Origin of the sequence: Dickeya undicola, from assembly GCF_000784735.1 — a bacterium.
GTDB lineage: Bacteria > Pseudomonadota > Gammaproteobacteria > Enterobacterales > Enterobacteriaceae > Dickeya > Dickeya undicola.
This window is the reverse complement of the sequence record NZ_JSYG01000032.1, coordinates 172,101-229,771: the sequence shown is the minus strand read 5'-3', so window position 1 is coordinate 229,771 and position 57,671 is coordinate 172,101. Positions and strand designations below refer to the sequence as shown.

The 57,671-nt window shown below is 52.8% G+C and carries 53 protein-coding genes and 1 other RNA gene (2 of these 54 cut by a window edge); 29 read left to right on the top strand and 25 right to left on the bottom strand.

The features are described from left to right. On the bottom strand, nucleotides 1–578 hold the 5' portion of the coding sequence (locus OB87_RS15055; RefSeq protein WP_033570226.1) for an ACP phosphodiesterase. 28 nt of this gene lie to the left of the window's left edge; 578 of the gene's 606 nt are visible here — the first part of the coding sequence; it begins with the start codon at nucleotides 576–578; its stop codon lies off the left edge, out of view. A 160-nt stretch (nucleotides 579–738) separates the two neighbouring features. Between OB87_RS15055 and queA the strand changes: the two genes are divergently transcribed. The 5 genes from queA (at nucleotide 739) to secF (ending at nucleotide 6,373) form a co-directional block, all read left to right on the top strand. Beyond that, entirely contained in the window at nucleotides 739–1,806 is a 1,068-nt protein-coding gene (gene queA, locus OB87_RS15050) for a tRNA preQ1(34) S-adenosylmethionine ribosyltransferase-isomerase QueA (protein ID WP_033570225.1), read from the top strand. Between the two features lie 96 nt (nucleotides 1,807–1,902). After that, nucleotides 1,903–3,066, top strand: coding sequence for a tRNA guanosine(34) transglycosylase Tgt (tgt, locus tag OB87_RS15045; RefSeq protein ID WP_033570224.1), 1,164 nt, complete (start codon nucleotides 1,903–1,905; stop codon nucleotides 3,064–3,066). Nucleotides 3,067–3,179: 113 nt separating this feature from the next. Beyond that, a complete protein-coding gene (yajC, locus tag OB87_RS15040; RefSeq protein WP_012770768.1) occupies nucleotides 3,180–3,515 on the top strand; it encodes a preprotein translocase subunit YajC in 336 nt (111 codons plus the stop codon). 28 nt (nucleotides 3,516–3,543) lie between these two features. Continuing rightward, nucleotides 3,544–5,391 carry a protein translocase subunit SecD gene (secD, locus tag OB87_RS15035; RefSeq protein WP_072025486.1) on the top strand — a complete coding sequence of 616 codons (1,848 nt, stop codon included), beginning with the start codon at nucleotides 3,544–3,546 and terminating at the stop codon, nucleotides 5,389–5,391. Nucleotides 5,392–5,401: 10 nt separating this feature from the next. After that, on the top strand, nucleotides 5,402–6,373 hold the full coding sequence (gene secF / locus OB87_RS15030; protein ID WP_033570222.1) for a protein translocase subunit SecF: 972 nt from the start codon (nucleotides 5,402–5,404) through the stop codon (nucleotides 6,371–6,373). Between the two features lie 85 nt (nucleotides 6,374–6,458). Here the strand turns inward: secF and OB87_RS15025 are convergent, their stop codons facing one another. Next, nucleotides 6,459–7,019, bottom strand: coding sequence for a SadB/YajI family lipoprotein (locus OB87_RS15025; RefSeq protein WP_033570221.1), 561 nt, complete (start codon nucleotides 7,017–7,019; stop codon nucleotides 6,459–6,461). Nucleotides 7,020–7,335: 316 nt separating this feature from the next. Further along, nucleotides 7,336–10,047, bottom strand: a complete 2,712-nt coding sequence (gene mgtA / locus OB87_RS15020; RefSeq protein WP_033570220.1) for a magnesium-translocating P-type ATPase — start codon at nucleotides 10,045–10,047, stop codon at nucleotides 7,336–7,338. Between the two features lie 472 nt (nucleotides 10,048–10,519). Between mgtA and nrdR the strand changes: the two genes are divergently transcribed. From nrdR to pgpA, 6 genes are all read left to right on the top strand, one after another. Beyond that, the gene (nrdR, locus tag OB87_RS15015; protein ID WP_033570219.1) at nucleotides 10,520–10,969 is read left to right on the top strand and encodes a transcriptional regulator NrdR; all 450 of its coding nucleotides are present in this window, start codon (nucleotides 10,520–10,522) and stop codon (nucleotides 10,967–10,969) included. Between the two features lie 64 nt (nucleotides 10,970–11,033). Then, nucleotides 11,034–12,146 carry a bifunctional diaminohydroxyphosphoribosylaminopyrimidine deaminase/5-amino-6-(5-phosphoribosylamino)uracil reductase RibD gene (gene ribD, locus OB87_RS15010; protein ID WP_033570218.1) on the top strand — a complete coding sequence of 371 codons (1,113 nt, stop codon included), beginning with the start codon at nucleotides 11,034–11,036 and terminating at the stop codon, nucleotides 12,144–12,146. 120 nt (nucleotides 12,147–12,266) lie between these two features. Next, nucleotides 12,267–12,740: a 6,7-dimethyl-8-ribityllumazine synthase gene (gene ribH, locus OB87_RS15005; protein ID WP_016941767.1), complete on the top strand. Its 474-nt coding sequence runs from the start codon at nucleotides 12,267–12,269 to the stop codon at nucleotides 12,738–12,740. Nucleotides 12,741–12,762: 22 nt separating this feature from the next. After that, a complete protein-coding gene (gene nusB, locus OB87_RS15000) occupies nucleotides 12,763–13,182 on the top strand; it encodes a transcription antitermination factor NusB (RefSeq protein ID WP_033570217.1) in 420 nt (139 codons plus the stop codon). A 60-nt stretch (nucleotides 13,183–13,242) separates the two neighbouring features. Continuing rightward, nucleotides 13,243–14,217: a thiamine-phosphate kinase gene (thiL, locus tag OB87_RS14995; RefSeq protein WP_033570216.1), complete on the top strand. Its 975-nt coding sequence runs from the start codon at nucleotides 13,243–13,245 to the stop codon at nucleotides 14,215–14,217. Next, nucleotides 14,198–14,716: a phosphatidylglycerophosphatase A gene (gene pgpA, locus OB87_RS14990; protein ID WP_033570215.1), complete on the top strand. Its 519-nt coding sequence runs from the start codon at nucleotides 14,198–14,200 to the stop codon at nucleotides 14,714–14,716. The genes thiL and pgpA overlap by 20 nt, the downstream gene beginning before the upstream one ends. 90 nt (nucleotides 14,717–14,806) lie before the next feature. Here pgpA and dxs read toward each other — a convergent pair whose 3' ends face one another. The 3 genes from dxs to xseB are packed head-to-tail and all read right to left on the bottom strand — an operon-like array spanning nucleotide 14,807 to nucleotide 17,858. After that, a complete protein-coding gene (dxs, locus tag OB87_RS14985; RefSeq protein ID WP_033570214.1) occupies nucleotides 14,807–16,669 on the bottom strand; it encodes a 1-deoxy-D-xylulose-5-phosphate synthase in 1,863 nt (620 codons plus the stop codon). A gap of 32 nt (nucleotides 16,670–16,701) precedes the next feature. Next, nucleotides 16,702–17,613, bottom strand: a complete 912-nt coding sequence (ispA, locus tag OB87_RS14980; RefSeq protein ID WP_033570213.1) for a (2E,6E)-farnesyl diphosphate synthase — start codon at nucleotides 17,611–17,613, stop codon at nucleotides 16,702–16,704. Beyond that, nucleotides 17,610–17,858: an exodeoxyribonuclease VII small subunit gene (xseB, locus tag OB87_RS14975; RefSeq protein WP_033570212.1), complete on the bottom strand. Its 249-nt coding sequence runs from the start codon at nucleotides 17,856–17,858 to the stop codon at nucleotides 17,610–17,612. Before xseB ends, ispA begins: the two co-directional genes overlap by 4 nt. Nucleotides 17,859–18,124: 266 nt before the next feature. Between xseB and thiI the strand changes: the two genes are divergently transcribed. Further along, nucleotides 18,125–19,573 (top strand): tRNA uracil 4-sulfurtransferase ThiI, encoded by a 1,449-nt coding sequence (gene thiI / locus OB87_RS14970; RefSeq protein ID WP_033570211.1) that lies wholly within the window; start codon nucleotides 18,125–18,127, stop codon nucleotides 19,571–19,573. A 64-nt stretch (nucleotides 19,574–19,637) separates the two neighbouring features. On the opposite strand, the gene yajL is transcribed toward thiI, so the two are convergent. Both yajL and panE read right to left on the bottom strand, forming a co-directional pair. Continuing rightward, on the bottom strand, nucleotides 19,638–20,234 hold the full coding sequence (yajL, locus tag OB87_RS14965; RefSeq protein ID WP_033570210.1) for a protein deglycase YajL: 597 nt from the start codon (nucleotides 20,232–20,234) through the stop codon (nucleotides 19,638–19,640). After that, entirely contained in the window at nucleotides 20,197–21,117 is a 921-nt protein-coding gene (gene panE / locus OB87_RS14960; RefSeq protein ID WP_033570209.1) for a 2-dehydropantoate 2-reductase, read from the bottom strand. Before panE ends, yajL begins: the two co-directional genes overlap by 38 nt. Before the next feature lie 165 nt (nucleotides 21,118–21,282). Between panE and OB87_RS14955 the strand changes: the two genes are divergently transcribed. Both OB87_RS14955 and OB87_RS14950 read left to right on the top strand, forming a co-directional pair. After that, a complete protein-coding gene (locus OB87_RS14955; RefSeq protein ID WP_033570208.1) occupies nucleotides 21,283–21,774 on the top strand; it encodes a YajQ family cyclic di-GMP-binding protein in 492 nt (163 codons plus the stop codon). A gap of 686 nt (nucleotides 21,775–22,460) precedes the next feature. After that, entirely contained in the window at nucleotides 22,461–22,958 is a 498-nt protein-coding gene (locus tag OB87_RS14950) for a nuclear transport factor 2 family protein (RefSeq protein WP_033570207.1), read from the top strand. A gap of 34 nt (nucleotides 22,959–22,992) precedes the next feature. Here the strand turns inward: OB87_RS14950 and OB87_RS14945 are convergent, their stop codons facing one another. From OB87_RS14945 to OB87_RS14910, 8 genes are all read right to left on the bottom strand, one after another. Beyond that, entirely contained in the window at nucleotides 22,993–24,357 is a 1,365-nt protein-coding gene (locus OB87_RS14945) for an MFS transporter (RefSeq protein WP_033570206.1), read from the bottom strand. Nucleotides 24,358–24,506: 149 nt separating this feature from the next. Next, a complete protein-coding gene (gene cyoE, locus OB87_RS14940; protein ID WP_033570279.1) occupies nucleotides 24,507–25,397 on the bottom strand; it encodes a heme o synthase in 891 nt (296 codons plus the stop codon). Between the two features lie 16 nt (nucleotides 25,398–25,413). After that, on the bottom strand, nucleotides 25,414–25,746 hold the full coding sequence (locus OB87_RS14935) for a cytochrome o ubiquinol oxidase subunit IV (RefSeq protein ID WP_033570205.1): 333 nt from the start codon (nucleotides 25,744–25,746) through the stop codon (nucleotides 25,414–25,416). Then, nucleotides 25,746–26,360 carry a cytochrome o ubiquinol oxidase subunit III gene (locus OB87_RS14930; RefSeq protein WP_033570204.1) on the bottom strand — a complete coding sequence of 205 codons (615 nt, stop codon included), beginning with the start codon at nucleotides 26,358–26,360 and terminating at the stop codon, nucleotides 25,746–25,748. Before OB87_RS14930 ends, OB87_RS14935 begins: the two co-directional genes overlap by 1 nt. After that, nucleotides 26,360–28,342 carry a cytochrome o ubiquinol oxidase subunit I gene (cyoB, locus tag OB87_RS14925; protein WP_033570203.1) on the bottom strand — a complete coding sequence of 661 codons (1,983 nt, stop codon included), beginning with the start codon at nucleotides 28,340–28,342 and terminating at the stop codon, nucleotides 26,360–26,362. Before cyoB ends, OB87_RS14930 begins: the two co-directional genes overlap by 1 nt. A 20-nt stretch (nucleotides 28,343–28,362) precedes the next feature. Next, complete coding sequence (gene cyoA / locus OB87_RS14920) at nucleotides 28,363–29,313, bottom strand: cytochrome o ubiquinol oxidase subunit II (protein WP_033570202.1); 951 nt, start codon at nucleotides 29,311–29,313, stop codon at nucleotides 28,363–28,365. 433 nt (nucleotides 29,314–29,746) lie between these two features. Continuing rightward, on the bottom strand, nucleotides 29,747–31,216 hold the full coding sequence (gene ampG, locus OB87_RS14915) for a muropeptide MFS transporter AmpG (RefSeq protein WP_033570201.1): 1,470 nt from the start codon (nucleotides 31,214–31,216) through the stop codon (nucleotides 29,747–29,749). Nucleotides 31,217–31,272: 56 nt separating this feature from the next. After that, entirely contained in the window at nucleotides 31,273–31,851 is a 579-nt protein-coding gene (locus tag OB87_RS14910; RefSeq protein WP_033570200.1) for a lipoprotein, read from the bottom strand. 326 nt (nucleotides 31,852–32,177) lie between these two features. Between OB87_RS14910 and bolA the strand changes: the two genes are divergently transcribed. From bolA to OB87_RS14865, 8 genes are all read left to right on the top strand, one after another. Continuing rightward, entirely contained in the window at nucleotides 32,178–32,492 is a 315-nt protein-coding gene (gene bolA / locus OB87_RS14900) for a transcriptional regulator BolA (protein ID WP_033570198.1), read from the top strand. Between the two features lie 312 nt (nucleotides 32,493–32,804). Further along, complete coding sequence (gene tig / locus OB87_RS14895) at nucleotides 32,805–34,109, top strand: trigger factor (protein WP_033570197.1); 1,305 nt, start codon at nucleotides 32,805–32,807, stop codon at nucleotides 34,107–34,109. Nucleotides 34,110–34,511: 402 nt separating this feature from the next. Next, nucleotides 34,512–35,135, top strand: a complete 624-nt coding sequence (clpP, locus tag OB87_RS14890) for an ATP-dependent Clp endopeptidase proteolytic subunit ClpP (protein WP_033570196.1) — start codon at nucleotides 34,512–34,514, stop codon at nucleotides 35,133–35,135. 127 nt (nucleotides 35,136–35,262) lie between these two features. Then, nucleotides 35,263–36,537 carry an ATP-dependent protease ATP-binding subunit ClpX gene (gene clpX / locus OB87_RS14885; RefSeq protein WP_033570195.1) on the top strand — a complete coding sequence of 425 codons (1,275 nt, stop codon included), beginning with the start codon at nucleotides 35,263–35,265 and terminating at the stop codon, nucleotides 36,535–36,537. Nucleotides 36,538–36,725: 188 nt separating this feature from the next. Further along, nucleotides 36,726–39,089 carry an endopeptidase La gene (gene lon, locus OB87_RS14880; RefSeq protein WP_033570194.1) on the top strand — a complete coding sequence of 788 codons (2,364 nt, stop codon included), beginning with the start codon at nucleotides 36,726–36,728 and terminating at the stop codon, nucleotides 39,087–39,089. Between the two features lie 194 nt (nucleotides 39,090–39,283). Further along, complete coding sequence (gene hupB / locus OB87_RS14875) at nucleotides 39,284–39,556, top strand: nucleoid-associated protein HU-beta (protein ID WP_012770737.1); 273 nt, start codon at nucleotides 39,284–39,286, stop codon at nucleotides 39,554–39,556. A 255-nt stretch (nucleotides 39,557–39,811) separates the two neighbouring features. Further along, a complete protein-coding gene (ppiD, locus tag OB87_RS14870) occupies nucleotides 39,812–41,692 on the top strand; it encodes a peptidylprolyl isomerase (protein WP_033570193.1) in 1,881 nt (626 codons plus the stop codon). Between the two features lie 138 nt (nucleotides 41,693–41,830). Beyond that, nucleotides 41,831–42,205, top strand: coding sequence for a ComEA family DNA-binding protein (locus OB87_RS14865; protein WP_033570192.1), 375 nt, complete (start codon nucleotides 41,831–41,833; stop codon nucleotides 42,203–42,205). 117 nt (nucleotides 42,206–42,322) lie between these two features. Here OB87_RS14865 and queC read toward each other — a convergent pair whose 3' ends face one another. Together queC and OB87_RS14855 are read right to left on the bottom strand one after the other, a co-directional pair. Next, complete coding sequence (gene queC, locus OB87_RS14860) at nucleotides 42,323–43,018, bottom strand: 7-cyano-7-deazaguanine synthase QueC (protein WP_033570191.1); 696 nt, start codon at nucleotides 43,016–43,018, stop codon at nucleotides 42,323–42,325. 128 nt (nucleotides 43,019–43,146) lie between these two features. After that, nucleotides 43,147–44,199, bottom strand: coding sequence for a PLP-dependent cysteine synthase family protein (locus OB87_RS14855; protein WP_033570190.1), 1,053 nt, complete (start codon nucleotides 44,197–44,199; stop codon nucleotides 43,147–43,149). A gap of 177 nt (nucleotides 44,200–44,376) precedes the next feature. Between OB87_RS14855 and OB87_RS14850 the strand changes: the two genes are divergently transcribed. The 5 genes from OB87_RS14850 to amtB all read left to right on the top strand — a co-directional run bounded on the left by OB87_RS14850 (nucleotide 44,377) and on the right by amtB (nucleotide 50,432). Beyond that, nucleotides 44,377–44,838 carry an Lrp/AsnC family transcriptional regulator gene (locus OB87_RS14850; RefSeq protein ID WP_033570189.1) on the top strand — a complete coding sequence of 154 codons (462 nt, stop codon included), beginning with the start codon at nucleotides 44,377–44,379 and terminating at the stop codon, nucleotides 44,836–44,838. Between the two features lie 77 nt (nucleotides 44,839–44,915). Continuing rightward, nucleotides 44,916–46,682, top strand: coding sequence for a SmdA family multidrug ABC transporter permease/ATP-binding protein (locus tag OB87_RS14845; protein ID WP_033570188.1), 1,767 nt, complete (start codon nucleotides 44,916–44,918; stop codon nucleotides 46,680–46,682). Continuing rightward, complete coding sequence (locus tag OB87_RS14840; RefSeq protein ID WP_033570187.1) at nucleotides 46,675–48,465, top strand: SmdB family multidrug efflux ABC transporter permease/ATP-binding protein; 1,791 nt, start codon at nucleotides 46,675–46,677, stop codon at nucleotides 48,463–48,465. Before OB87_RS14845 ends, OB87_RS14840 begins: the two co-directional genes overlap by 8 nt. 293 nt (nucleotides 48,466–48,758) lie before the next feature. Continuing rightward, entirely contained in the window at nucleotides 48,759–49,097 is a 339-nt protein-coding gene (gene glnK, locus OB87_RS14835) for a P-II family nitrogen regulator (RefSeq protein WP_002208627.1), read from the top strand. A 42-nt stretch (nucleotides 49,098–49,139) separates the two neighbouring features. Beyond that, nucleotides 49,140–50,432 carry an ammonium transporter AmtB gene (gene amtB, locus OB87_RS14830; RefSeq protein ID WP_033570186.1) on the top strand — a complete coding sequence of 431 codons (1,293 nt, stop codon included), beginning with the start codon at nucleotides 49,140–49,142 and terminating at the stop codon, nucleotides 50,430–50,432. A 91-nt stretch (nucleotides 50,433–50,523) separates the two neighbouring features. Here the strand turns inward: amtB and tesB are convergent, their stop codons facing one another. Beyond that, nucleotides 50,524–51,387, bottom strand: a complete 864-nt coding sequence (tesB, locus tag OB87_RS14825) for an acyl-CoA thioesterase II (protein WP_033570185.1) — start codon at nucleotides 51,385–51,387, stop codon at nucleotides 50,524–50,526. A 250-nt stretch (nucleotides 51,388–51,637) separates the two neighbouring features. Between tesB and OB87_RS14820 the strand changes: the two genes are divergently transcribed. Then, a complete protein-coding gene (locus OB87_RS14820) occupies nucleotides 51,638–52,198 on the top strand; it encodes a YbaY family lipoprotein (RefSeq protein WP_033570184.1) in 561 nt (186 codons plus the stop codon). A 28-nt stretch (nucleotides 52,199–52,226) separates the two neighbouring features. On the opposite strand, the gene OB87_RS14815 is transcribed toward OB87_RS14820, so the two are convergent. Then, nucleotides 52,227–52,556, bottom strand: coding sequence for an MGMT family protein (locus OB87_RS14815; protein WP_033570183.1), 330 nt, complete (start codon nucleotides 52,554–52,556; stop codon nucleotides 52,227–52,229). A gap of 166 nt (nucleotides 52,557–52,722) precedes the next feature. Here OB87_RS14815 and ffs point away from each other — a divergent pair. After that, nucleotides 52,723–52,819: signal recognition particle sRNA small type (gene ffs / locus OB87_RS20005), an RNA gene on the top strand. A 292-nt stretch (nucleotides 52,820–53,111) separates the two neighbouring features. Here ffs and OB87_RS14810 read toward each other — a convergent pair. From OB87_RS14810 to OB87_RS14790, 5 genes are all read right to left on the bottom strand, one after another. Then, entirely contained in the window at nucleotides 53,112–53,315 is a 204-nt protein-coding gene (locus tag OB87_RS14810; RefSeq protein WP_009114000.1) for an HHA domain-containing protein, read from the bottom strand. Between the two features lie 53 nt (nucleotides 53,316–53,368). After that, complete coding sequence (tomB, locus tag OB87_RS14805; protein WP_033570182.1) at nucleotides 53,369–53,737, bottom strand: Hha toxicity modulator TomB; 369 nt, start codon at nucleotides 53,735–53,737, stop codon at nucleotides 53,369–53,371. 508 nt (nucleotides 53,738–54,245) lie between these two features. After that, nucleotides 54,246–54,389, bottom strand: a complete 144-nt coding sequence (ykgO, locus tag OB87_RS14800) for a type B 50S ribosomal protein L36 (protein ID WP_013316871.1) — start codon at nucleotides 54,387–54,389, stop codon at nucleotides 54,246–54,248. Nucleotides 54,390–54,404: 15 nt separating this feature from the next. After that, a complete protein-coding gene (locus OB87_RS14795; protein ID WP_033570181.1) occupies nucleotides 54,405–54,656 on the bottom strand; it encodes a type B 50S ribosomal protein L31 in 252 nt (83 codons plus the stop codon). A 173-nt stretch (nucleotides 54,657–54,829) separates the two neighbouring features. Next, nucleotides 54,830–57,671, bottom strand: partial view of an efflux RND transporter permease subunit gene (locus OB87_RS14790; RefSeq protein WP_033570180.1) — the 3' portion only. It continues 305 nt past the right edge of the window; 2,842 of the gene's 3,147 nt are visible here — the last part of the coding sequence; the start codon falls outside the window, past its right edge; its stop codon occupies nucleotides 54,830–54,832.

The following is a 57,671-nucleotide window of genomic DNA, read 5'->3' as shown; positions in this document are numbered from 1 at the left end:
AGCTGACCTGTTTTTGCCATATGCATCATACGAGGATAGAACTGCCAGAATAATGTTTCAAATTGATGGTAGTGACGCTCAATATCGCCGAATGATCCAGAAAGCGCTGCCAGCTTCGGTCGACGTACCGACATGCGGTGCAATACGTCGGCGATAAACGGCAGTTCGGCGTAACGTTCCAGCCAGCGTTCCGGCCACAGATAATGATTCAGGTTGCGAAAGCGCTCCGGACTATCAGCCAGATGGGGGGCGATCTGCTGCTCTGCATGAGCGACGAAGCGTGGTAGCGGTATCGCCGGTTCCAGCGTTGACCAACTGCGCGCCAGAAAGTGATCCCACAGTACATCCAGCGTGATTGGCGCAACCCGGCGATAGTCGGTACTGAAATGGCGGCAGGCGGTACGCACTTCCGGCAGGCTGTCGGTCAACACGTCGACACGACGGTGCAGACGGATACCGGCGACGATATCGGGTGAGTAAAGGTTGTCGGGGTTGCCGCGCACGAAATCCGCCATCAGATTTCCGGTCAGCGAGCTTTGGGCCAGCGTGGCGAGATGCAGATGTGCAAGAAAATTCATGGCGTCGGTGCGGTCCCTGAAAGGTAAAGCGGTGTAATCAATGCGGCAAGTATAGAGGAAGGCGACGCGCTGTCCCGCTTATTTCTTGCAGCCGGTCCCGACGGGCTCTAGACTAGGCCGCTTCTTGTGTTCCACTGTGTCGAAAATTAAGTGAATGGTCATGCGTGTTGCCGATTTTTCGTTTGAATTGCCTGAGTCTCTGATTGCCCGTTATCCGCAGGCAAAACGCAGCGGTTGCCGTCTGTTGTCGCTGGATGGCCCCACAGGCGCGCTCGCGCACGGCGTCTTTACCGATCTGCTCGATAAATTACAGCCGGGCGATCTGCTGGTGTTCAACAATACCCGGGTGATTCCGGCGCGCCTGTTCGGACGTAAGGCCAGCGGCGGCAAGCTGGAAGTGCTGGTGGAAAGAATGCTGGATGACCAGCGTGTGCTGGCGCATGTCCGTGCATCCAAGGCACCAAAACCTGGCACTGAACTGCTGCTCGGCGAAGATGAGAGCGTGAAAGCCACCATGCTGGAACGTCATGACGCGTTGTTCGAAATTCGCTTTGACGATACACGTGATGTATTGACCATTCTCAATGACATCGGGCACATGCCGTTGCCACCCTATATTGACCGCCCGGATGACGCGGCGGACCGCGAATTGTACCAGACGGTATATAGCCAGCGCCCCGGCGCGGTGGCGGCACCGACCGCCGGTTTGCATTTCGATGAACCGCTACTGGCTGCGCTGAAGGAAAAAGGCGTGGAAATGGCCTTCGTTACTCTGCATGTTGGTGCCGGTACATTCCAGCCGGTGCGGGTGGAATCCATCGAAGATCACATCATGCACGCCGAGTATGCCGAGGTGCCACAGGCGATGGTGGATGCGGTGTTAGCCTGCAAGGCGCGCGGCAATCGCGTTATTGCGGTCGGCACGACCTCGGTTCGTTCGCTGGAGAGCGCGGCGCAGGCCAGTACTGGAGAGGTTATCGCACCATTTTTCGGCGATACCCGTATCTTTATCTATCCTGGTTATCACTACCGGGTGGTGGATGCGCTGGTAACCAATTTCCATCTGCCGGAATCGACGCTGATTATGCTGGTTTCCGCCTTTGCTGGTTACCACCACACCATGACCGCCTACCGGCAGGCAGTCGCGGAGCAATACCGCTTTTTCAGTTACGGAGATGCGATGTTCATCACCCGTAATCCATCGGCGGAACAGGAGCAGGTGGGATAATCCGCCGTCGATTCATTTTCATGTTTCATACCGCAGGCCAGGTTCTGTGGGTATATCAATAACGTCATCAGACTGTTTTCTGATGCTGGAGGCTAAGTGAAGTACGAACTGTTGCAAACGGATGGTCGCGCGCGTCGCGGTCGTCTGGTTTTTGAACGTGGTATGGTAGAAACCCCGGCGTTTATGCCGGTCGGCACCTACGGCACCGTTAAAGGAATGACGCCGGAAGAAGTGAAAGACACCGGCGCTCAGATCATTCTGGGCAATACTTTCCATCTGTGGCTGCGTCCGGGTCAGGAAATTATGAAGCGGCACGGTGATCTGCATGATTTCATGCAATGGCACGGCCCTATTCTGACCGACTCTGGTGGTTTTCAGGTCTTTAGTCTGGGTGATATCCGCAAGATCACCGAGGAAGGCGTACACTTCCGCAACCCGATTAACGGTGACGCTATTTTCCTTAGCCCGGAAAAATCGATGGAAATTCAGTACGATCTCGGTTCCGATATCGTGATGATTTTCGACGAGTGTACCCCTTATCCGGCAGACTGGGATTACGCCAAACGGTCGATGGAAATGTCGCTGCGTTGGGCGAAGCGCAGTCGTCAGCGTTTTGATGAATTAAGCAACAAAAACGCGTTGTTCGGCATCGTTCAGGGGAGTGTTTACGAAGATTTACGTGATGTGTCGGTAAAAGGGCTGGTGGACATCGGCTTTGATGGTTACGCTGTGGGCGGCCTTGCGGTCGGCGAGCCGAAGGCCGATATGCACCGCATTCTGGAACATGTCTGCCCGCAATTGCCGACGGATAAACCTCGCTATTTGATGGGGGTAGGTAAACCGGAAGATTTGGTGGAAGGCGTTCGCCGTGGCATCGACATGTTTGACTGCGTGATGCCAACCCGCAACGCCCGTAACGGTCATCTGTTCGTTACGGATGGTGTGGTCAAGATCCGTAATGCCAAACACAAAGATGACACCGGGCCGTTGGATGAGCACTGTGATTGCTACACGTGTCGCAATTATAGCCGCGCCTACTTGCACCATCTGGACCGTTGTAACGAAATACTGGGCGCGCGCCTCAATACCATCCACAACCTGCGCTATTATCAGCGCCTGATGGCAGGTTTACGCCAGGCTATCGAGGACGGTAGATTAGAGAGTTTTGTGACCGAATTTTACCAGCGTATTGGTAAACCGGTTCCGCCGGTGGTCGACAACGCCGCGAGAAATGACCATGAAGGTCATGCGCCGCAATAAGCATGTTTGCATGGCATGAAGGTTTACCGATCGCTTTTCATGTTGATGATTTTGCGTTTTGATAACTTTTCGTATTGATAACTGTTGTTTTGATAACTAAAGAGGACATTTAAATGAGTTTTTTCATTTCTGACGCAGTGGCAGCAACCGCAGGTGCTCCTGCTCAGGGAAGCCCGTACTCTCTGGTGATTATGCTGGCCGTGTTCGGTCTGATTTTTTACTTCATGATCCTGCGCCCTCAGCAAAAACGTGCCAAGGAACACAAAAAATTGATGGATTCGATCAGCAAAGGTGACGAAGTGCTGACCAACGGTGGTCTGGTGGGCCGTGTGACTAAAGTGGCTGATAACGGATTTATCACCATCGCCTTGAACGATACCAACGAAGTCGTGATCAAGCGTGACTACGTGACGTCCGTGCTGCCGAAGGGTACGATGAAGGCCCTGTAATTTTTCGACTTTCCCGAAGGGAACTACCGTGTTAAACCGCTATCCTCTGTGGAAGTACCTGATGCTGATCGTGACGATCGTCGTTGGTCTGCTCTACGCACTTCCTAACCTGTATGGTGAGGATCCGGCAATTCAGGTCACTGGTGCGCGAGGAACCGCCGCCAGTGAATCTACGCTGGTCCAGATCCAGAATGTTTTGAAAGAACAAAATATCGCCAGCAAGTCTATCGCGCTGGAAAACGGTGCTATTCTCGCGCGCTTCTCTACGCCGGACATACAGCTTCATGCTCGTGAAGTTCTGGTGAATGCGCTGGGCGAGAAATATGTGGTTGCGCTCAACCTGGCACCCGCTACCCCAACCTGGCTGAGAATGCTGGGGGCGGAACCGATGAAACTGGGTCTTGACCTGCGTGGCGGCGTGCACTTCCTGATGGAGGTGGATATGGACACCGCATTAGGCAAGTTACAAGAGCAGACGATGGATTCCCTGCGCAGCGATCTGCGCGAGAAAGGCATCCAGTATGCTTCTGTTCGCAAGTCAGACAATTATGGTGTGGACATTCTGTTCCGTGACAGCCAATCGCGTGATGATGCGGTCAATTATCTGACGACCCGCCATCGTGATCTGGTGATCAACGCCAGCGGCAGCGATACGCTGCGTGCGGTCATGAGCGATGCTCGTCTGCGCGAAGCCCGCGAATATGCGGTGCAGCAGAACATCAACATCCTGCGTAATCGCGTCAACCAGCTCGGTGTAGCCGAACCACTGGTGCAGCGTCAAGGCGCTGACCGTATCGTGGTGGAACTGCCGGGGATTCAGGATACCGCGCGCGCCAAAGAAATTCTGGGTGCGACTGCTACGCTGGAGTTCCGTCTGGTCAACAGCAATGTTGATCCTGCTGCACTCGCTAGTGGCCGCGTGCCGGGCGATACCGAAGTGAAGAACATGCGTGACGGCGGGCCGATAGCGCTGTACAAACGTGTGATTCTGACCGGCGATCATATTACCGACTCTACCTCCGGTAGCGATGAATACAACCGTCCGCAGGTGAATATCTCGCTGGACAGTGCCGGTGGTAACATGATGTCCAGCGTCACCAAGGTCAATATCGGCAAGCCGATGGCGACTCTGTTTGTGGAGTATAAGGACAGCGGTAAGAAGGATGCCAACGGTCGTGCGATTCTGGAAAAACAGGAAGAGGTGATTAACGTTGCCACTATCCAGTCTCCTTTGGGCAACAGCTTCCGTATTACTGGTATCGACAACCCGAATGAAGCTCGTCAATTGTCGCTGCTGCTGCGTGCCGGTGCGCTGATTGCACCGATTCAGATCGTAGAAGAACGTACCATTGGTCCAACCCTCGGGATGCAGAACATCACCCAGGGGCTGGAGGCTTGTCTGGCTGGTCTGGCTGTATCGATCCTGTTCATGATCTTCTTCTACAAGAAGTTCGGCATGATTGCGACCTCCGCTCTGTTGTCGAACCTGGTGCTGGTGGTCGGCATTATGTCACTGTTGCCGGGCGCTACGCTGACGATGCCGGGTATCGCGGGTATCGTGTTGACCCTCGCGGTAGCCGTGGACGCCAACGTACTGATTAATGAGCGTATTAAAGAAGAGCTGAGCAACGGACGTAGCATTCAGCAGGCGATTGACGAAGGCTACCGGGGCGCATTTAGCTCCATCTTCGATGCCAACGTCACGACGCTGATTAAAGTCATTATTCTGTATGCGATCGGTACTGGCTCGATTAAGGGATTTGCGATTACGACCGGTATCGGTGTGGCGACGTCCATGTTTACTGCGATCGTGGGTACTCGTGCCATCGTAAACCTGCTGTACGGCGGCAAACGCATCAAAAAGCTGTCTATCTGAGGAGTGCGTTGTGGCACAGGAATATACTGTTGAACAATTGAACTACGGCCGTAAAGTGTATGACTTTATGCGCTGGGACTACTGGGCTTTCGGTTTGTCCGGTCTGTTGTTGATCCTGTCTATCGTCGTGATGGGCGTGCGCGGCTTCAACTGGGGGCTGGATTTTACTGGCGGTACAGTTATCGAGATTTCGCTGGAAAAAGCTGCGGATCTGGAGCAGATGCGTGGTGCGCTGGAGAAAGCCGGTTTTGCCGACCCATTGGTGCAGAACTTTGGCAGTAGCCGTGACATCATGGTGCGTATGCCGCCTGCCCACGGTGAAACTGGCGGCCAGGAGCTGGGTAGCAAGGTAGTCAGTGTTATCAACGAAGCAACCAGCCAGAATGCGATGGTTAAACGTATTGAGTTTGTCGGCCCGAGCGTGGGTGCGGATCTGGCTCAGACGGGTGCGATGGCGTTGCTGGCGGCGTTAATCTGTATTTTGATTTACGTTGGCTTTCGTTTCGAATGGCGTTTGGCTGCCGGGGTGGTTATTGCGTTGGCGCACGATGTGATCATCACCATGGGAGTATTGTCGCTGTTCGATATTGAAATCGATCTGACTATTGTGGCGTCGCTGATGTCGGTCATCGGTTATTCGCTGAACGATAGCATCGTGGTGTCTGACCGTATTCGTGAAAACTTCCGTAAGATCCGTCGTGGAACGCCTTATGAAATTTTCAACGTGTCGTTGACCCAAACGTTGCACCGAACCTTGATTACCTCGGGAACAACCCTGGTGGTTATCCTGATGTTGTACCTGTTCGGTGGCGCGATGCTGAAAGGGTTCTCGCTGACGATGTTGATTGGTGTGGCCATCGGTACGGTGTCTTCTATCTATGTGGCGTCTGCTCTGGCACTTAAGTTGGGTATGAAGCGTGAGCACATGCTGGTGCAGAAAGTAGAAAAAGAAGGCGCGGATCAACCGTCGCTGCTGCCTTAATCGCTTTTATCACTAGAAACTGCAATAAAAACCCTGCCATTTGGCAGGGTTTTTTTATGGTTGGCGCTGGGGGGATTCAGGGCTGTCACTGACTCGGTTCGTTGCGGCGCAGCGTAGAGTCTGCCGCCACATCATGCACACGCACGAAACCAAGTTGCTCCGGTGTCAGGCCGGAAAGCCGCACCTCGACCGTGATCTCCGAGACAGGTGTGGCTGCTGGTGGGATAGTCAGTAACTGAGTCTGCGTATCGCCGGTTAACGGTTTACCGCTAACTGGGTCAAGTGCTCCCCAGTCAAGTTGCGCGCGGAAGGCCGGTAACGTCAGTGTATTCATGGTGCGGATAGTCAGTAAGGCACGCGTGCCGTTGGCTTCCGGTTCAACCTTGCTGAGTTCCAGACTTAACTTGCCGATGCTGCTGTCGAGTAATGCCCGATTGTAAGCGGCAGGCAGCAAATAAACGCCGGAGGTGGAATTGGCGTTTAACGTATTTTGCTGTTCCAGCGCGACGGCCCGGTTGGTGAGGTCGCGTAGTTGCTGATTGATCTGACCAAGTTCGTTCTGGACGCGGGTGGTTTGCGGCTGCGCACACCCAGCGAGCAGTACCATGATGGATAACATCGGGATAACGCGGCGGTGAAAAGTCATATGCTGTTTCTCCCTAAGCCCGTGGCGGGTCATTTCATTATTCGATTTAATATCAGTGTATACCCAAAATAATTCGAGTTGCGGGACAACACGCTGGCGTGTTGAACAGCGCAACGCGTTAGCCCTTTAGGGCGAGGCCCATGAAATGAGCCGAGTAACGCAGCCAACGCACCTGCAACTTGAAGTATGACGGGTATAGACGTGATTTGTTGTTGCTTATAGTGAATGACTTTTTGGGAAAAAAGTAAGCAGAACAGGCTGAATCAAGAGAGGAAAATCAGGGCGCAGCGGTAATCAGCCGCCGCGCCGGTTGCTGCTATTGCCAGCCGTAGCGACGGGCAAAGAAACCTTTCATCGCCTGAGTGAGCAGCAGATAGCCGCTCAGGATCGCCAGCAGCCACGGGAAATAGCTCAATGGCAGTGCCTGCAATTGTAAGAAGCCAGCCAACGGTGAGTACACCAGCCCGATGCCGGTCGCCATGATCAACAATGTCATCACCATCACCGGCCAGGATGGACGGCTCTGGATGAACGGGATGCGGCGGGTGCGGATCATGTGCACAATCAGTGTTTGCGACAACAACCCTTCAATAAACCAGCCGGACTGGAACAGCGTCTGAGAGTCCAGTGTATTGGCGTGGAAGAACCACCACATCAGCGAGAACGTCAGCACGTCGAAAATAGAGCTGATCGGGCCGAAGAACACCATAAAACGCCCGAGATCGCTGGCATTCCAGCGCTGCGGTTTTTTGACCTGCTCCTCATCCACATTGTCGAATGGGATGGCGACCTGCGAAATATCGTACATCAGGTTCTGGATCAACAGATGTAATGGCAGCATCGGTAGAAACGGCAGGAAAGCGCTGGCGATCAGCACGCTAAAGACGTTGCCGAAGTTGGAACTGGCGGTCATCTTGATGTATTTCAACATGTTGACGAAGGTGCGTCGACCTTCGATGACACCTTCTTCCAGCACCATCAGGCTTTTTTCCAGCAGGATAATATCCGCCGCTTCGCGGGCGATATCCACCGCAGAGTCCACCGAAATACCGATATCCGCTGCCCGCAGTGCTGGGGCATCATTGATACCGTCGCCCATGAACCCGACCACATGGCCTTCAGAACGCAGCAGACGCACAATCCGTTCTTTGTGCAGTGGTGTCAGGCGGGCAAACAGCGTGGTGTCGCGGGCTGCGTGTGCCAGTTGCTCGTCGCTTAATGCGTCAACATCGCGGCCGGTTAGGATACCGGTCAGTTCAATATCCACTTCACGGCATACCTTAGCGGCGACCAGCTCACTATCGCCGGTGAGAATTTTTACCGTCACGCCGTTGTTTTTCAACGCCTTCAACGCCGGTGCCGTGCTCTCTTTGGGGGGATCGAGAAAAGCGATGTAACCTTCCAGAATCAGGTCGGATTCATCCACCCGACTGTAATCCTGACGATCGGCGGGCATCACTTTGCTGGCGACGGCCACGACCCGCAACCCTTGGCGGTTAAGCTCATCCGTTAGATGGCGGATGCGTGACAACAGCGGCGCATCCAGAGGTAAGCGTTGCTCGTTATGACGTACCCAAGCGCAGGCACTAAGGGTTTCCTCCAGCGCACCCTTGCAAATCAGCAGGTGTTCATTACGGTTATCGGCTACCACCACCGACATGCGACGACGCTCAAAATCAAACGGAATTTCGTCCACTTTGCGCCAGCAAGACAGCTCTGCTTGTTGTTCCTGCGGAGGGATCCCTTCCAGCACCGCCTGATCCAGCAAATTGCGCAATCCAGTCTGGTAGGCGCTATTCAGCCAGGCGTAGCGCAATACCTGCTGGCTGGCGTTGCCAAACGCGTCGGTATGGCACTCCAGCACAATTTTATCCTGCGTTAACGTGCCGGTTTTATCGGTGCAGAGAATGTCCATGGCACCGAAGTTTTGGATGGCATCCAGCCGCTTGACGATCACTTTTTGGCGTGACAGCTTGACGGCACCCTTAGCCAGCGTCGAGGTGACGATCATCGGCAGCATTTCCGGTGTCAGGCCGACAGCGACCGACAGCGCGAACAGCGCGGCTTCCCACCAGTCGCCTTTGGTGTAGCCATTGATAAGCAGCACAATCGGTGTCATCACCAGCATGAAGCGGATAAGTAACCAACTGACACGGCTGATACCCTGCTGAAATGCATTTTCTTCGCCAGGTTGCTGCACGACGCGCCCAGCCAATTGACCAAACCAGGTATTGCCGCCGGTGGCAATCACCATCGCCAGTGCTGTGCCACTGACTACGTTGGTGCCCATAAAACAGAGCGTGTCGCATTCCAGCGCTGCGGCCTGCTCGCTCTGGCGGCTATTCGCTACTTTTTCCACCGGCAGCGATTCACCGGTCAGCGATGCCTGGCTAATGAACAGATCACGGGCCTGAAGAATGCGCAGATCCGCCGGGATCATGTCGCCCGCCGCCAGTTTGACGATATCGCCCGGCACCAGTTGATCCAACGGGATATCCTGATAATCGCTGTAATTGCTCTGGGCACCGGGACGGAGTACCGTCACCTTATTGCTGACCATCGCTTTCAGGGCGTCGGCAGCTTTGCCGGAACGCGCTTCCTGAATGAAATTAAGCAAGGTGGAAATCATCACCATGAGTGCGATGACCAGCGCGGCGGTCAGGTCTTCCGTGGCGTAAGAAATCAGGCCCAGCAATGTCAACAGCAGGTTGAACGGGTTACGATAGCAACGCCACAAGTGTCGCCACCAGGGTGCAGCCTGCTCGCCGGGGATCCGGTTATCGCCGTGGCACGCTCGTGCCTGTGCAGCTTCAGTCGGCAGTAACCCTTCCGGATGACTATTGAATTCCTGATACAAGCTGGTTTCGTCAAGGTGAGCCAGCCGCAGACAGCGTGTTGCCATCGCGTCGCTCATGGCCTGGCTGACGGTTGCTTTTCCGTCCGGCATCGGGGCTCGCTGGAACAAGCGGCGTGGTAAATGATGGCCGAGCTGTGAGAGCCATTGCTGTGTGAGTCGAATTAAACGCATACCAAATCTCCCTGCCGCAGCCAGAAGAGGGCCGCAGCCTGATAACACGCAGAAGCAATCCGCTCGCGTGTGGCTTATAACGCAATCAGCAGGGACGATCGGGGGCGTCGCTGCCTTGCCTGTAGTAACCGGCAAGGCAGCGTAAAAGCTGTCTTACCGGTGAATGACGCGCTGTCCTGGATGAGGATTAGGGTCTGGTCCCATTGAGGGCTCTCCGGTAGTGAAATAATGGGAAACCCGGTGCGGTTTCCGTTTGATAGTCTGACTATGCTAAACGGTAGTGGGTAATCCACGTGTCGTTTGCAAACAGCATAACCAGAATGCGGCATTACTTTAGCGTAAGCCACTTCAATCGAACCTAAACCGTAGTGAGATTGATAGGGAGAAAAAACGCGTCGTGTCGGGATTTGGGTTACAGACGAAATTCGGGGTAAACTAGGTCAAGTTTATAAGGCTATGGTCTGGAAACGTTATGCATTGTCCTTTTTGTGCCGCAGTAGATACCAAAGTGATTGATTCTCGTCTGGTGGGCGAAGGTTCTCAGGTTCGTCGTCGTCGGCAGTGCCTGGTGTGCAACGAGCGCTTCACTACCTTTGAAGTGGCGGAACTGGTGATGCCGCGTGTCATCAAGAGCAATGATGTACGTGAGCCGTTCAATGAGGACAAATTGCGCAGCGGTATGTTGAAGGCGCTGGAGAAACGCCCGGTCAGCTCTGACGACGTAGAAATGGCTATCAATCACATTAAATCCCAACTGCGCGCGACCGGCGAGCGGGAAGTGACCGCCAAAATGGTGGGCAACCTGGTGATGGATGCATTGAGAAAGCTCGACAAGGTGGCTTACATCCGTTTTGCGTCGGTATACCGCAGTTTCGAGGATATCCGCGAATTTGGCGAAGAAATTGCCCGTCTGCAGGATTAACAGCGCGTCTGTTTTTACGCACCGCGCGCTCCCTATCGGTTTCTAAATCCAGGATAAGCACCGGATGGCTACACAGTCTGATGAATTTTACATGGCCCGCGCGCTGGAGCTTGCTCGCCGCGGCCGCTTTACAACGGCACCAAACCCTAACGTCGGGTGTGTGATTGTCAGAGATGATGCGATCGTAGGGGAGGGGTATCACCAGAAAGCGGGTGAACCTCATGCCGAAGTCCATGCGTTGCGTATGGCGGGTGACAAAGCGCGTGGTGCTACCGCGTATGTAACGCTTGAGCCGTGCAGTCATCATGGCCGCACACCGCCGTGCGCTGATGCGCTAATCGCGGCGGGGGTGTCGCGGGTAGTGGCGGCGATGCAGGACCCAAATCCGCAGGTGGCTGGTCGCGGTTTGCACCGGTTGCAACAGGCCGGTATCGAAGTACAGCACAGTGTATTGATGGATCAAGCGGAAAAAATTAACCGGGGTTTTCTAAAACGGATGCGCACCGGTTTTCCTTACGTGCAGCTTAAACTTGGCGCTTCGCTGGATGGCCGGACTGCGATGGCGTCTGGTGAAAGTCAGTGGATCACGTCGCCACAGTCTCGTCAGGATGTGCAGCGTTTCCGGGCGCAGAGTTCGGCGATCCTCAGCAGTAGCGCCACCGTGCTGGCAGATAACCCGTCGCTGACCGTGCGTTGGTCTGAGCTGGATGCGGATACCCAGCGGCTTTACCCTGAAAGTGCCGTGCGCCAGCCAGTGCGCGTCATTGTCGACAGCCAGTCTCGGGTGACCCCGCAGCATCGTCTGGTCAGCCAGCCGGGGCAAACCTGGTTAGCGCGTCCGCGTCAGGATGGTCAGTCATGGCCGGATGGCGTGGAGCAGTTGGATATGCCGCTGCATGGCGGTGGCATTGATCTGGTTGCCCTGATGATGTCGCTGGGCAAACGCCAGATCAATACGGTGTGGGTAGAGGCGGGCCCTCGCTTGGCCGGTGCCTTGTTGCAGGCAGGTGTAGTGGATGAGTTGATCGTCTATCTTGCTCCCCGTTTACTGGGGGATGCGGCTCGGCCACTGTGTGTGTTGCCGGGGCTGGAACAGCTGTCGCAGGCACCTGCGTTTGCGATGACGGACCTCTGTCAGGTGGGGCCGGATATCCGTCTGACACTGAAACCGCAATAACACGTCTTTGTGCGAGTTATGCGATGCATATCCACCACTGGGTCAAAAGCGGATACGCGCCCGGAAGAATATGATAGAATCCGCCCCCCTGCGGGGTCGTAAAACAGTCAAAGGAAAGCTATGAACATTATTGAAGGTGTTGTTGCCGCTCCGAATGCCCGCGTGGCGATTGCTATTGCCCGTTTCAATCACTTCATCAATGACAGCCTGCTGGAAGGTGCACTGGATGCGCTTAAGCGTATTGGTCAGGTGAAAGAAGAAAACGTCACCGTCGTGTGGGTGCCGGGTGCCTATGAATTACCGCTGACCGTGCGTGCGCTGGCTAACAGCCAGAAATATGACGCCGTCGTGGCGCTGGGTACGGTGATCCGTGGTGGAACCGCGCATTTTGAATTTGTTGCCGGTGAATGCAGTTCCGGTCTGTCTCACGTCGCGATGAACAGCGACATTCCGGTCGCCTTCGGTGTGCTGACTACGGAAAGTATCGAGCAGGCCATTGAGCGCGCCGGCACCAAAGCGGGGAACAAAGGGGCGGAAGCCGCTCTGACCGCGCTTGAAATGATCAATGTATTACACTCAATCAAGTCAGCCTGATTTATTTTGTAAGGGGTATTCCGTGAAACCTGCTGCTCGTCGCCGCGCTCGTGAATGTGCGGTTCAAGCGCTTTATTCCTGGCAGTTGTCCAAAAATGATATTGCCGATGTTGAACTCCAGTTCCTGAGCGAGCAGGATGTCAAAGGTGTGGACATCGCCTATTTCCGCGAGTTGCTGGCGGGCGTTGCCACCCAGGCGGAAAAGCTGGATGCCCAGATGGCACCGTACCTTTCCCGTCAGTTGGACGAACTCGGGCAGGTGGAAAGAGCCATTCTGCGTCTGGCGGTGTTTGAGCTCAGCAAACGCGAGGATGTGCCTTACAAGGTTGCCATCAACGAAGCGATTGAGCTGGCCAAAGTGTTTGGCGCCGAAGACAGCCACAAGTTCGTGAACGGTGTGCTGGACAAAGCCGGGCCTCACCTGCGGCCGGGTAAAAAATAAGTCAGTCAGGGCCGGTTTTCCGGCCTTGGTTTTTTTAGGTTACCACGATCTGGAAAGATTATGGCTCAAGGTGAGTTTGATGTGATTGCCCGCTATTTCAACCGGGTGGGCTATTCACGACGGGATGTAGAACTGGGGATCGGCGATGACTGCGCCCTGCTGAACATTCCGGACAAACAGTTGCTGGCGGTCAGTACGGACACGCTGGTATCCGGTATTCATTTTCTGCCCGACATCGACCCGGCCGATCTGGCGTACAAATCTCTGGCGGTCAATCTGAGCGATCTGGCTGCAATGGGAGCCGACCCCGCTTTTGTCTCGCTGGCGTTGACCTTGCCGGAAATCGACGCTGACTGGCTGGCCGCTTACAGCGACAGCCTGTTTGAACAGCTTTCCTACTACGATATGCAACTGATTGGCGGCGACACTACGCGTGGGCCGCTCAGCATGACGTTAACTATTCAGGGGTTGGTGCCGTCAGGTCGAGCGCTGAAACGTAGCGGAGCGCGTATCGGCGACTGGATTTATGTTACCGGAACGCTGGGCGACAGCGCTGCGGGTTTGGCTATTTTGCAGGACCGGCTACAGGTGCCCGACGCCGATGCGCGTCAATGGCTGTTGCAGCGCCATTTGCGCCCTCAGCCGCGTATTCTGCACGGGCAGGCGTTGCGCGATCTAGCCAGTGCAGCTATCGACCTGTCTGATGGGCTGGCGTCTGATTTGGGGCATATTCTTAAGGCCAGCGATTGCGGTGCGCGCATCAATCTGGAGGCGCTGCCGTATTCTAGCGCGTTGCAACAGCATGACGACCCGGAGCAAACGATGCGATGGGCGCTCGGCGGCGGCGAAGATTATGAACTGTGCTTTACCGTACCTGAGCTGAACCGGGGGGCGCTGGAGGTGGCGATCGGCCATCTGGGTGCTCGCTATACCTGCATCGGTCAGATCGGGCCTGCTTCTGAAGGGCTAAGCTTCTTCCGTTCAGGGCAACCGGTGACCGTTAATTTGAAAGGGTATGACCATTTTGGCGCATGAAAACAAAGGCTCGCTGGTTGCCAAAAGTCGCCTGCGGATGAGTAATCCGTGGCATTTGCTGGCGACCGGATTCGGCAGCGGCCTGTCGCCGTGGATGCCTGGCACGGCGGGCTCGCTGGCGGCCATCCCAGTGTGGTATCTGCTGATGCTGTTGCCGTTGCAGCTCTATTCGCTACTGGTGATGCTCAGTATCTGTATTGGCGTTTATCTGTGTCATCGCACCGCGAAAGACATGGGCGTGCATGATCACGGCAGCATCGTCTGGGACGAATTTGTCGGGATGTGGATCACCCTGATGGCCGTGCCGTCGACCCACTGGGGATGGGTGGTCGCTGGGTTTGTCATTTTCCGGGTTCTGGACATTTTCAAACCCTGGCCGATTCGCTGGTTTGATCGCAACGTGCATGGCGGTATGGGTATCATGGTCGACGATATTGTCGCCGGGGTGATTTCAGCCGCGGTTTTGTATGTGGCCGGGCACTATGTGATAGTGCGGTGATATAGCGGTTGTACGCACCAGCACTGCTCTTGTTACTACAAAAAAACCGGGATAATCCCGGTTTTTTTTGTAACCAGCGATTGGCCTCTGTCAAGCTAGCCAGTCGCGGATACGACGCTCAATGCCTGCCGCGTCCAGCGCCAGGTCGGCACGGATTTCGGCCTGAGTCCCTTGCGGTACGAAGATATCAGGTAAGCCGAGGTTGAGCACCGGCACTGCCAGGCGCTTCGCCATCAGATATTCGTTCACGCCGCTACCGGCCCCCCCCATAATGGCGTTTTCTTCCAGCGTGACCAGCACGTCATGGCTGGCGGCCAGCGAGGCTATCAGCGCCTCATCCAGCGGTTTGACGAATCGCATATCTACCAGCGTGGCGTTAAGCGCTTCCGCTGCCTGTTGCGCTTCCGGCAGCAAGGTGCCGAAATTCAGAATAGCGACTTTCTCCCCCTGACGTTTCATCACACCTTTGCCAAGCGGCAGGATTTCCAGAGGAGTGAGTGCTACGCCTGGGACATTGCCACGCGGATAGCGCACCGCACACGGCCCCTGCTGATAGTGGTAGCCGGTATGCAGCATCAGTCGGCACTCATTTTCGTCGCTGGGCGTCATGATCACCATCTGAGGGATGCAGCGCAGGAACGAAAGATCAAACGCGCCCTGATGGGTCTGACCGTCGGCACCGACGATGCCACCGCGATCGATAGCGAACAGTACTGGCAGGTTCTGAATAGCGACATCATGAATTACCTGGTCATAAGCGCGTTGCAGAAAGGTAGAGTAAATCGCTACTACCGGGCGATAACCGCCGATCGCCAGCCCGGCGGCAAAGGTCACCGCATGTTGCTCGGCGATGGCGACGTCGAAGTATTGCTGCGGATATTCGCGTGAAAACGACACCATGCCGGAGCCTTCGCGCATGGCTGGGGTAATCGCCATTAAGCGGTTGTCGGTGGCGGCGGTTTCTTTCAGCCATTGGCCGAAAACAGCGGAGTAGGTCGGCAGTGCTTCTTTGCTTTTCGGTAACGTCCCACTGGCCGGATCGAATTTCGGCACGGCGTGCCAACTGATCGGGTCTTGTTCGGCTGGGGCATAACCTTTGCCTTTCTTGGTCATAATATGCAGCAACTGCGGGCCTTTCAGGCTGCGCATATTTTTCAGCGTCTGGACCAGCGACTGCACATCATGCCCATCCACCGGGCCGATATAGTTGAATCCCAGCTCTTCAAACAGCGTACCCGGCACCACCATACCTTTCAGGTGCTCTTCAGTGCGTTTGACCAGCTCCTTGATGGGCGGCAGGCCGGACAGCACTTTCTTACCCCCTTCGCGCAGGGTGGAATAGAGCTTGCCAGACAGCAATTGTGCCAGGTGATTGTTCAATGCGCCGACGTTTTCGGAAATCGACATTTCATTGTCGTTCAGCACCACCAGCATGTCTGGCTTGATATCACCGGCATGGTTCATGGCTTCAAACGCCATACCGGCGGTAATGGCACCATCACCAATCACGCAGACGGTGCGGCGACCTTGTCCTTCACGTTCGGCGGCCACGGCCATACCGATACCCGCGCTGATGGATGTTGAGGAATGGCCGACGCTCAGCACGTCGTACTCGCTCTCACCACGCCAGGGAAATGGATGCAAGCCACCCTTCTGACGGATGGTGGCGATGCGATCGCGTCGTTCGGTCAGGATTTTGTGAGGATAGGCCTGGTGGCCCACATCCCACACCAGATGGTCGAACGGGGTGTTATAGACGTAATGCAATGCCACGGTCAGCTCGACCGTACCCAGACCCGAGGCAAAATGCCCGCTTGAGCGGCTGACGCTATCCAGCAGGTACTGTCGTAGCTCGTCGCACAATTTGGGCAGACTTTCCCTTGGCAGCAGGCGCAGTTCCTCGGGGTTTTCCACCAGCGCCAGCGTGGGGTATTTCGCGATATCAAAGGTCATCGGATACTCATCAAGCGATATTGATATTAAAATTATTTATCACGTTCAACGACGTAGTTCGCCAGTGCCTGTAGTGGGGCAATGGCGGCGGGGTTGTCCAGTGTTTCTTCCAGTTCAGTTAGTGCCGTAAGGGATTCCTGGCACAGCTCCTGAGCTTTGATTTTGGCTTGCTCAAGTCCCAGCAATGCCGGATAGGTGCTTTTACCCAGTTGCTGGTCGGCACCCTGGCGTTTGCCGGTGGTGGCGCTGTCACCGATCACATCAAGAATATCGTCTTGCACCTGAAAGGCCAGCCCGACAGCGTTGGCGTAGCGGTCGAGGCAAGGCAGGGCGAGGCGTCCGCGTTCACCGGCGGCCAGCGCGCCCAAGCGTACCGAGGCCCGAATCAGTGCACCGGTTTTATGCCGGTGGATGCGCTCCAGTGCCAGCAGGTCGACTTGATGGCCTTCCGCTTCCAGATCCAATGCTTGACCACCGCACATGCCCGCGACACCGCTGGCTCTGGCCAGTTCTGAAATCATCGCTAACCGATCACGGTCACTGACTTGTGGCATCGGTGCGTCTGCCAGAATGGAAAACGCTAGCGTCTGTAAGGCGTCGCCCGCCAGAATCGCCTTGTCCTCGCCGAATCTGACATGACAGGTGGGCTGGCCGCGCCGCAGGTCGTCGTCATCCATGGCCGGTAAATCATCGTGAATCAGAGAATAGGCATGAATACATTCAACGGCGGCGGCTGGTGCATCAAGGTTATCCTGCGAGATGCCGAACAACTGGCCGGTGGTGTAGACCAGAAAAGGACGTAGACGTTTCCCTCCCAACAGTGCGCCATACGACATTGCATCGACCAGTGGACTACTCTGAAAAGGCAGGGTGGAAATAAACTGGTTGAGTGTGGCGTTGATGCGTTGATGGTGAGCTGTGAGCTGCTTGAGAAAATCTGTCATAACGACTCATTATCCGGTGTAAAAGGTGTCAGGGCCGCATCGGGATCGTCATTTAGCAGAATCTGAACGCGCTGTTCGGCTTGCTGCAGTTTCAATTGCCCCTGACGGGCAAGCTGGACACCCTGCTCAAAGGCGCTTAGCGCCTCTTCCAGCGGCAGTTCGCCCGATTCCAGACGCGACACGATCTGCTCCAGTTCGGCGAGCGAGCTTTCAAAGCTGACGGGTTGTTCAGTTTTTTTCGGCATATTCGTTTCCGGATCTTGTTTATACGCGCCTGTCGGCGCTGACGCTACCGGATTGTCACGGCAAGCGCCTCAATGGTGCGCAATTATGCGCTTAATCCACGCAGCTTACCGCAATATGGTGGTATACTCCGCGCCCTGGATGCTATTGGTAACGCCACCCGAACCAGGATGGTGTTACCGATAACGTAATTTTAACGCTCAGGTTACCTGCGTTTTATCCGCGTACCTGTGCTTGACGCCTTCAGAACCAACTAACGATAGCCGCCATGAAGTTTATCATTAAATTGTTCCCGGAAATCACCATCAAGAGCCAATCTGTGCGATTGCGCTTTATAAAAATTCTTACCGGTAACATCCGTAACGTTTTAAAACAGTATGATGAAACGCTGGCGGTTGTCCGTCACTGGGATCATATCGACGTTCGTGCCAAAGACGAAAGCCAACGTATAGCAATACGTGATGCGCTGACGCGTATCCCTGGCATTCACCATATTCTTGAGGTGGAAGAGTGTGATTACACCGATGTCCACCATATTTTTGAACAAACGCTGACCACCTACCGCGAGCAACTGGAGGGTAAAACCTTCTGCGTGCGGGTGAAGCGCCGTGGCAAGCACGATTTCAGTTCTCAGGACGTAGAGCGCTACGTCGGTGGTGGTCTGAATCAGCATATCGAGAGTGCGCGCGTTAATCTGACCGCTCCGCAGGTCACGGTGCATCTGGAAATCGAGCAGGATCGTCTGTTGCTGATTAAAGGGCGCTACGAAGGGATCGGCGGTTTTCCGATTGGCACGCAGGAAGATGTCCTGTCGCTGATTTCCGGCGGGTTTGACTCCGGTGTTTCCAGCTACATGTTGATGCGTCGTGGTTGCCGGGTGCATTACTGTTTCTTCAATCTGGGCGGTGCCGCGCATGAAATCGGTGTGCGTCAGGTCGCGCATTACCTGTGGAACCGTTTCGGCAGTTCACACCGGGTACGTTTTGTCGCCATCGATTTCGAACCGGTGGTCGGTGAAATCCTGGAGAAGGTGGATGACGGCCAGATGGGCGTGGTACTCAAACGTATGATGGTGCGGGCGGCGTCGCGCGTAGCTGAACGCTATGGTGTGCAGGCACTGGTAACCGGTGAAGCGCTGGGCCAGGTATCCAGCCAGACGCTGACCAACCTGCGTCTGATTGATAACGCCTCGGATACGTTGATCCTGCGTCCGCTGATTTCTCACGACAAAGAGCACATTATCCGCATGGCGCGTGAACTTGGCACCGAGGATTTCGCCAAAACCATGCCTGAATACTGCGGCGTGATTTCCAAAAGCCCGACGGTAAAAGCGGTGAAGGCTAAAATCGAGCATGAAGAAAGCCTGTTCGATTTCTCGATCCTTGAACGGGTGGTGGAGGAAGCGCGTAATATCGACATCCGTGATATTGCCGAACAAACCCGGCAGGATGTGACCGAAGTGGAAACGGTTGGTGCGTTTGCCGCAAGCGATATTCTGCTGGATATTCGTTCGCCGGATGAGCAAGATGAGCGTCCACTGGCGCTGGAACAGGTAGAGGTAAAATCGCTGCCGTTCTATAAATTAGGGACGCAGTTCGGCGATTTGGATCAGAGCAAAACCTATCTGTTGTATTGCGAGCGCGGGGTGATGAGCCGTTTGCAGGCGCTGTACCTGCGCGAACAAGGGTTCAACAACGTTAAAGTGTATCGCCCCTGACAGACTGTTTATGACGTAAACCAGAAAAAAGCGCCTAACCCGGCGCTTTTTTTGTCTCTGGGCTTCAGGCAGGGTCTTGATAGTTATAAACGCCTGGCGGCAGCACCAGCTGCGCGGCGATTTCCGCCGCTTTCTCTTTACCCAGCAACAGATCGATCAGCTTTAGAGCAAAGTCGATACTGGTGCCGGGGCCCTGGCTGGTCAGCAGATTGACACGTGGGTCAAACACCACGCGTTTTTCCAACCATTTTTCTGGTGAAATTCGCGCTTTTAGTGTTGGGTAGCCGGTCATATTACCGATCGGAAACAACTGGTGGTGCTCCAGCACTACCGCGGGTGACGCGCAGATCGCCGCTACGATTTTGCCTTCCTGATGGGTTTGCCGCAGGCGCTCAACCAGCAGCGGGCTGTCGCGGAAACATTCCGCACCTTGCAGACCGCCGGGCAGCACGACTGCGTCAAAGTCATGATCAGCAACGGCTACCAGCGGCGCGTCGGCAATCAGCTTTACGCCGCGGGAGCAGGTGATTTCTGTGTTGCCATCGCTTGCCACGCTGGCTGTGGTTACGCGGATTCCGGCCCTGACCAGCAGATCGATGGTGGTCACAGCTTCGATTTCTTCGCTACCAGGTGCCAGACAGACCAGAACCGAGGCGGTCATATTCACTCTCCTTTCGTTTGATATAGTCGAACAGACGGCTGTTTTCCGGCAGGGAAAGCCCGTGGGCGCGGGCACGGCGCAGCAGGTAACCGGTGATGTAATCGATCTCCGTATGGCGCTGCGCCAGTACGTCCTGACGCATCGAGGAGGTATTGGCCGCGGTGTTCTGGATGATTTGATTGACGTAGAGTTGCAGGCTTTCTGACGACGTATGGAAGCCTTCACGGTCCATGACCTGCGCCACTTCCTGACAGAGCGTTTCAATTTGCTCCGGATAAGCCTGCAATTCGCCGTTGGTGCATTGATACAGCACGGTCAGCGGATTGATGACGCAATTGGCGGCCAGTTTCAGCCAGCAGGTTGCGGTAATGTGGTTATGCCAGGCGACGTCAGGCAAGGCCTGATGCAGCGTTTCCGCCAGTTGACTTAGCTCTTCTTCCCGGTTTACCGAACGGTCGAGCGTACCGATATGGGTGATACCGGCGGCGACGTGCACCACCGTTGCTGGGTCCCGCCGTGCCGCGTGCGTAGTCACCCCCAATAGTAGTGGCTGACTGATTGCTGGTAGCTCTTCCCAGGTTCCCATTCCATTGTGCAGCAACAAAATAGTGCAATCAGGGCGTAACCGGGGTAGCAGGGCAGAAACCGCATCGGATACCTGCCAGGCCTTTAGCGTGACCAACAGCAGTTCGCTTTGCGCCAGATGTTCGGCGTTATTGGCTATCAGATTAAGGTTACAACGCTCACCAGAGAGCATCGTAACGTTAATTTGACAGGACGCTTGCGGGATACGTCGCCAGCCTTGTACATCATGCCCTTGCCGGTGTAACGCATTAAGCCAGAGTTGACCGATGGCGCCACAGCCAAGAACAGTAATTTTCATCCGCAGTTTCCTTTGTCCGGGGGCTCGTGCTTATCCGGTTTATCATAAAGTATTCCGCCGCCAAGCGCCCGCCGCTTGTTGTGCGAATCGCTGTAAGCGGGCGAATTTTGCTTATTTGGCGTGAGCGGTTATCATGCTCGGCAGCTATTGTCAGGAGAAAAAATTATGCCATCTTTCGATATTGTTTCGGAAATCGATATGCAGGAAGTCCGTAATGCGGTAGAGAACGCTACCCGTGAGTTGGGCACCCGCTGGGACTTTCGTAATGTGTCGGCCAGCTTCGATCTGAATGAAAAAGCACAAACCATCAAGGCAGCCAGCGAATCGGACTTTCAGGTTAAGCAATTGATTGAAATCATAAGGGAAAAACTGGCAAAACGTGGAATTGAAGGCGGTTCGTTGGAGATCCCTGAAGAAATGGAGCACAGCGGCAAAACCTATAGCGTGGAAGCCAAGCTGAAACAGGGTATTGAAGCCACACTGGCGAAGAAAATCGTCAAATTGATCAAAGACAGCAAGCTCAAGGTTCAGGCACAGATTCAGGGCGAACAAGTGCGTGTTACCGGGAAATCCCGCGATGACCTGCAAGGCGTGATTGCGCTGGTGCGCGGTGCTGATCTGGGGCAACCTTTCCAGTTCAATAATTTCCGCGATTGAGCCTCGCTATTCCTGTTGCTGTTAATCCGCGACAGAAATACAGGGTTTGTTAATAAGGCGCCTCCGGCGCCTTATTCATTACCAGCCTTGAACCACCTTCAGGGACGGTAATAATGGTTTTGCTGCTATTTTCCAGTTCTGCTCCCTCCGTATTGTAAAGACCTCCAGGTCTGTATTGACAAAAAATAAATAACCTTCCAAATCATGTTGATACATAAAAAAACACACATATTTATGTCGCTAACACGATTGTAAGTACTTCACAGCCAGTAGGTGTCGACGGTAAAAGAATGCGAACTCATACCACGTCTGGGACAACATAAAGCAGAGGACAGGGATGTCTGCTGCTTTGCGTGCTGAGTATGCCGAAGTCATAAAAATTCTACTTACAAGGAGAGCGCAATGAACCGTCGACACTTTCTCAAAGTTGCCGCTGGCAGCGCCTTCGATTGTTTCTGCCGTTATTCCAGGGGCGCGGGTTCCAGGCCAGGTACGCGCCAATGCCGAGTCAATGAAAGTGGCGATTCCACCAGAATTCTGGAGCACGCTACGCCGTGAAGGGCTGATCGCATCAGATGCCCCCGTGCCAGCCTGAGCATAAAACCGACAAATCTGAGCGCGCCGTAGATACCCTGAACTGTGTACGGCGCCTCATTCTCTGCCAGACGTTATTAAGGTCATGATGGATGAAAATATTGTGTGCTGTATTGGCGTTGATTCTGTCAACGATGTTGCCTGCCCAGGCTCAGACGACATCCCTACCGGGTGGCGCGAAGATCGCCGGGCTGGCTGGTCAGCGGGATCTGATACAGGAAGAAAAGAACCGTGCGTTGGTGGTTGAGTTTTACACAGAGGTGTTAAGCCATCGGCGGGTCGATCTGGCAGATAAATACCTGAGCGCAGATTATATTCAGCATAATCCGTATGCGGCGACCGGGCGTGAGGCATTTGTGGCTTTTTTCACCGATTTATTCCGTCGTTATCCACAATCCGAGCACCGTATTATCCGCACTGCGACCGACGGTAACCTAGTCTATCTACATGTATTTGCAAGAAATGATCCCAACGACCGGGGGCGGGCGGTGGTCGATATTCTGCGGGTCGATAACGGTAAGATCGTGGAGCATTGGGATGTGGTGCAGCCGATACCTGAAACGAGCGCCAACACTAACGGGATGTTTTGATATGGCTTGCCCTGCGTGGGCAAGCCTTTGAATTTTATTGACTGACCAACTGCTCTAATTGCTGTCGGTTGGTCTTTTTGCGATCGATTTTTACGTAGGCACTGAGTTCATCTGGCACAATGACCACATCTGCCACGCCTGGGTGCTGTTGTAGTTTATCAGATAGCGTATTGTCTCGCAGTGCTCCATCCGGCAGGGTAATGCGCAGGCTGCTCAGATAAGGAGGCTCCTGCATGGTGAAGCTGACCAGTAACCAGACCACCCCCAGCAACGCACCTGCGCTGAACACCAGCGACGCACCATGCAGGTCATAGAGAGTGCCGCCAAGACTGCCGCCAATTGCCACACCAATAAACTGGGTAGTGGAATAGACGCCCATCGCGGTGCCCTTGTAACCGGCTGGTGATTCCTTGCTGATCAGCGACGGCAGCAGTGCTTCCATCACGTTGAACCCCAGAAAGAACAACTGAATGCCGATGAGTATTGGCCACAATGCATGACTGCCTGCCTGTAGCAATACCAGTTCTGCTGCAATCAGGATCATGACGCAGGCAATAAATACCTGCTTCATCCGCCGTTTGACCTCAGCATAGATGACAAAGGGTACGACGGCAGCGAACGACACCAGCATCGTCACCAGATAGACCTTCCAGTGCTGCTGCGGTGCCAGTCCCGCCTGTTCCATTACCCGCGGTAATGCCACAAAGCTCGACATCAACAGGATGTGCAGGCACATAATGCTGAAGTTGAGTTTTAACAGGCGAGGATTAGCCAGTACTTTGCCGACACCACCACGCACAATAGCCGATTCACGATTGAGTACATGGGAAGGTGCAGAAGGAATGACGGTCAGCGTGATGACGATAGCCAGCAGCGCCAGCAACGCGATCCCCCAGAACAACGCATTCAGACCCAATGCATGGGTGACGATAGGGCCGATTACCATGGCGATGGCAAAGGTGACACCGAAGCTGACGCCAATGAATGCCATCGCTTTCGTGCGGTTCTGTTCGCGGGTTAAATCTGACAGTAGCGCCATGACCGCAGCAGAGATGGCACCTGAACCTTGCAGCGCACGGCCCAGAATAATGCCCCAGATAGCATCACTGAGCGCGGCGATGACGCTGCCCAGCACAAATATCAACAGACCGCCGACAATCAGCGGTTTACGTCCGATGCGGTCGGACATCAGCCCGAATGGGATTTGGAAGATGGCCTGCATCAGGCCATAAATGCCTATCGCTACACCAATTAGCGATTCGCTGGCACCTTGCAGGGCCATTCCGTAAGTGGTCAGCACCGGAAGCACCATGAACATGCCCAGCATACGAAGTGAAAAGACCAGACCCAGTCCCCATGTCGCCCTCTGCTCAACAGGGGTCATGTGATTATCGTTCATTGCTACCTCTGACATTTCGTTAGCGCTATTTTAGTGTTCGGGTCCAAAGGCGTAAACGACAGGTTTGTTTCTGTATTTGGCAGAACAAGGGAGGGGGATAAAAAAACAGACGGGCAAGCCCGTCTGTCGGTAAGCATTTACTGATGATATCAGTGCAGGTAAGTCAGCAGAGTTTCCTGCATCGGTGCCATCGAATCCACTGACATCATGACGCTCAGGGAGGTGATGGCTACGATGGAAAAAACGAACAACTTTCTTGCCCATACGCGATCGTCATTCGGGCTCTTGTAGCCGGACAACGCCATGCCTAGCCACCAGACGCTAACCGCTGCTGCCACCACCAGGTATTTGTAACCGGCGTAGCCACCCAGCGACAGCATCAGGGTCGCAATCATAAACGCCAGGATGTATAGCGTAATATGATGCTTCGCCACCGAAATACCTTTGACGACCGGCAGGACTGGAATATTAGCGGCTTGATAATCCTTAAAGCGGAAAATCGCGATGGCATAGGAATGCGGCATCTGCCACAAGCTGAAAATCAGCAGCAGAATCAGCGCGCCGGCATCAAACTGATTGCTGACCGCACAATAGCCGATCACCGGCGGCGCAGCGCCTGACAGGCTGCCAATCAACGTGCCGTAAACCGAGTGACGTTTCATGTACAGGCTGTAAACGCCGACATAGACCACAAACCCCATCACCGCTAGCCACATCGCTAGCGGGTTTGCCGCGAGGTACAGTAATGCAAAGCCAGCAATCCCTAACAGCGAAGCGTAAATCAGCGTGTTTCTCAGCGGAATCAGCCCCTTCACCAGAACCCGATTCTTGGTTCTCTCCATTTTTTTGTCGATATCGCGATCGATAACATTGTTAAAGACGCAACCCGATGCAACGACCAGTGATACCCCGATCAGGGTAGCGACAAACAGCGGATAGTTGATGGTGCCCTTGGCCGCCAGCAAAAATCCACCGATAACGGAAATCAGGTTGCCAAAAATAATGCCGGGTTTGGTGACCTGCAGGTATTGCTTAATCATCATGTAAAAGGCTCGGTTACTGAATCATCATGTTGTGGTGCGCATTCATCATGATCCACAGGGATCCCACCACCACGATTGCGATAATCAAGGCGGTAAACACAATGGCTACCACATTCCAACGCTCTTCTGATGAGGTATTGAGATGCAGGAAGTACACCAGATGAACCAGAATCTGGATAACGGCGCAGCCCAGCACGGTCAGCAGAATGACGCTGTGGGAAGCCGAACCGTTCATCACCAGACTGAACGGAATCACAGTCAGGATGATGGACAGGACGAAACCAATCAGATAGGACTTCACGCTACCGTGGCTGGCGCCGGCATGATCGTGTGTGGAATGACTCATTACATCGCCCCCATCAGATAAACAACAGTGAAGACACAAATCCATACCACATCAAGGAAGTGCCAGAACAAGCTCAGACACATCAGACGGGTCTTGTTGGTACTGGTCAGGCCGTACTTGGTTACCTGGATCATCATGATAGCGATCCAGATAAGGCCCGAGGTCACGTGGATACCGTGCGTACCGACCAGAGCAAAGAATGCGGACAGGAACGCACTGCGGTCAGGACCGGCACCTTCTACGATCAGGTGATGGAATTCGTAGATTTCCATACCGATGAACACCAGACCGAACAGGAAGGTCAAACCCAACCAGGCATTAACCTGGCTTTTGTTGCCTTTGTTCATGGCAATCATCGCCATGCCGTAGGTGATACTACTAAACAGCAGGGCGAAGGTTTCTACCAGCACAAACTTCAGATCAAACAGTTCTTTGCCGGTTGGGCCGCCAGCCGTGCCGTTCACCAAAACGGAGTAGGTCGCGAACAGCATCCCGAACAGGATGCAGTCGCTCATCAGATAGATCCAGAACCCGAATACCTTGTTACTTCCGGTATCGTGGTGCCCATGCTCGGCATGGGCTGCATTGTGATGAGTCAAAGTATCAGTGGCCATTATTTCACGCCTGCTTTGCTGAGTTTATCGAAGTTTTGGTTTTCGATGTTTTCGACTTCCTTAACCGGTACGTAGTAATCCACGTCCTGATTAAAGCTGTGCACGATCCAGGTCGCAATCATGCCCACAAAACCGATAATCGCCAGCCACCAGATGTACCAGATCATTGCGAAACCGAACACCAGAGCGAAGGCGGAGATAACTACACCAGCTCCTGTGTTTTTCGGCATATGAATTTCTTCATACTGCGCCGGCTTACGATAAGCTTCGCCTTTTTCCTTCAGTTCCCAGAACGCATCACGCTCATGAACCTGTGGCACGAGGGCGAAGTTGTAGAACGGCGGCGGAGAAGACGTTGCCCACTCCAGCGTACGCGCATCCCATGGGTCGCCCGTCAGGTCGCGATTCTGGTCGCGGTCGCGAATACTGACAGCAAACTGGATGATCTGGCACAGGACGCCCAGTGCAATCAGACCGGCACCGACAGACGCTACCACCAGCAGCGGGTGGAATTCCGGGTTGATCTGCTGACTCAGACGACGGGTCATCCCCATGAAGCCCAGCACGTACAGCGGCATAAAGGCTACGAAGAAACCGATAATCCAGAACCAGAAGGCGCGCTTGCCCCAGGTTTCATTCAGCTTGAAGCCAAACGCTTTCGGGAACCAGTAGGTGATACCGGCAAAGCAGCCAAACACCACACCACCAATGATCACGTTATGGAAGTGAGCAATCAGGAACAGGCTGTTATGCAGTACGAAGTTAGCGCCCGGCACGGCCAGCAGCACCCCGGTCATACCACCGATGGAGAAGGTGATAATGAAGCCAGTGGTCCACAACATGGCAGAGTGTGGTTGAATACGACCCTGATACATGGTGAACAGCCAGTTGAAAATTTTAACCCCAGTCGGGATTGAAATAATCATCGTGGCGATACCGAAGAAGGCGTTAACGTTGGCACCTGACCCCATGGTGAAGAAGTGGTGCAGCCAGACGATAAACGACAATACGGTAATCGCGATAGTTGCCCATACCAATGAGGTATAGCCGAACAAACGCTTTTTACAGAACGTTGCTACCACTTCGGAGTAAATACCGAAGACTGGCAGCACCAGAATGTACACTTCCGGATGGCCCCAGGCCCAAATCAGGTTGATGTACATCATCATGTTGCCACCCATATCATTGGTAAAGAAATGGGTGCCGAGGTAACGGTCCAGCGTCAGCAGGGCAATGGTTACCGTTAGGATCGGGAACGCGGCAATAATCAGGACGTTGGTGCACAATGCTGTCCAGGTGAACACCGGCATTTTCATCAGTGTCATGCCGGGCGCACGCATTTTCAGTATGGTGGCGAAGAAGTTGACGCCAGTCAGCGTAGTACCAACACCGGAAATCTGGAGACTCCAGATCCAGTAGTCTACCCCGACGCCAGGACTGTATTCCTTACCTGACAAAGGCGGATAAGCTACCCAACCGGTCTGGGCGAATTCACCGAGCCCCAGAGACAGGTTGATAAGAATCACGCCGACAACAAACAGCCAGAAGCTGAGTGAGTTCAGGAAAGGGAAGGCTACGTCGCGTGCGCCGATCTGCAGCGGAACCGCCAGGTTCATCAGACCAACCACGAACGGCGTTGCCACGAAGAAAATCATGATCACGCCATGCGCGGTGAAGATCTGGTCATAGTGGTGAGGGGTGAGGAAACCCGCTTCACCGGCGGAGGCCAGCACCTGCTGACCACGCATCATGATGGCATCGGCAAAACCACGCAGCATCATCACCAGACCGACAATGATGTACATGATACCGATTTTCTTGTGGTCCACAGAGGTGAACCACTCGGACCACAGCCATTTCCACTTACCAAAATAGGTAACGGCAGCCAGCAGCGCTAATCCGCCTACAATGATTGCCGCCACCGTGACCATGATAATCGGCTCATGGTAGGGGATCGCATCAAGAGTTAATTTTCCGAACATCGTTTATCCCTCGACTCCTTTTAATGAGAGGAGTGCTCGCTCATGTTCATGCCCTGGTGACTCTGCGTGCCTTCTTCTTTCTTAGGCTCGCTTTCGGCACCGTGCTGCATGTTCATGTTGTTGCCAATGAATTTGGTAATGATCTGGCTGAACAGCTCAGGTTGAACCTGAGAGTAGTACTCCACCGGATGGTACTCGGTAGGTTGCGCCAGTTTGTTAAAGTCATTCATCGTGCTCAGCGTTTTGGATGACTTGCGTACATTCTCAACCCATTGGTCAAACGCTCGCTGATCAGGGGTCGCGATGGCGGTGAATTTCATGCCGGAGAACCCTTTGCCGCTGTAACCACCGGAAATACCGTCGTATTTACCTGGTTCGTTAGCAATCAGGTGCAATTGGGTCTGCATTCCTGCCATGGCGTAAATCTGACCACCAAGACGCGGAATAAAGAAGGAGTTCATCACCGTATCGGACGTAATCTTGAAATTGACCGGTACATTGGTCGGGAATGCCAGTTCATTAACCGTAGCGATGCCAAGATCCGGGTAGATAAACAGCCATTTCCAGTCCAGCGACACGACTTCAACATTGATGGGCTTGGCAGTGGAATCCAGAGGCTTGTAGGGATCAAGCGAATGGGTGGTTTTCCAGGTGATCGTCCCAAGAATGAGGATAATGATGATGGGCACCGTCCAGACAACGGCTTCGATTTTGTTGGAGTGTGACCAGTTTGGCGTGTACTTCGCTTTTTCATTGGAAGCTCTGAACTTCCAGGCGAAGGCAATCGTCATAATGATCACCGGGATAACAACGATCAGCATCAAACCGAGTGCTGTCAGTATCAACGAACGTTGCTCTAACCCGACCTGTCCTTTGGGGTTCATCAATGCCATATCACAACCACTGAGAAGCAGTGTGGTTGCAATTAAAGACAACATCCCAAAAATTTTATTGTATTTCCTGAGTCTCATCTAGCGACCTCAATTACAAGGGCTCTATTGTCATTTCACGCGAGCGGGCATTTTACGGGAAGGTTACCGTACTGTAAACATGATTAAAGAGATGTCAGCCTGCTGTTTACAGTTTTTGCCTAACCTGTCACATCTGAGATACATTTTCTAAAAATTACTTTTAAAAACAGTGGGTAAACCGACCACAGAAAAAGTATGTATCGCTTTTCAGGAATTACAACTATTTCTGAATACTATTTTGTCCTGGTGTTAATATTTCGTTTCTATAGCGTTGCATCAAATAACATGGTCAGGTGGAATTATTAAGAATAATGAAATAAATGTTTCTATTCGCTGATGCCTGAGAAGAAAAATAATTTAATAAAGTGATAATAGATAATGGTGGCTCGTTGTTGGGCGATAGACTGTATTTATTGATTTACAACCGCCTGATTTACAGGCGGCGTGACGAGAGATAATCCAGTAAGCCGCCGAGTAGTATCGCCAGTACCGCCAGTATAGCGCCTGTCGGCATCAGCATGTTTTCCGCGCTGGTGTTTCCCAGCCAGCCCAGAGCGAACATACCCCAGGCCAGCAGACCCGTAGCGAACAGCACACAACCGGTAAAAAACAGACGGGAAGCAAGCATGTAAAGGCGTGGATAAGCGTTACGACGAGTGAAATCACCACCCAACTGCGCCTGTTCCAGCGAAGGACGGCAAATCTTCAGCAGGAACAGTCCTGGAATGGCGATAATGATCGAAAACAGGTAGAACCACGCCCAGCCATATAATTCGACAAACCAGCCAGCAATCGGGCCGACGTAAACGCGCCCGACAGCCGATAAGGCGGACAATAACGCGAACTGGGTTGCGGAAAACGACTTGTTACAAAGCGTCATCAATAGCGCCACAAAAGCCGCGGTTCCCATGCCGCCACACAGGTTTTCCAGGAACACCGCCGATGCCATGGTAAATAGCTGTTTGTCCGTGACGGCCAAGAGCCAGTATCCCGCATTCGACACGGCCTGTAGCAGGCCGAACAACATCAATGATCGGAACAGCGTCCAGCGTTGCATGAGTATTCCGCCGTACAACGCACCGATGATCGTGGCGAACAGGCCGAGCGTCTTGTTGACCAGTCCCACTTCGCCCGGATTGAAACCTATCCCTCGGATCAGAAAGGTTGTGCTGAGGCTGACAGCAAACGCATCCCCCAGCTTATACAGCACAATCAGCATGAGGATCAGCCAGGCATTATTGCGACCGAAAAAATCTTTCAGCGGTGCGAAAACCGCTTGTTCAAGAGAGCGCGGTGCGGGTTCGCTGACAGTCGGCTCCGGCGACAGCCAGGTCGCCAACGTGCACAACAACAAAAGAGCGGCCATCAGCCAATAGGTAGCGTGCCAGCCGAGAAAACGATCGGCAATCCATAATGCCAGTCCGCCGGACACCAGCATAGCCAGCCGATACCCCAGCACGGAAATAGCCGCGCCGCTACCGCGCTCCTCCGGTGGCAACAAGTCGGTTTTGTACGCATCAAACACGATGTCTTGCGATGCGGAGCAAAACGCGATGATGACAGCTAGCGCCGCCAGCCACCATAAATGATGTGAGGGATCCAGCGTGCCGATAAAGATGATCGCGGCTACCAGCAATAGCTGCGTCACCAGTAGCCAGCCGCGGCGGCGCCCCATAAACGGCGGCGTATAGCGGTCCATCAGCGGCGACCACAGGAACTTGAACACATAAGCCTGCCCCACCAGCGAAAAGAATCCGATGGTTTTCAGATCCACATTTTCTACCGTCATCCACGCCTGCAATGTGCCGGAAGTCAGTGCCAGCGGTAATCCTGAGGCAAAACCTAAAATCAGAAGAATGACACTATTGCGTTCGCGGAAAAGCGAAAAAAGACGGCTGAGCATGTGAGGTCCTTTTCCCTTGCCCTGATAGGGCAAGGGAGGTGAGGCAGAATAAACTGTTACCGGGAGTTGGTTTTGATGAAGGTGCTGATGCTGGTGTCCTGAGCCATATCGTTAATGACATCACTTAACACCTGATTGACCGACTCGGTAATCTTGCTGTTGGTAGCGGTCAGCGCCCCCTGAACATTATAGCTGGCGCGGTAATTCTTGATCTGCTTATTACCGTTGGCTGCCTGCGCGATAATGGAAATATCCGCACGGGTGGTAATGTTATAACGCAGATTGCCTTCGGCGACATCAGCATACAGGGTATTCACCACCACCTGCAGCGCCACCGGGCCGCCGGTGCCGATCATGTAACCGCGGGCCGACATCTGTTTCTCCAGCACTTCCTGCAGCAGGAAACGCAAATCGCGTGACGGTGTCAGCGTCACCAACTGGCCGTCACGGTTGACCCGTGCCAGCGACTGGTCGGCACGCTGGTCGGCACCGTTAATGCTGATGGTGACACCCATCAGGGTCGGATCTTGCGACGGTAGTGCAATTTTCGGGGTGACATCCAGCGTGCTGCTCTTGCTGGCACAGCCTGCCAGCAAGAGTGCGGCGAACAACGGGAAAATGAATTTTTTTAACATGCGTGTCTTCTCGTCATGAAACGGTGGTTGGCGGATAAACATAGTCCGGTATCATATCATCGTCTTGGACAAGGGAAAGAGCAGAAAGTGGTCAGTATCCTGCTGAGCTGCATTCCTTTTTTCCAATATGCTATGCGTGATGACATCTGGAATCGGATATTGCATGTCGGGTTGATAAACCGACCCGTCGACGCGTACCCGGATAGTCGATAGGTTTTCATTAATACTCAAAAAACGACTAAATTTGAAGTGGATAAGCGAGCAGTCAGTGATAAAAAGCCGTTTTATCAATGTAACTTTCACTGATGCCTGAAAAAGGTAACCCTATGATTCGTGAAACGATAGAAGCCAAATTACGTTCAGAGTTCGAACCCCAACACCTTGAAGTTATTGATGAAAGTTATAGACATAACGTACCTGCTGGCGCTGAAAGCCATTTCAAGGTGGTACTGGTCAGTGAGTGCTTTACCGGGGAGCGGGTCATCGGTCGCCATCGCGCGATTTACCGGGTATTGGCGGATGAACTGGCGGGGGCGGTGCACGCGCTGGCGCTGCATACTTACACGCCGAAAGAGTGGCTGGACTTGCAGATGGCGGTGCCGTCATCTCCGCCCTGTGGCGGTGCAGGATTGCAGCGCTGAGTGGCCTGTATCGCCTGGCGTTGAACAGCCGCTAACGCCTGTTAATCCATTTACAGATGGTTTGCAGATGAAAAGTGTGAAAGCCCTCCGCCAATAGTCTGGTTACTCTCCTCGACTCGGTCTATCGATGCCGCTATAATGCCGCGTCTTATTTTCCGGAATGTATTCGGGACGCTTCTGACTATAGGGAACTGGTCCGGTAAAGTGGCCGTCCTGGTTCTGTGAGACTGTGATCAGCAAGGTCGCCCCTGGGCGCTTTATGAAAACGGCCTCTGAGGTTGACCGAGCACTGTGATTTTTTGAGGTAACAAGATGCAAGTTTCAGTTGAAACCACTCAAGGCCTTGGGCGCCGCGTAACGATTACCGTTGCTGCTGACAGCATTGAGAATGCCGTTAAGAGCGAACTGGTCAATGTGGCTAAAAAAGTTCGTATCGATGGTTTCCGCAAAGGCAAAGTGCCGGCGAAAATTGTTGAGCAGCGCTACGGCGCATCCGTCCGTCAGGACGTGCTGGGCGATCTGATGCAGCGTCACTTCGTTGATGCCATCATCAAAGAAAAAATCAACCCGGCTGGCGCGCCGAACTATGTTCCGGGCGAGTACCAGGTCGGTGGTGATTTTACCTACTCTGTAGAGTTTGAAGTTTATCCGGAAGTCGAATTGAAAGATCTGGACACCATTGAGGTTGAAAAACCGCTGGTGGACGTTTCTGAAACCGACGTCGACGGTATGCTGGACACCCTGCGTAAGCAGCAGGCAACCTGGAAAGAAACCGATCGCGCTGCGACTGCTGAAGACCGCGTAACCATCGATTTCAGCGGTTCTGTTGGTGGTGAAGAGTTCGAAGGCGGCAAAGCCTCTGATTTCGTTCTGGCTATGGGCCAGGGCCGTATGATTCCGGGCTTCGAAGACGGTATCGTAGGTCACAAAGTCGGCGATGAGTTCACCATTGAGGTGAAATTCCCGGATGACTACCACGCTGAAAACCTGAAAGGTCAGGATGCTAAATTCGCCATCGTGCTGAAGAAAGTAGAAGAGCGTGAACTGCCGGAACTGACCGCTGATTTCATCAAACGTTTTGGCGTTGAAGACGGTTCAGTGGACGGTCTGCGTGCCGAAGTACGCAAAAACATGGAACGTGAACTGAAAGGTGCGATCCGTAACCGCGTGAAGTCTCAGGTTATTGACGGTCTGGTTAAGGCCAATGACATTGATGTGCCGGCTGCATTGATCGACAACGAAGTTGACGTTCTGCGCCGTCAGGCGGCTCAGCGTTTCGGCGGCAACGAAAAACAGGCTCTGGAACTGCCGCGTGAACTGTTCGAAGAACAGGCTAAACGCCGTGTGGTTGTAGGCCTGCTGTTGGGTGAAGTGATTGAGTCCAACGAGCTGAAAGCTGACGAAGATCGCGTCAATACGCTGATCGATGAAATTGCTTCTGCGTACGAAGACCCGCGTGAAGTGGTTGAGTACTACAAGAAAAACAAAGAAATGATGAACAACATGCGTAACGTTGCTCTGGAAGAGCAGGCGATCGAAACGCTGTTGTCTAAAGCGAAAGTGGTAGAAAAAGCGGTCAGCTTCAACGAGCTGATGAATCAGACTGCAACTGCCTGATTACGATTTTTCACCGTAAATCGTTTCTTCAAAAGCCCGCGGCTGATGCTGCGGGCTTTTTTTTCTGAATACGGCAACATAGGCGACCTATCGCCAGATTCTGTCAAATCTGCACTATGATTAATAGCGATTAATCTATTGATGGCTGACTAATCAAGGCGTAATCAAACCCATTTTCAGCGCAGGATATTGCTTTAACCAAAAGGAATCGCTGGTGTAAGCTTGAAAAAGGATGCATCGGTCCCCAACTGGTTAATACTGCGTAGATTGCATCGTCAGGGAACCTCGCTCGATACCGGCGACGGAGAGATGGCTAACTGCGTGTATGAGCATGGTCATCACTTTCCATCTCAAGTAGAATCGGGCGGTATGCGCCAAGTGCATTTTATCTAGGAGACGTTAATGTCATACAGTGGCGAACAAGAAAAACTGGCCCCTCATATGGCCCTGGTGCCGATGGTGGTTGAGCAGACTTCGCGTGGGGAGCGTTCTTACGATATCTATTCCCGGCTCCTGAAGGAACGCGTGATCTTTTTGACCGGTCAGGTCGAAGATCATATGGCTAACCTGATTGTGGCGCAGATGCTGTTTCTGGAAGCCGAAAACCCTGAAAAAGATATTTACCTGTACATTAACTCTCCAGGGGGCGTGATCACTGCTGGCATGTCAATTTACGACACCATGCAATTTATCAAGCCGGATGTCAGCACCATTTGCATGGGGCAAGCTGCATCGATGGGCGCTTTTCTGCTGACAGCAGGTACTAAAGGTAAACGTTTCTGTCTGCCGAATTCCCGAGTGATGATCCACCAGCCGCTGGGCGGATTCCAGGGGCAGGCGACGGACATTGAGATCCACGCTAAAGAGATCCTTAAAGTGAAGGCTCGGATGAACGAGCTGATGGCCAAGCATACTGGTCAGTCTCTTGACGTAATAGAAAGAGACACGGAGCGTGACCGTTTCCTCTCTGCTGCCGAGGCAGTAGACTATGGGTTAGTAGATTCGGTACTGACCCATCGTGAATAATTCCAGGGATGCGAAATAGCCAGATGACGCGGGGTGCCGGCCGCTATGTTAGTAGGCTGGCGTTTGCTGTGGCGCGATTGCTATGTGGTTGGCCTGCGGGCAAGAGACTAGAGAAGAGGTTTGACTCATGACAGATAAGCGCAAAGACGGTTCAGGAAAACTGCTGTACTGTTCTTTCTGCGGCAAAAGCCAACACGAGGTTCGTAAGCTGATCGCCGGGCCGTCAGTGTATATCTGCGATGAATGTGTTGACTTGTGTAACGACATTATTCGCGAAGAAATCAAAGAAGTAGCGCCACATCGTGAGCGTAGTGCGTTACCGACGCCACATGAAATTCGCCGTCATCTGGATGATTATGTCATCGGACAGGAGCAGGCGAAGAAGGTGCTGGCGGTTGCTGTTTATAACCATTACAAACGTCTGCGTAATGGCGACAGCAATAATGGTGTCGAACTGGGCAAAAGCAACATTCTGCTGATCGGTCCGACCGGTAGTGGGAAAACGTTGCTGGCGGAAACGCTGGCTCGGTTCCTGGATGTGCCTTTCACTATGGCTGACGCCACCACACTGACCGAAGCCGGTTACGTGGGCGAGGACGTTGAAAACATTATCCAGAAGCTGCTGCAGAAGTGTGACTACGATGTGCAGAAAGCACAGCGCGGTATTGTCTACATCGATGAAATCGACAAGATTTCCCGTAAATCTGACAACCCGTCCATCACTCGTGACGTGTCCGGCGAAGGGGTGCAGCAGGCGCTGCTGAAGCTGATTGAAGGCACTATCGCTGCTGTTCCGCCGCAAGGGGGGCGTAAGCACCCGCAGCAGGAATTTTTGCAGGTGGATACCTCTAAAATCCTGTTTATCTGTGGTGGTGCATTCGCCGGGTTGGACAAGGTTATTGAACAGCGTACCGATACTGGCCGCGGCATTGGTTTCAACGCGACAGTGAAAGGGTTGTCTCAGAAGGCAACTGAAGGTGAACTGCTGGGCCAGGTGGAGCCGGGTGATTTGATCAAATTTGGTCTTATCCCCGAATTTATCGGGCGTTTGCCGGTGGTCGCAACGCTGAAAGAGCTGGATGAAGACGCGTTGATCCAGATTCTGCGCGAACCGAAGAATGCACTGACCAAGCAGTATCAGGCGCTTTTCAAACTGGAAGGTGCAGATCTGGAATTCCGTGACGAAGCGTTGACCGCCATTGCGAAAAAAGCCATGGCACGTAAGACTGGTGCTCGTGGTTTGCGCTCCATCGTAGAAGCGGCGCTGTTGGAAACCATGTACGACCTGCCTTCGCTGGAAAACGTAGAGAAAGTGGTGATCGATGATTCGGTCATTTCGGGCCAAACCGAGCCGCTGCTGATTTATGGCAAGCCTGAAGCACAGCAGGCATCTGGCGAATAATTAGCCTAAAAAACAACGGTAAACGATAAAATGGGGGGTTTTAGCCCCCCATTTTTTTTTACACACTTTCAGTCGTTGAATGTGAGATATTTATCCCCATATACTCGATTACCTATAGGCGAAACCCGTGATGCCCGCGTTTCACGGATTCCCTTAACCTGGCGGAAACGAAACTAAGAGAGAGCTCTATGAACCCTGAGCGTTCCGAACGCATAGAAATCCCCGTATTGCCGTTGCGCGATGTGGTGGTTTATCCGCACATGGTCATTCCGTTGTTTGTTGGTCGGGAGAAATCAATTCGGTGCCTTGAAGCGGCTATGGATCACGACAAGAAGATCATGCTGGTGGCACAGAAAGAAGCCTCAACGGATGAGCCTGGTGTTAACGATCTTTTCTCGGTAGGGACGGTCGCCTCTATTCTTCAAATGCTGAAACTGCCTGATGGCACCGTGAAGGTGCTGGTGGAAGGCTTGCAGCGAGCGCGCATCACGACACTCTCTGACAGCGGAGAACATTTTGCGGCCCAGGCGGAATACCTGGAGTCGCCGGCAATTGAAGAGCGCGAGCAGGAAGTGCTCATGCGCACGGCCATTAATCAGTTTGAAGGTTACATCAAACTGAACAAGAAAATTCCCCCTGAAGTATTAACATCTCTTAATAGTATTGATGACGCGGCGCGTCTTGCCGATACCATCGCCGCGCACATGCCGCTGAAGCTGGCGGACAAACAGTCTGTGCTGGAAATGTCCGACGTGACTGAACGTCTGGAATACCTGATGGCGATGATGGAGTCTGAGATTGACCTGTTGCAGGTGGAGAAACGGATCCGCAGCCGCGTCAAAAAACAGATGGAAAAAAGCCAGCGCGAGTATTACCTGAATGAGCAGATGAAGGCCATTCAGAAAGAGCTGGGTGAAATGGATGATGCGCCTGACGAACAGGAAGCGCTGAAACGTAAGATTGAATCCGCCAACATGCCGAAAGAGGCACGTGAAAAAGCGGAAGCTGAATTGCAGAAGTTGCGTATGATGTCGCCGATGTCGGCTGAAGCGACCGTGGTGCGCAGCTACATCGACTGGATGGTGCAGGTGCCGTGGCAGGCGCGCAGCAAAGTGAAGAAAGATCTGGTCAAAGCCCAGGAGATGCTGGACAGCGACCACTATGGCCTGGAACGCGTCAAAGAGCGTATTCTTGAATACCTCGCGGTGCAGAGCCGTGTCAGCAAGATCAGAGGGCCGATCCTGTGTCTGGTTGGACCGCCGGGGGTAGGTAAAACCTCTTTGGGCCAGTCGATCGCTAAAGCTACTGGCCGTAAATATGTGCGTATGGCGCTGGGCGGCGTGCGTGATGAAGCGGAGATCCGTGGTCACCGTCGTACCTATATCGGTTCCATGCCGGGCAAGTTGATTCAGAAGATGGCGAAAGTAGGGGTGAAAAACCCGCTGTTCCTGTTGGATGAGATCGACAAGATGTCTTCCGATATGCGCGGCGACCCGGCTTCCGCTTTGCTGGAAGTTCTGGATCCGGAACAGAATGTGGCGTTTAACGATCACTATCTGGAAGTGGATTACGACCTGTCCGATGTGATGTTTGTGGCGACGTCTAACTCCATGAACATTCCGGCACCGTTGCTGGATCGTATGGAAGTGATTCGTCTGTCTGGTTATACCGAGGATGAAAAACTCAATATCGCCCGTCAGCATTTACTGCCGAAACAGATTGAACGCAACGCCCTGAAAAAAAGCGAACTGACGGTCGAAGATAGCGCCATCATTGGCATTATTCGCTATTACACCCGTGAGGCCGGGGTGCGTAGTCTGGAGCGTGAAATCTCTAAACTGTGCCGTAAAGCGGTAAAATCGCTGATGATGGACAAAGCCCTCAAGCATATCCAGATAACCGGCGACAACCTGAAGGAATATCTTGGCGTTCAACGTTACGATTACGGCCGTGCGGACGAAGAAAACCGCGTAGGTCAGGTAACGGGGCTTGCCTGGACGGAAGTAGGTGGTGACTTACTGACCATCGAAACCGCCAGTGTGCCAGGTAAAGGCAAGCTCACCTATACCGGCTCGCTGGGTGAAGTGATGCAGGAGTCGATTCAGGCTGCGTTGACCGTTGTGCGCGCCAGAGCGGAAAAATTGGGGATCAACTCCGATTTTTATGAGAAGCGTGATATCCACGTGCATGTGCCGGAAGGTGCGACGCCGAAAGATGGACCAAGTGCGGGTATTGCCATGTGTACCGCATTGGTGTCCTGCCTGACCGGCAACCCGGTGCGCGCCGATGTGGCGATGACCGGTGAAATCACCTTGCGCGGGTTGGTGCTGCCGATTGGCGGGTTGAAAGAGAAACTGCTGGCTGCGCATCGCGGTGGGATCAAGACTGTGCTGATTCCGGAAGAGAACAAGCGCGATCTGGAAGAGATTCCGCAGAATGTGATTGCCGATCTGGAGATTCACCCGGTCAAACGCATTGAGGAAGTGCTCACTATTGCTTTGCAGAATTCGCCTTATGGCATGGATGTGGTGAAGTCGGTAGCCAAAAAATAGTGACCTATCGCAAAAACCACTGAGAAAATAAAGGCTGGTAAGTAAAATGGCGCTTGCCAGCCTTTTTTCGTGCCGCTAAGTTAGAGCACTGTTGAGCCTGCTGGCAGGTAGTCTGCGGTTTGACTGAATTAATAAAGCTACGTGTTGCGCCGGGCGCTCTGGCGTAATGACAGTATTTCAGAGGGGATGAGAGTGTGAACAAGTCACAATTGATCGACAAAATTGCCGCAGATGCTGATATTTCCAAAGCGGCAGCAGGGCGTGTGTTGGATGCAATTATTGGGTCTGTTACCGAATCTCTGAAAGCAGGGGATGACGTTGCTTTAGTCGGTTTTGGTACGTTCTCTGTGCGTGAGCGTGCAGCGCGCACCGGTCGTAACCCGCAAACCGGGAAAGAAATCAGTATTCCGGCCGCTAAAGTGCCGGGTTTCCGTGCTGGCAAAGCACTGAAAGACTCAGTGAATTGATGAGTAAGTAACAAAATCTGAGGTGGGACGGTTTTCCAGTCCAAACAACTACCTGACTCAGCGTACTGGGTAGGGTAAGATATAAGGCGCATCATGGTATGATGTGCCTTTTTTTACAGGTCATTAAGATTACTGTTATCAGGCAAATACTTGAGTGCGCCCTAGCCGAGTGCGGCTATAGCAACAGCAGGGAGGCATGGCTACGGCCTGCGCAGGGGAAGTGTTATCCATTCTACAGCGGAGTGTTGTCACATTATGATGGACAATTTACGCGCGGCCGCTAACAACGTCGTGCTGAAAATTATTCTTGCCTTGATTATTGGTTCATTCGTACTGACCGGCGTGGGAGATTACCTGATACGTGGTTCAGGTGATTATGCCGCCAAGGTAAATGGACAGGAAATTAGCCGAGCCCAGCTTGAGCAGGGCGTGCAGAACGAGCGCAGTCGTCAGCAGGAAATGCTGGGAGATAATTTCTCCGCGCTGGCTGCCAACGAAGGGTATATGCAACAGTTGCGTCGGCAGGTACTGTCGCAGCTGATCGACGAAACGCTGGTTGTTCAATATGCCCATACGTTAGGGTTGAATATCAGCGACGAACAGGTCAAACAGGCGATTTTTTCCGTGCCTGAGTTCCAGACCAACAACCGTTTCGATAATGATAAATACCTGTCGCAGGTGCGTCAGCTAGGGTTGACGCCGGATGCTTACGCACAGTTTCTGCGCAAACAGTTGTTAACCCAGCAATTGATTCGCGGTCTGGGCAATACTGATTTCGTATTGCAGCAGGAACTCGATAACCTGGTGGCGATGGCGGCGCAGGATCGCACCATTCGTACGGCAACTATCGATCTGAGCGCCCGCGCCAAGAGCCAGATCGTCTCTGATGAGGAAGTGAAAAACTTCTACGATCAGAACAAGGGTCGCTATCTGGCACCTGAGCAGTTCAAAGTCAGCTATATCATGCTGGATGCGGCCTCCATCATGGATAAAACCAAGGTGGATAACACGGATATTGCAGCTTACTACGAGCAGCATAAGAGCGAGTTCACCCAGCCGGAACGTAAGAAATACAGTGTCATTCAGTTGAAAACTGACGCAGATGCCAAGGCTGTACTGGAGCAATTGAAGAAAGGCGCTGATTTTGCTGCTCTGGCAAAAGAGAAGTCTACTGACATCGTTTCCCGTCGTAACGGCGGCGACCTGGGCTGGATGGATAACGGTTCTACGGTGGATGAAATCAAACAGGCCGGTCTGAAAGAGAAAGGCCAATTGTCTGATGTCATCAAGTCTTCGGTCGGCTACCTGATTATTCGTCTGGACGATATTCAGGCGGAGCGTGTCAAGGCGTTGGATGAGGTTCGGGCTGATTTGGCGGAGAAGGTCAAACGCGAGAAAGCGTTAGATGCGTTCTACTCCCTGCAGCAGAAAATCAGCGAGGCCGCCAGCAATGATAACGAATCGTTGGCTTCCGCAGAGAAAGTCGCCAGTGTCAAAGCAGTTCAGACTGACTGGTTCACGCGTGACAACGTGCCAGCTGCATTGAATTTCCAGCCTGTCACCCAGGCGATTTTCGGTGGTTCGCTGGTCGGCGAGAATGGCACGCCGGGTAATAACTCGGATGTGATCAGCGTTGAAGGCGACCGTGCGTTTGTATTGCGTGTAACCGAACATAAACCGGAAGCGACCCAGCCGCTGGATCAGGTGCGCGATCAGGTGGTTCAGACGCTAAAACGCCAGAAAGCTGAGCAACAGGCCAAAGTTGAAGCTGAAAAGATTATGGCTGATCTTTATCAGGGGAAAACTGACAGCATGGCGGCGGCTGGCCTGAGCTTTAGTGCAGCGAAAGAGATGTCTTCGACTGCGCAGAGTGATGCGTTGGCGGAAACGGTGTTTGCGATGCAACAACCGAAGAAAGACAAGCCTTCTTACGCGGTAGCGCAGGATCAGGCTGGCAATGTCGTGCTGATCGCACTTGACGCTGTGAAGCCGCATGTCTTGTCGGATGAACAGAAGAAACAGTTCAGTGCCCAGGTGGAACAGAGTTATGTCGGCGCGCTGTTTGACACCTTGCTGACGAGCCTGCGTACTCAGGCGAAGATCAAGTACGGTAACGCTGCGCAAGAAGTGCAATAAGCCTCGCAGAATTCTGCAAATCACTGCAACATCCAAAGGCCGCTTTCGCGGCCTTTTCCACATTTTTAGTTTGCTGTTTGCTGTGTTTTGAAGGCTCGGGCATTGTGAGCGTGCTGTCAAACACAAGGAGGAAGCAGCATGAAAAATTCAGGAATCAAAGCGTTATGTCTGATTGTGGGGATGAGTTTTGCTGGGGTGTCCACGTGGCTTCATGCCGCGCCAGCTGTGACTGCATCGGATAAAGCCAGTGTTGCTGCGGTGAAATCTGCTTCACCGGAACAGAAGCTTGAAAAGGCGACAACCTCGGCGACGGATGAAGAGGAAGTGAGTATTAACTCCGCAACGGCAGAACAGCTGGCCGCCGCGCTCAATGGGGTAGGACTGAAAAAGGCACAGGCGATAGTGTCTTATCGTGAGCAAAATGGGCCGTTTACTCAGATTGAACAATTGCAGGAGGTGCCGGGGATCGGCAGCGCGCTGATCGAGCGTAACCAGTCCCGTTTGCGCCTGTAGAGCGGTTTCTTGTCGGGGAAAATGGACAAAAACGCAATTCCCCGACAGTCGCGAAAACGAAAACTGAATGTGAAGATCAGTACCAGACAAGCGTTGGCTTGTCTGGTTCCTATATTTTCATTTCAGACCGGTTTTGTGCTTCAGGGAAGCCATCACGGCCGATGGGTTATGCTGGTATTCCGCTAGCCCTTTTGCTCGCAGGTGGCAGGCGGCGCACTGCCCACACCCTGAGCCTTTAATACCGTTATAGCAGGTAAGTGTATGGTTCTTAACAGTATCAAGCTGTTGGTAATAGTCCGCCAGCGCCCAGGTTTCTGCCTTGTTGAGCCACATCAGCGGAGTGACAAAGCGAATGTCTCTTGCCAGACCTAGCGTTACTGCCTGATTCAACGCCTTGACGAATTCGTCACGGCAGTCAGGGTAGCCCGAAAAGTCGGTTTCGCAGACGCCAGTGATAACAGTGTCTGCGCCTACCTGATAGGCGTAAATTGAGGCCAGCGTCAGAAAAAGAATGTTTCGGCCGGGAACAAAGGTACTGGGTAATCCATCGGCATTGGCATCAAATTCAGGGACAGGAATACTGTCACGAGTCAGGCTACTGACCGCCAGTTCGTTGAGCAAGCTAACATTCAGCACCTTGTGCGCCCGTGCTCCCAACGTCTGTGCCAGCTCCGCAGCGACGTCGATTTCGGCACGGTGGCGTTGCCCGTAATCAAAGGTGACGCAATGGACTTCATCATACTGTTGTAGAGCCTGTATCAGGCAGGTGGTGGAATCCTGACCACCGCTGAAAACTACAACTGCGCTTGTCATTCTCATTTCCCCTCATGCATGGGAGCCGCCAGGCGGCCACTATCCGTCAAAACCTACTCTGGCGGTCATAGTACCTGAAAATACAAGCGCAGTTCAGTGTAAGGGGAACAAGGCACCCCAGGATACCGTCAGGGAATACGGTATCCTTCAGTCAGTTGTTGAAGATAAGGGGTAATATCGCCAATCTGGGTGCGAACCCAATCCTGATTGTAGTAGGTGTCGAGATAACGTTCGCCGCTGTCGCACAGCAGTGTGACGATCGCACCGCGGCGTCCCTCTGCTACCATTTGCCCAGCGAGTTTCAGCATACCCCAAACATTAGTACCGGTAGACGGGCCGACCTTGCGTCCCAGAATTTGTTCCAGCCAGTAAAGGGTGGCGATGCTGGCGGCATCAGGCACTTTCATCATGTCGTCAATAACGCCGGGAATAAACGATGGCTCGGCACGCGGGCGGCCGATACCTTCGATACGGCTGCTGCATTTCCCGGTAAGTGTACGATCTTGCTGGTAATAGCAGTCGTAGAACACCGAGTTTTCCGGATCCACCACCACCAGTTGCGTATCCAAACCTTTGTATCGGATATAGCGCCCCAGCGTGGCGGACGTGCCGCCGGTGCCAGCGCTCATCACCAGATAGTCTGGCACCGGGAACGGTTCACGCTCCATTTGCCGATAGATGCTATCTGCAATGTTGTTATTGCCACGCCAGTCGGTGGCGCGCTCGGCATACGTGAACTGATCCATGTAGTGGCCATGCAGTTCTTTGGCCAGTGCTTCGGAGGCGGCGTAAATCTGGCCGGACTGCTCAACGAAATGGCAATTCCCGCCATAGAATGTGATTTGTTCAATTTTCCGTTTCGCTGTACAGGCTGGCATCACGGCAATGAATGGCAGCCCCAGCAAACGGGCGAAATAGGCTTCTGACACGGCAGTACTGCCGGACGACGCTTCTATAATCGGTGTGCCTTCATTAATCCAGCCGTTACACAGACCGTACAGGAACAGGGAACGGGCAAGGCGGTGCTTCAGACTGCCGCTTGGATGCGTGCTTTCATCCTTGAGATAAAAGTAGATGCCGGGGTAGTCCGGCAAGGTCAGACGAATCAGGTGAGTGTCTGCCGAGCGTTGAAAATCGGCCTCAATCGCGCTGACGGCGTCGCGTACCCAGGTGTTGGTCATGTGATGTTGTCCTGCTGAATAAGAGTTATGTTTTCAAAGCCTGCTCCGCCATCTGACTCAACGCGTACGTACAATGGCGAGGATAGGATTTAGCGTATCGGTTTTTGCAGAAAAAAAGATTGCCTTTTTGTTTGTAAAAAGGGCTAATGAGAGAAAAATTTTCTCTTTTATATCGCCATGCTGGATAAAACCGATCGTATGTTGCTGTCATTGCTGCAGCAGGATTGTACTCTGTCGTTACAGGCGCTGGCTGAGGCGGTGAATCTGACGTCTACCCCGTGCTGGAAACGACTAAAGCGACTGGAAGACGAAGGGTACATCAAGTCCCGCGTCGCGTTGCTGGACAATGAAAAGCTGGGGTTGGGGTTGACGGCGTTTGTGCTGTTGAAAACCCAGCAGCACAACAGCGCCTGGTATCAGGAGTTTTCCCATTTTGTCTCTGATATGCCCGAGGTACTGGCGTTTTACCGTATGGCGGGCGAATACGATTATCTGATGCAAGTGCAGGTCGCGGATATGAAAAGCTATGACGCTTTTTACAAACGGTTGGTCAATGGCATACCAGGATTGGTCGATGTAACATCCAGTTTCGCTATGGAGTGCATGAAACAGACAACAGCGTTGCCTCTTCAGGTATAAAATTTATTCGCCATACACTTTATGTATAATGATCTGTTTTCCGCATCATAATTCTGTAGCTAATGGACTGAAATCGCGTGAGACTTTTTGTGCAACTAGGATGGTATTTCCGCCGTGAATGGAAGCGCTATCTGGGGGCGGTAATCCTATTGATTGTGATTGCTATCCTGCAATTGCTGCCGCCCAGACTGGTTGGCATCATTGTCGACGGCGTAACGCAGCGTCAAATGGCCACCGCTACGGTGCTGTGGTGGATTGGCGGAATTCTTCTGATTGCGTTATTGACCTATCTGTTGCGCTATTTCTGGCGTATCTGGCTATTTGGTGCTGCTTACCAACTGGCTGTTGAGTTGCGTGAAGATTTCTATCGCCAACTGAGCCGACAGCATCCTGCGTTTTATCTTCGTCATCGTACTGGAGACTTGATCGCCCGCGCGACCAATGATGTGGACCGTGTTGTCTTTGCCGCTGGAGAAGGGGTACTGACGCTGGTGGATTCGTTGGTGATGGGGTGTGCCGTGCTGGTAGTGATGTGTACCCAACTCAGTTGGCAACTGACGTTAATGGCGTTGGCACCGATGCCGTTGATGGCGGTAATTATCAAACGTTATGGCACACAGTTGCATCAGCGTTTCAAAGACGCGCAGGCGGCATTTTCTTCGCTTAATGACCATGCTCAGGAAAGCCTCACCAGTATTCGTATGATTAAAGCGTTTGGTTTGGAAGATCACCAGTCAGGCAGCTTCGCTCAGGTTGCCGCTGATGCCGGTCAGAAAAATATGCGAGTCGCGCGGGTGGATGCGCGTTTCGATCCGACGATTTATATCGCAGTGGCCTTCTCCAACCTGCTGGCGGTAGGTGGCGGGAGTTGGATGGTAATTAATGGTTCGATGACGTTGGGGTCGTTGACCAGCTTTGTGATGTACCTTGGCCTGATGATTTGGCCGATGTTGGCGCTGGCCTGGATGTTTAATATTGTCGAACGCGGCAGCGCCGCCTATAGCCGTATCCGTCAGCTCTTGTCTGAGGCACCGGTAGTGGTAGATGGTTCTCAGGCGTTACCTGCCCAGTCAGGGACGCTGGTTGCGGATATCACGGCCTTCCATTACCCAGGGCATTCAGCATCGGTACTTAATGATGTCCATTTTACGCTGGCACCGGGGAAGACTCTGGGGCTTTGCGGCCCGACCGGTTCTGGCAAGAGTACATTGCTGGCATTGCTACTGCGCTATTTTGATGTCGAGCAAGGGCTGATTAGCTATCAGCAACAGCCAATAAACCAGATCCGACTGGATGAGTTGCGGGGGCGCTTTGCGGTGGTTGGCCAGACGCCGTTCCTGTTTTCCGACTCGGTAGCCAACAATATTGCACTGGGACGCCCTGATGCCTCCCAGCAACAGATCGAAGACGCGGCGCGGCTGGCAAACGTGCATGACGACATTCTCCGCTTACCGCAGGGGTATCAGACTGAAGTCGGCGAGCGGGGGGTGATGCTGTCCGGCGGTCAGAAGCAGCGTATTGCTATTGCCCGCGCGCTGTTGCTGGACGCTGAAGTGCTGGTGCTGGATGACGCGTTGTCAGCGGTGGATGGCCGCACGGAGCACCAGATTTTGAGTAATTTACGTCAATGGGGACAGAAGCGAACGCTCATTATCAGCGCACATCGTTTATCGGCGCTGGCGGATGCCGATGAAATTCTGGTGTTGCAGCAAGGGCATGTGGCGCAACGTGGCGATCATGGGCAACTGTCGCAGCAGGCGGGGTGGTATCGCGATATGTATCGTTATCAGCAACTGGAAGCCGCGCTGGATGATTCACCCCATGAGGAGCGACCGAATGCGTAATTCCCAGGCATTATGGCCGACGCTGAAACGGTTGCTGGCTTACGGTCTGCCGTGGAAAAAAACGGTAGGGGCCGGGGTGTTGTTGCTGTGGGTGGCGGCGGGAGCAGAAGTGGCGGGACCGGTACTGGTCAGCTATTTCATTGACCATCTGGTGAGCAAAGGTGAATTTCCGCTAATGGTGGCAGCCGGGTTGGCGGCTGGATATATCGTGCTGCAGGGTATCGCGGCGTTATTGCATTATATCCAGGCGTTGATGTTTAACCGGGTGGCGGTTGGTGTCGTACAACAGTTGCGTATTGATGTGATGGATGCGGCGTTGCGTCAACCGTTAGCCGTGTTCGATACCCAACCGGTTGGGCAATTGATCTCCCGCGTGACCAACGATACGGAAGTGGTTCGCGATCTGTATGTGATGGTGGTGGGCAGCGTATTGCGCAGCGCGGCGCTGATTGGGGCGATGCTGATAGCCATGTTCAGTCTGGACTGGCGTATGGCGCTGGTGGCGCTGACCATTTTCCCGGCGGTTGCGATTGTCATGGTGATTTATCAGCGCTACAGCACGCCGATTGTTCGACGGATGCGCAGTTATCTGGCGGACATCAACGATGGTTTTAACGAGTCCATCAGCGGTATGAGCGTTATCCAGCAGTTCCGTCAGCAGAAACGCTTTGGCAAAAAGCTGAGTGACGCCAGTTGGTCACATTATGATGCGCGAATGCAGACGCTACGGCTGGACGGCTTCCTGCTGCGCCCGCTGTTGAGTTTGTTTTCGGCGTTGGTGATGTGTGGTCTGTTGTTGCAGTTTGGGTTCAGCTCCATCGGCGCCGGGGTTGGGGTGCTGTATGCCTTTATCAACTATCTGGGGCGTCTGAATGAGCCGCTGATTGAACTCACTACCCAGCAGTCAATGCTGCAACAGGCTGTTGTTGCGGGAGAACGTATTTTTGAACTGATGGACGGTGCCCGCCAGCGTTATGGGGCCGATATTTGTGCGCTGGAGAGTGGGCGTATCGATATCAATCAGGTGACGTTTTCTTACCATAAAGGCAAGCCGGTGTTGCATGACATCGAGTTACACGTGCCGGATCGAGGGTTTGTCGCATTGGTCGGGCATACCGGCAGTGGTAAGAGCACGCTGGCAAGTCTACTAATGGGCTATTACATGCCGGATAGGGGAGAAATCCGTCTGGATGATCGTCCATTGCCGACGTTGTCCCATCAGGTGTTGCGTCAGCATGTGGCAATGGTGCAACAGGACCCGGTCGTACTGGCGGATTCTATGTATGCCAATATCACGCTGGGGCGCGACATCAGTGAGGAACGCGTCTGGCAGGTACTGGAATCGGTGCAACTGGCTACGCTGGTGCGAGACATGCCGCAAGGTATTCATACTCGCATCGGTGAGCAAGGGAACAACCTGTCCGTTGGGCAAAAACAGCTGCTGGCGTTGGCCAGGGTACTGGTGGCTGCTCCCAGAATTCTGATTCTGGATGAAGCGACCGCCAATATCGATTCCGGCACCGAGCAGGCTATCCAGCGGGCATTGCGGTTGGTTCGATCTCATACCACGCTGGTGGTGATCGCGCATCGCCTGTCAACCATTGTCGAGGCGGACAACATTCTGGTACTGCACCATGGTAAAACGGTAGAGCAGGGAACTCACGAACAGTTGCTGACGAACGAAGGGCGTTATTACCAGATGTACCAGTTACAGCAGGCAAGCCGAGAGTTAGCCTTTTCGCAACCGCACGATTCTTCCAACCTGATATCGCAGGCACCATGACTGCCAATGCAGTGCAGCGTTTCGCACCATAACTTGGCAGAGCCGACCTTGTGGTACAGCGCGCTGCACTGAGATTAAGCGCGATGCACTATTTTTGTGCGTCGCGCGCTCCTGTTTTTCCCGTTCATTGTCCATACTTCATACAGCCATCTTCCTTTCGGTCCCTGCCGGTCGCGTTTTATCGTTTTTGCTTCGGGACAACATTTATGGCACACGATTTGCTTTGAGTGATGTGTGGACATATTTGAGAGTGACGGGCGCAGGCCTGAACTTACATGGTTAGGGGGATGAGGATGAAACTGGTTACTGTGGTAATTAAACCGTTCAAGCTGGAAGACGTACGCGAAGCATTGTCTTCTGTTGGCATCCAGGGGCTCACCGTCACTGAGGTGAAAGGGTTTGGGCGTCAGAAAGGTCATGCGGAACTGTATCGTGGCGCGGAGTACAGCGTTAACTTTTTGCCAAAAGTGAAAATTGATATCGCGATTGCCGATGACCAACTGGATGAAGTTATCGATGTCATCAGCAAAGCTGCCTACACCGGCAAGATTGGCGATGGCAAAATTTTTGTCGCGGAACTGCAGCGTGTCATCCGTATCCGCACCGGCGAAACTGACGAAGCCGCACTATAACAATTACCTGATTTAGCCTTATTAAATAGGGATGAAGAGAAAATGAAGAAACTTTCCTTGTCATTAGGTTTAGGGGCGGCTGCCATGCTTCCGGCATGGGCTATGGCGGATACGCCAGCGCCGGTGGCGGACAAAGCGGACAATGCATTCATGATGATTTGTACCGCATTGGTGCTGTTCATGACGATTCCAGGCCTGGCGCTGTTTTACGGCGGCCTGATTCGTAGCAAAAACGTGCTGTCCATGCTGACTCAGATTATGGTGGCTTTTGCGCTGGTTTGCATTCTGTGGGTGATTTATGGCTACAGCGTGGCATTCAGCACAGGTAGCCCGTTCTTCGGCAGCCTGACCAATTTCATGTTGAATGGTATTGATATTAACTCTGTCAGCGGTACTTTCTACCAGTTTATCCATGTGGCTTATCAGGCGTCCTTTGCTTGTATTACCGTGGGACTGGTGATTGGTGCACTGGGTGAGCGTATTCGTTTCTCTGCTGTACTGATCTTCTCTGCACTGTGGTTCACCTTGTCTTATCTGCCGATGACCCACATGGTATGGGGTGGCGGCTATCTGGCGGCAGACGGCGCGTTGGACTTCGCGGGCGGCACCGTTGTGCACATCAACGCCGCTGTGGCTGGTCTGGTTGGTGCGTTGCTGTTGGGCAAACGTGTTGGTTTCGGTAAAGAAGCGTTCAAACCACACAATCTGCCGATGGTCTTCCTGGGCACCGCAATCCTGTATATCGGCTGGTTCGGTTTCAATGCCGGGTCTGCTGCTGCTGCCAACAACATTGCGGGTCTGGCGTTCCTGACCACCGTGGTGGCGACAGCTGCTGCGATTTTGGCCTGGGTCGTGGGCGAATGGATTGGTCGTGGTAAACCCTCTCTGCTGGGGGCTTGTTCTGGCTGTATCGCTGGTCTGGTTGCCATTACACCGGCTGCGGGCACGGTGGGTATCGGCGGCGCGATGATTATCGGTTTTGCTGGTGGTTTTGCTGGCCTGTGGGGCGTGACCGTATTGAAAAAATGGCTGCGTGTCGATGATCCGTGTGATGTGTTCGGGGTTCACGGTGTATGCGGCATCGTCGGATGTCTGCTGACCGGCGTGTTCACCGCTTCATCGCTGGGTGGCACCGGTTATGCAGAAGGTGTGACCATGGCTCACCAGGTATGGGTACAGCTGTTTAGCGTAATCGTCGCTATCGTATGGTCTGGTGTTGCCGCCTTCATCTCCTTCAAGGTTGCGGATATTGCTGTCGGTCTGCGTGTACCGGAAGAGCAAGAGCGCGAAGGTCTGGACGTCAACAGTCACGGCGAAAATGCATACAACCAGTAATGCTTTTCGGTAACGGACAATAAAGTTACCGTCATAGACCCAATAAAAAACCACCTTGAAAAAGGTGGTTTTTTTATGTCGGGTAACCGGCCTACTGGCTGTGACGTCGAATAACGCCTTCCTGAACGCTGGATGCTACCAGCACCCCTTCACGAGTATAGAACTGTCCGCGAACAAACCCGCGAGCGCCAGAAGCTGAGGGGCTTTCAACTGAGTAAAGTAACCAGTCGTCCAGTCGGAATGGACGATGGAACCACATCGCGTGATCAATTGTCGCTACTTGCATTCCTCGCTCCAAAAATCCTACGCCATGTGGTTGCAGCGCCGTGAGTAGAAAGTGGCAATCGGAGGTATAGCCGAGCAGATATTGGTGGGCTCGCTCATCATCTGGCATGGTGCCATTGGCCCGACACCACACTTGCCTGACAGGAGGGGACGCTTCACCTTTCAAGGGATTATGAAATTTTACTGGGCGAATCTCTATCGGCCTGTCATTGGTAAAAACCTGACGCATCACCGGTGGAATCAGATGTTCCATACTGCGGGCGATGTCCTGTTCTGACGGTAAATCATCAGGCGGTATCACTTGCGGCATATCGTTTTGGTGCTCAAAGCCGCTTTCTCGTGTCTGGAAAGAGGCGGTCATGTAAAAAATAGAACGGCCATTCTGAATCGCGCTGACGCGTCTGGCGCTAAAACTGTTGCCGTCCCGCAGTGTTTCCACATCGTAGATAATCGGTTTCTGACTGTCGCCGGGAAGCAGGAAATAGCTGTGAAATGAATGCACGAATCGGTCAGCCGGTACGGTCTGTTTAGCGGCTGATAGTGCCTGACCAACCACTTGACCACCGAATACCTGACGTAACCCCAGATCCTGACTCTGGCCGCGGAACAGGCCTTCTTCCAGTTTTTCCAGATTTAGCAACTCGAGAAGATTTTGTAGTGCCTGGCTCATAGCTATGCCTTTGGGTTAATTGTTTTACTTTTGGATTAATCGTAGTTAAGCGAATAGCTCGTCGTTCATAAAAGAACGTTTTCCATCGAATTCAGATATGAAAATATTGGCAGGATCCGGGATGTTTTGTGCTTGCACGGTAACTATCGGAATTTTCCACCATAATTGTGATGCTGCTTGGTTCATACTTCTTAACAGGTGGCGGTTTTTCTGGCCGACATCCTGATAAAATAATTAAGGAGATTTACCTATGAGATTATGGCATATCTTTGGTGGTATTACGGTATCGATCGCGCTCTCCGGGTGTGTGAATAACCATGGTGTTGCTCCTGAAGCGACTGCGCCGACAGCGGGGCAGACTCAGACTCTTTCTCAACCAGTTAGCGGTATGCCCGCAGTGACCGGCACAGTCAATATTCGTCAGAAGATCGTGTTGCCGCCGGATTCGGTGCTGACAGTGACCGTATCCGATGCGTCGATTCCGGATGCGCCTTCTAAAGTGATCTCCCAGCGGGTTATTCGCACAGAGGGGCAGCAGGCACCATTTCGATTTGTGTTGCCTTATAACCCGGCGGAGATTCGGCCTGACGCGCGTATCCTGCTCAGCGCCGCTGTTGCCATTAATCACCGGGTAACATTGATTACCGAGCATGTGATGCCAGTAGTCAGCAATGGCGTGAATAATGCCGATCTGACATTGATACCTATTCCGACTGTACCGGTGCCAGCGAAGCCTGGTGGGTTCCTGACGCCAAATTCACCGGCAACGTCCGATGAGGGTATTCCAGATTCGTCATCGCAGTCATACTAATATCGTTAATCACGCTGGCGGTGCCTGCTTACAAGATATCCTGCACGTACCGCCAGCGAAATCTGTCCAGATCGATCTTTCCTTCCAAATCCAGTATCACGCCTTCAGATTGAAGAGCCGACTTTTGCCGCTGAAAGTCCGGACCAGTAAGCGAAATCTCTCCTTTTCGATTAATCACACGATACCAGGGTAATCGGCTGTTTTCAGGTAGCCCCCGCAATATGCCTCCTACCTGTCGTGCCGCTCGGGCTGAACCGGCAAGACGAGCGACATCGCCATAGGTAACGACGCAGCCGTAAGGAATCGCTGCGATAATGTGGATAACTCGCTGACGAAAATTGTCCGATTCGGTAATCATGGCGGGATCCAATATGTTGAAACCGATAGAGAATGAATGGTATTAGCAGTATAAAAGCAGGCGATGGGTAAGAAAACAGCGGTTAGGCGGCGGTAACTTGCAATTGCTCAGTTCATCGCTGATAATGCCCTCCGCCCCGTAGTTATGGGGCTGTCAATGGAGGCCCCGTTGGTTCTCCCGCAACACTAACCTGCGGACCCGGTCAGGTCCGGAAGGAAGCAGCCGCAGCAGGCGACGTGTGTGCCGGGATGTAGCTGGCGGGGCCTCCACCATTTCATGCATCATCCATTCTCTTCAGTACGTTCTTAATATTCCTGCCTGATGTTCTCTTAGTAAGAATACAGCATTTTTATACAATAAGTTCAGTGACACGGTTTCTGAGGGAAAGGTTCGATTTAATTCAAAGAGGAATGATTGGATTTATAAAGAGAAATTTAAGTAATGCGTGATACGTCTTGTTACAAAGGGTGCGCTGTTTTTTACAGTCCATAAAAAACAAAGGCCGATAAAATATCGGCACAGTGTCTTTATGTATTCAAGCTGCTGTTTTAATGCTTAGCGAACGTATTTCCACACAGCAGTCGGTACTTTGTCGTAAAGCTTATTCATCGTCAGCTCTGCCAGGCGGTGGTCAGCGGCTGAATAGAACATTTCAAGCTCATCGTTGGAAAGTTCGTACTTGTTTTTTTCTATCACACGCTCAAGTGTGTCAATGGTTGTGCATTTACGCAAACGCATTAAATAGTCGATTTTTTTCATAGTGACCTTGTTAATTTTCCTGGATTTAAATTAAGTATGAGGCAAATTATTGCTTAAGTTTTTACTACCGTACAGCTGCTCTTTTCTGAGAACATTCTGAATAATTGTGACTTGGATTTTTTCCATTTCTGCAACTCGGCGTCATTTATACCGTAGTTGCTGAAAAGAATATAAGTGTCGTCCAGATATTTCTCAACCCGTTCACATAACGCCGCTTCATGCGGGTATTTAATTTTGTAGGTAACAACAAATGCCGCAATATGCTCGATAAGTTCGTTTAGCTGAAGATTGACCGCAGAAGTCGGATCATTCACCCAGCCACGACTGCTGTCACCTAATGTAGCGATACTCTCGTCGTGCAGATTTTCACACAAGAATCTGAGTTGGGCAATATCATAATGTTGAGGTGTGTACTCATCCATTTCTATCCCTCCGTAAGCTACGATTCAGTGTCACTTAGGGCCACCACTCGGCCAGACAGGTGGTGTGATGAAGTGCAGAAGATAGAATGCCCCTCAGTATGCCTCAATTCCCTTAATCTTAAGACGAACAGGGGTAACACGGTGAATGCCAGAGAATGACTCGACGTCACTGTCAACGATCATTCTGAATTCATTATAGCAAAAAAGCCAACGTTTACGGTGTGGTCGAACCAATTTTATGACGATTGCTACCATCGGTGTGGGCTGCTTCCGGTGAGCCGTGATATATTTATCGGCCACTGGAACAAGTATATTTAATTTTTTTCGACGTTAGCAAGAATCACTGTGTTAATTAGTTTTTCTGGCTTGTCTTTATTTGTAAAGATTGTGATGGAGTGAAAAGATACTTATTTTATCTTTTTGTTTTATAAGGGGATTGATGAGGGGTTGCGAAGAGAGAAGGTGTGGGGATGAGCACACCTTCCGATAATTTTTGAGCAAATAATAATTAGCGTTTTTTCTTTTTCCGTCCCTGAACCGCGTTGAAACGCGGGTTGCTCTTACAGATAACATAGACACGCCCGCGGCGTTTAACCACGATACAGTCTTTATGACGCGTTTTGGCGCTGCGAAGAGAACTTAATACCTGCATAGATAATTCCCCAGATTACGATTTTAGAAAACGCCCGAAACGCTGTTGGAAACGCGCTGCGCTACCTTCTTTAGCGTATTCTTTCTGCTTGCCGGTGTAATAAGGATGAGAGGCGGAAGAAACGTCGATAGTGACGTAAGGATAGACTTCGCCTTCGAGCTCATAGGTTCTATCGGTCTTGATAGTCGAGCCGATTTTATAAAATACATTCTCACTGGTATCGTGGAACAGGACAGTGCGATAGGTGGGATGGATACCCGCTTTCATAACAGCCTCATTTGTTATGTTATAACATATCTTTTATTTTGCGCTTTTTTGATGTGATGATCAACATTACGATTTACGAGGAGATTGTGGGGCAGGGGAAGAAAGGAATGCGAGTGAGGGCTGAGTGAAAAGAAAAAGGCCGCTGAGCGGCCTTTTAGAAGCAATATAACGCGTTAGTGACTGGTCTGGGAGTGCTCGTGATGTGCGTCGTCCGCTTCTTTTTTCTTACCGAAGCGGCGGCGTACCACCACAAAGAAGACCGGCACAAAGTAGATAGCCAGCACGGTGGCGGTGATCATCCCGCCCATTACGCCAGTACCAACCGCATTCTGCGCGCCGGAACCTGCACCGGTACTGATTACCAATGGCACTACACCCAGAATGAATGCCAGCGATGTCATCAGAATAGGACGCAGACGCATACGTACAGCCTCTAGCGTCGCCTCCACCAACCCTTTCCCTTCTTTCTCCATCAGGTCCTTAGCGAACTCGACGATCAGAATGGCGTTCTTGGCGGACAAACCGATGGTTGTTAACAGGCCGACCTTAAAGTAGACATCGTTCTCCAGTCCACGTAAGCCTGCTGCAACTACCGCACCAAACACACCCAGCGGTACAACCAGCATAACGGAGAAGGGGATTGACCAGCTTTCATACAGTGCCGCCAGACACAGGAATACCACGATGGCAGAGATAATGAGCAACGCAGGTGCCTGGTTACCAGCCAGTCGTTCCTGATAGGACATTCCCGTCCAGTCGAAGCCGATTCCCGGTGGTAATTGCGCTGCCAGTTCTTCCATCAGAGTCATGGCTTCACCCGTACTCTTGCCGGGAGCTGCTTCACCAACCAATTCTACCGATGGCAGGCCGTTGTAACGTTCCAAACGCGGTGAACCGTATTCCCAGTGCGCGGAAGCAAACGCTGAGAAGGGGACCATCTGACCGGAGGTGCCGCGGACATACCATTTCTGGATATCGTTGGGCAGCATACGGAATTTGGCTTCTGCCTGAACGTACACCTTTTTCACCCTACCGCGATCGATAAAGTCATTGACGTAGGTTCCCCCCAACGCGGTGGACAGTGTTGCGTTGATGGTGGCAATTGACACCCCGAGCGATTCCGCTTTTTCCTGATCGATTTCAAGCCGGTACTCTGGCATGTCTTCCATCCCGTTGGGACGAACACGCACCAGCGTATCAGGATGCTGGGCAATCATTCCCAGCAACTGGTTACGGGCAGCCATCAGCTTATCGTGACCAAGGTTGTTCTGATCGATCAACTCAAAGTCAAAACCACTGGCAGTACCCAGTTCGACGATCGCCGGTATGTTGAACGGGATAACCATCGCTTCTTTGATTTGAGAGAAAGCACCAAAAGCGCGACCAATAATTGCGTCAACCTTGTTGGCTGCGCCAGTTCGCTCGTCCCAGTCTTTCAGGCTGGCGAAGGCAATACCCATGTTCTGTCCACGACCAGCAAAACCGAAGCCGTTAACGGTAAATACCGAGTTCACGTTATCTTTTTCGTGTTGCAGGTAATAATCGTTAACCTGATCAAGCACTTTCTGTGTGCTTTCCTGGGTTGCGCCTGCCGGCAACTGTACCATTGTCAGTAATACGCCCTGGTCTTCCTGCGGCAGGAAGGAGCTTGGCAGACGGGTAAACATCAGGCCCAATCCAGCCACGACAATCAGGTAGACCACCACATAGCGACCAGTGCTGCGCAGGATATTGGCGACACTACTGGTGTAGTGATGGGTACTTTTATCAAAAAGACGGTTGAACCAGCCAAAAAAGCCTTTCTTCTCGCCATGATTGACAACCGGTTTTAGGATGGTTGCACACAGCGCCGGTGTCAGGATCATTGCTACCAGTACCGACAACACCATGGCGGAGACGATGGTAATCGAGAACTGGCGGTAGATAGCGCCGGTAGACCCACCCGAGAACGCCATCGGAATGAATACGGCCGACAGCACCAGAGCAATACCGACCAGTGCTCCCTGAATTTGCCCCATGGACTTGCGGGTGGCTTCCTTGGGCGATAGCCCTTCCTCCGCCATCACACGTTCCACGTTTTCCACCACAACGATGGCGTCGTCCACCAACAGACCGATGGCGAGCACCATGGCGAACATGGTCAGGGTGTTAATCGAGTAGCCGAAAGCTGACAGGATGGCGAACGTTCCCAGCAATACCACCGGCACGGCAATAGTCGGAATCAGTGTGGCGCGGAAGTTCTGCAAGAACAGATACATCACCACGAACACCAACACAATGGCTTCAACCAGCGTTTTCACCACCTCGTAAATAGAGATTTTTACGAACGGGGTGGTGTCATATGGATAAACCACTTTCATACCGGCAGGGAAGGTCGACTGCAATTTAGCAATTTCTGCTTTTACCGCTGTGGCGGTATCCAGCGCGTTAGCGCCAGTGGCGAGCTTAATCCCCAAACCTGAAGCTGGGCGGCCATTGTAACGAGCGATAGTGGTGTAGCTTTCGCCGCCAAGCTCGATACGGGCAACGTTACTCAGGCGAACTTGTGAGCCGTCCTGATTCACTTTGAGCAGAATATTGCCGAACTGCTCCGGTGAATTCAGTCGGGTCTGCGCAATAATCGATGCATTCAGCTTTTGACCGGGAACCGGCGGCGTACCGCCAAGCTGACCCGCGGCGATTTGGTTGTTCTGCACCTGAATCGCGGTGACGACATCGCTGGTGGTGAGCTGGTAGTTGTTCAGTTTGTCCGGGTCGAGCCAGATACGCATCGCGTACTGGGCACCGAACAGCTGAGTATCACCCACACCGCGTACGCGGCTGATCGGGTCTTTGATGCTGGCACCGACGAAGTCTGCGATGTCCTGCTGGGTCATGTTGTTATCATCGCTGACAAAGCCTAACACCATCAGAAAACTGCTGCTGGATTTCTGCACGCTCACGCCTTGCTGTTGCACTTCCTGCGGCAGCAGAGGCGTGGCCAGTTGCAGTTTGTTCTGCACCTGAACCTGCGCG

Bases quoted from the DNA above. Each gene is read 5' to 3' on its own strand.
- queA (WP_033570225.1), top strand. From the start codon at position 739: ATGCGTGTTGCCGATTTTTCGTTTGAATTGCCTGAGTCTCTGATTGCC.
- yajC (WP_012770768.1), top strand. From the start codon at position 3,180: ATGAGTTTTTTCATTTCTGACGCAGTGGCAGCAACCGCAGGTGCTCCT.
- OB87_RS15025 (WP_033570221.1), bottom strand. From the start codon at position 7,019: ATGACTTTTCACCGCCGCGTTATCCCGATGTTATCCATCATGGTACTG.
- mgtA (WP_033570220.1), bottom strand. From the start codon at position 10,047: ATGCGTTTAATTCGACTCACACAGCAATGGCTCTCACAGCTCGGCCAT.
- nrdR (WP_033570219.1), top strand. From the start codon at position 10,520: ATGCATTGTCCTTTTTGTGCCGCAGTAGATACCAAAGTGATTGATTCT.
- ribD (WP_033570218.1), top strand. From the start codon at position 11,034: ATGGCTACACAGTCTGATGAATTTTACATGGCCCGCGCGCTGGAGCTT.
- ribH (WP_016941767.1), top strand. From the start codon at position 12,267: ATGAACATTATTGAAGGTGTTGTTGCCGCTCCGAATGCCCGCGTGGCG.
- thiL (WP_033570216.1), top strand. From the start codon at position 13,243: ATGGCTCAAGGTGAGTTTGATGTGATTGCCCGCTATTTCAACCGGGTG.
- pgpA (WP_033570215.1), top strand. From the start codon at position 14,198: ATGACCATTTTGGCGCATGAAAACAAAGGCTCGCTGGTTGCCAAAAGT.
- dxs (WP_033570214.1), bottom strand. From the start codon at position 16,669: ATGACCTTTGATATCGCGAAATACCCCACGCTGGCGCTGGTGGAAAAC.
- ispA (WP_033570213.1), bottom strand. From the start codon at position 17,613: ATGACAGATTTTCTCAAGCAGCTCACAGCTCACCATCAACGCATCAAC.
- xseB (WP_033570212.1), bottom strand. From the start codon at position 17,858: ATGCCGAAAAAAACTGAACAACCCGTCAGCTTTGAAAGCTCGCTCGCC.
- thiI (WP_033570211.1), top strand. From the start codon at position 18,125: ATGAAGTTTATCATTAAATTGTTCCCGGAAATCACCATCAAGAGCCAA.
- yajL (WP_033570210.1), bottom strand. From the start codon at position 20,234: ATGACCGCCTCGGTTCTGGTCTGTCTGGCACCTGGTAGCGAAGAAATC.
- panE (WP_033570209.1), bottom strand. From the start codon at position 21,117: ATGAAAATTACTGTTCTTGGCTGTGGCGCCATCGGTCAACTCTGGCTT.
- OB87_RS14955 (WP_033570208.1), top strand. From the start codon at position 21,283: ATGCCATCTTTCGATATTGTTTCGGAAATCGATATGCAGGAAGTCCGT.
- OB87_RS14950 (WP_033570207.1), top strand. From the start codon at position 22,461: ATGAAAATATTGTGTGCTGTATTGGCGTTGATTCTGTCAACGATGTTG.
- OB87_RS14945 (WP_033570206.1), bottom strand. From the start codon at position 24,357: ATGAACGATAATCACATGACCCCTGTTGAGCAGAGGGCGACATGGGGA.
- cyoE (WP_033570279.1), bottom strand. From the start codon at position 25,397: ATGATTAAGCAATACCTGCAGGTCACCAAACCCGGCATTATTTTTGGC.
- OB87_RS14935 (WP_033570205.1), bottom strand. From the start codon at position 25,746: ATGAGTCATTCCACACACGATCATGCCGGCGCCAGCCACGGTAGCGTG.
- OB87_RS14930 (WP_033570204.1), bottom strand. From the start codon at position 26,360: ATGGCCACTGATACTTTGACTCATCACAATGCAGCCCATGCCGAGCAT.
- cyoB (WP_033570203.1), bottom strand. From the start codon at position 28,342: ATGTTCGGAAAATTAACTCTTGATGCGATCCCCTACCATGAGCCGATT.
- cyoA (WP_033570202.1), bottom strand. From the start codon at position 29,313: ATGAGACTCAGGAAATACAATAAAATTTTTGGGATGTTGTCTTTAATT.
- ampG (WP_033570201.1), bottom strand. From the start codon at position 31,216: ATGCTCAGCCGTCTTTTTTCGCTTTTCCGCGAACGCAATAGTGTCATT.
- OB87_RS14910 (WP_033570200.1), bottom strand. From the start codon at position 31,851: ATGTTAAAAAAATTCATTTTCCCGTTGTTCGCCGCACTCTTGCTGGCA.
- bolA (WP_033570198.1), top strand. From the start codon at position 32,178: ATGATTCGTGAAACGATAGAAGCCAAATTACGTTCAGAGTTCGAACCC.
- tig (WP_033570197.1), top strand. From the start codon at position 32,805: ATGCAAGTTTCAGTTGAAACCACTCAAGGCCTTGGGCGCCGCGTAACG.
- clpP (WP_033570196.1), top strand. From the start codon at position 34,512: ATGTCATACAGTGGCGAACAAGAAAAACTGGCCCCTCATATGGCCCTG.
- clpX (WP_033570195.1), top strand. From the start codon at position 35,263: ATGACAGATAAGCGCAAAGACGGTTCAGGAAAACTGCTGTACTGTTCT.
- lon (WP_033570194.1), top strand. From the start codon at position 36,726: ATGAACCCTGAGCGTTCCGAACGCATAGAAATCCCCGTATTGCCGTTG.
- ppiD (WP_033570193.1), top strand. From the start codon at position 39,812: ATGATGGACAATTTACGCGCGGCCGCTAACAACGTCGTGCTGAAAATT.
- OB87_RS14865 (WP_033570192.1), top strand. From the start codon at position 41,831: ATGAAAAATTCAGGAATCAAAGCGTTATGTCTGATTGTGGGGATGAGT.
- queC (WP_033570191.1), bottom strand. From the start codon at position 43,018: ATGACAAGCGCAGTTGTAGTTTTCAGCGGTGGTCAGGATTCCACCACC.
- OB87_RS14855 (WP_033570190.1), bottom strand. From the start codon at position 44,199: ATGACCAACACCTGGGTACGCGACGCCGTCAGCGCGATTGAGGCCGAT.
- OB87_RS14850 (WP_033570189.1), top strand. From the start codon at position 44,377: ATGCTGGATAAAACCGATCGTATGTTGCTGTCATTGCTGCAGCAGGAT.
- OB87_RS14840 (WP_033570187.1), top strand. From the start codon at position 46,675: ATGCGTAATTCCCAGGCATTATGGCCGACGCTGAAACGGTTGCTGGCT.
- glnK (WP_002208627.1), top strand. From the start codon at position 48,759: ATGAAACTGGTTACTGTGGTAATTAAACCGTTCAAGCTGGAAGACGTA.
- amtB (WP_033570186.1), top strand. From the start codon at position 49,140: ATGAAGAAACTTTCCTTGTCATTAGGTTTAGGGGCGGCTGCCATGCTT.
- tesB (WP_033570185.1), bottom strand. From the start codon at position 51,387: ATGAGCCAGGCACTACAAAATCTTCTCGAGTTGCTAAATCTGGAAAAA.
- OB87_RS14820 (WP_033570184.1), top strand. From the start codon at position 51,638: ATGAGATTATGGCATATCTTTGGTGGTATTACGGTATCGATCGCGCTC.
- OB87_RS14815 (WP_033570183.1), bottom strand. From the start codon at position 52,556: ATGATTACCGAATCGGACAATTTTCGTCAGCGAGTTATCCACATTATC.
- OB87_RS14810 (WP_009114000.1), bottom strand. From the start codon at position 53,315: ATGAAAAAAATCGACTATTTAATGCGTTTGCGTAAATGCACAACCATT.
- tomB (WP_033570182.1), bottom strand. From the start codon at position 53,737: ATGGATGAGTACACACCTCAACATTATGATATTGCCCAACTCAGATTC.
- ykgO (WP_013316871.1), bottom strand. From the start codon at position 54,389: ATGCAGGTATTAAGTTCTCTTCGCAGCGCCAAAACGCGTCATAAAGAC.
- OB87_RS14795 (WP_033570181.1), bottom strand. From the start codon at position 54,656: ATGAAAGCGGGTATCCATCCCACCTATCGCACTGTCCTGTTCCACGAT.